Source organism: Methyloversatilis sp. (genome assembly GCF_030698125.1).
Lineage (GTDB): Bacteria > Pseudomonadota > Gammaproteobacteria > Burkholderiales > Rhodocyclaceae > Methyloversatilis.
Genome location: NZ_JAUYNV010000032.1, coordinates 1 through 57017, shown reverse-complemented (window position 1 = coordinate 57017; position 57017 = coordinate 1). Strand labels below are relative to the sequence as shown.

The 57017-nt window shown below is 63.9% G+C and carries 52 protein-coding genes (1 of these 52 running past the window's edge); 34 read left to right on the top strand and 18 right to left on the bottom strand.

Annotation, left to right across the window (positions count from 1 at the left end):
* The 3 genes from sugE to Q8Q80_RS12770 all read left to right on the top strand — a co-directional run.
* Positions 1-206: the 3' portion of a quaternary ammonium compound efflux SMR transporter SugE gene (gene sugE, locus Q8Q80_RS12780; protein WP_305633269.1), read on the top strand. Its footprint begins 112 nt before the window's first position; 206 of the gene's 318 nt are visible here — the last part of the coding sequence; the start codon falls outside the window, past its left edge; its stop codon occupies positions 204-206.
* A gap of 289 nt (positions 207-495) precedes the next feature.
* Positions 496-1995 (top strand): lysine--tRNA ligase, encoded by a 1500-nt coding sequence (gene lysS / locus Q8Q80_RS12775; RefSeq protein WP_305633268.1) that lies wholly within the window; start codon positions 496-498, stop codon positions 1993-1995.
* The gene (locus tag Q8Q80_RS12770) at positions 1943-2878 is read left to right on the top strand and encodes a tyrosine-type recombinase/integrase (protein ID WP_371132764.1); all 936 of its coding nucleotides are present in this window, start codon (positions 1943-1945) and stop codon (positions 2876-2878) included. Before lysS ends, Q8Q80_RS12770 begins: the two co-directional genes overlap by 53 nt.
* Before the next feature lie 26 nt (positions 2879-2904).
* Here the strand turns inward: Q8Q80_RS12770 and Q8Q80_RS12765 are convergent, their stop codons facing one another.
* Positions 2905-3492 carry a plasmid pRiA4b ORF-3 family protein gene (locus Q8Q80_RS12765; RefSeq protein WP_305633267.1) on the bottom strand — a complete coding sequence of 196 codons (588 nt, stop codon included), beginning with the start codon at positions 3490-3492 and terminating at the stop codon, positions 2905-2907.
* 1 nt (position 3493) lies between these two features.
* Positions 3494-5059 carry an IS66 family transposase gene (locus tag Q8Q80_RS12760; RefSeq protein WP_371132763.1) on the bottom strand — a complete coding sequence of 522 codons (1566 nt, stop codon included), beginning with the start codon at positions 5057-5059 and terminating at the stop codon, positions 3494-3496.
* Between the two features lie 406 nt (positions 5060-5465).
* Between Q8Q80_RS12760 and Q8Q80_RS12755 the strand changes: the two genes are divergently transcribed.
* From Q8Q80_RS12755 to Q8Q80_RS12740, 5 genes are all read left to right on the top strand, one after another.
* Positions 5466-5747, top strand: a complete 282-nt coding sequence (locus Q8Q80_RS12755) for a hypothetical protein (protein ID WP_305633266.1) — start codon at positions 5466-5468, stop codon at positions 5745-5747.
* A gap of 26 nt (positions 5748-5773) precedes the next feature.
* Positions 5774-6175 (top strand): hypothetical protein, encoded by a 402-nt coding sequence (locus Q8Q80_RS12750; protein ID WP_305633265.1) that lies wholly within the window; start codon positions 5774-5776, stop codon positions 6173-6175.
* A gap of 186 nt (positions 6176-6361) precedes the next feature.
* On the top strand, positions 6362-6682 hold the full coding sequence (locus tag Q8Q80_RS19830; protein WP_371132762.1) for a DUF4224 domain-containing protein: 321 nt from the start codon (positions 6362-6364) through the stop codon (positions 6680-6682).
* A 213-nt stretch (positions 6683-6895) separates the two neighbouring features.
* Positions 6896-8767 carry a bifunctional tRNA (5-methylaminomethyl-2-thiouridine)(34)-methyltransferase MnmD/FAD-dependent 5-carboxymethylaminomethyl-2-thiouridine(34) oxidoreductase MnmC gene (gene mnmC / locus Q8Q80_RS12745; RefSeq protein WP_305633264.1) on the top strand — a complete coding sequence of 624 codons (1872 nt, stop codon included), beginning with the start codon at positions 6896-6898 and terminating at the stop codon, positions 8765-8767.
* 157 nt (positions 8768-8924) lie between these two features.
* Positions 8925-10514 (top strand): PAS domain-containing methyl-accepting chemotaxis protein, encoded by a 1590-nt coding sequence (locus Q8Q80_RS12740; protein WP_305633263.1) that lies wholly within the window; start codon positions 8925-8927, stop codon positions 10512-10514.
* 377 nt (positions 10515-10891) lie between these two features.
* On the opposite strand, the gene Q8Q80_RS12735 is transcribed toward Q8Q80_RS12740, so the two are convergent.
* Entirely contained in the window at positions 10892-12928 is a 2037-nt protein-coding gene (locus Q8Q80_RS12735) for a methyl-accepting chemotaxis protein (RefSeq protein WP_305633262.1), read from the bottom strand.
* A gap of 192 nt (positions 12929-13120) precedes the next feature.
* The gene (locus tag Q8Q80_RS12730) at positions 13121-14083 is read right to left on the bottom strand and encodes an NAD(P)/FAD-dependent oxidoreductase (RefSeq protein ID WP_305633261.1); all 963 of its coding nucleotides are present in this window, start codon (positions 14081-14083) and stop codon (positions 13121-13123) included.
* Positions 14084-14306: 223 nt separating this feature from the next.
* Here Q8Q80_RS12730 and Q8Q80_RS12725 point away from each other — a divergent pair, with 223 nt between their 5' ends.
* The 5 genes from Q8Q80_RS12725 (at position 14307) to pgi (ending at position 21497) form a co-directional block, all read left to right on the top strand.
* A complete protein-coding gene (locus Q8Q80_RS12725) occupies positions 14307-16760 on the top strand; it encodes a circularly permuted type 2 ATP-grasp protein (protein WP_305633260.1) in 2454 nt (817 codons plus the stop codon).
* A 2-nt stretch (positions 16761-16762) separates the two neighbouring features.
* Complete coding sequence (locus Q8Q80_RS12720; protein WP_305633335.1) at positions 16763-17689, top strand: transglutaminase family protein; 927 nt, start codon at positions 16763-16765, stop codon at positions 17687-17689.
* A gap of 131 nt (positions 17690-17820) precedes the next feature.
* Positions 17821-18033 carry a 50S ribosomal protein L31 gene (rpmE, locus tag Q8Q80_RS12715; protein ID WP_305633259.1) on the top strand — a complete coding sequence of 71 codons (213 nt, stop codon included), beginning with the start codon at positions 17821-17823 and terminating at the stop codon, positions 18031-18033.
* A gap of 183 nt (positions 18034-18216) precedes the next feature.
* Positions 18217-19872, top strand: coding sequence for a glycosyltransferase family 39 protein (locus Q8Q80_RS12710; RefSeq protein ID WP_305633258.1), 1656 nt, complete (start codon positions 18217-18219; stop codon positions 19870-19872).
* A 35-nt stretch (positions 19873-19907) separates the two neighbouring features.
* Positions 19908-21497: a glucose-6-phosphate isomerase gene (gene pgi / locus Q8Q80_RS12705; RefSeq protein ID WP_305633257.1), complete on the top strand. Its 1590-nt coding sequence runs from the start codon at positions 19908-19910 to the stop codon at positions 21495-21497.
* A 55-nt stretch (positions 21498-21552) separates the two neighbouring features.
* On the opposite strand, the gene pdxH is transcribed toward pgi, so the two are convergent.
* The 4 genes from pdxH to aceK all read right to left on the bottom strand — a co-directional run bounded on the left by pdxH (position 21553) and on the right by aceK (position 25065).
* A complete protein-coding gene (gene pdxH, locus Q8Q80_RS12700; RefSeq protein WP_305633256.1) occupies positions 21553-22191 on the bottom strand; it encodes a pyridoxamine 5'-phosphate oxidase in 639 nt (212 codons plus the stop codon).
* 11 nt (positions 22192-22202) lie between these two features.
* Positions 22203-22637 carry a DUF192 domain-containing protein gene (locus Q8Q80_RS12695; RefSeq protein ID WP_305633255.1) on the bottom strand — a complete coding sequence of 145 codons (435 nt, stop codon included), beginning with the start codon at positions 22635-22637 and terminating at the stop codon, positions 22203-22205.
* A gap of 107 nt (positions 22638-22744) precedes the next feature.
* Positions 22745-23290 carry a pseudouridine synthase gene (locus tag Q8Q80_RS12690; RefSeq protein ID WP_305633254.1) on the bottom strand — a complete coding sequence of 182 codons (546 nt, stop codon included), beginning with the start codon at positions 23288-23290 and terminating at the stop codon, positions 22745-22747.
* Entirely contained in the window at positions 23287-25065 is a 1779-nt protein-coding gene (aceK, locus tag Q8Q80_RS12685) for a bifunctional isocitrate dehydrogenase kinase/phosphatase (protein WP_305633253.1), read from the bottom strand. Before aceK ends, Q8Q80_RS12690 begins: the two co-directional genes overlap by 4 nt.
* Positions 25066-25263: 198 nt before the next feature.
* On the opposite strand from aceK, the gene icd reads away from it, so the two are divergent.
* On the top strand, positions 25264-26508 hold the full coding sequence (gene icd / locus Q8Q80_RS12680) for an NADP-dependent isocitrate dehydrogenase (protein WP_305633252.1): 1245 nt from the start codon (positions 25264-25266) through the stop codon (positions 26506-26508).
* A 107-nt stretch (positions 26509-26615) separates the two neighbouring features.
* On the opposite strand, the gene Q8Q80_RS12675 is transcribed toward icd, so the two are convergent.
* Positions 26616-26819 carry a cold-shock protein gene (locus tag Q8Q80_RS12675; RefSeq protein WP_069037760.1) on the bottom strand — a complete coding sequence of 68 codons (204 nt, stop codon included), beginning with the start codon at positions 26817-26819 and terminating at the stop codon, positions 26616-26618.
* A gap of 384 nt (positions 26820-27203) precedes the next feature.
* On the opposite strand from Q8Q80_RS12675, the gene clpS reads away from it, so the two are divergent.
* From clpS to aceA, 4 genes are all read left to right on the top strand, one after another.
* A complete protein-coding gene (gene clpS, locus Q8Q80_RS12670; protein ID WP_305633251.1) occupies positions 27204-27512 on the top strand; it encodes an ATP-dependent Clp protease adapter ClpS in 309 nt (102 codons plus the stop codon).
* 1 nt (position 27513) lies between these two features.
* On the top strand, positions 27514-29784 hold the full coding sequence (gene clpA, locus Q8Q80_RS12665; protein ID WP_305633250.1) for an ATP-dependent Clp protease ATP-binding subunit ClpA: 2271 nt from the start codon (positions 27514-27516) through the stop codon (positions 29782-29784).
* A 58-nt stretch (positions 29785-29842) separates the two neighbouring features.
* A complete protein-coding gene (rraA, locus tag Q8Q80_RS12660; protein WP_305633249.1) occupies positions 29843-30364 on the top strand; it encodes a ribonuclease E activity regulator RraA in 522 nt (173 codons plus the stop codon).
* A gap of 409 nt (positions 30365-30773) precedes the next feature.
* Positions 30774-32072, top strand: a complete 1299-nt coding sequence (aceA, locus tag Q8Q80_RS12655) for an isocitrate lyase (RefSeq protein ID WP_305633248.1) — start codon at positions 30774-30776, stop codon at positions 32070-32072.
* A 90-nt stretch (positions 32073-32162) separates the two neighbouring features.
* Here the strand turns inward: aceA and Q8Q80_RS12650 are convergent, their stop codons facing one another.
* Positions 32163-33113, bottom strand: coding sequence for a LysR family transcriptional regulator (locus tag Q8Q80_RS12650; protein WP_305633247.1), 951 nt, complete (start codon positions 33111-33113; stop codon positions 32163-32165).
* Positions 33114-33413: 300 nt separating this feature from the next.
* Between Q8Q80_RS12650 and aceB the strand changes: the two genes are divergently transcribed.
* Entirely contained in the window at positions 33414-35039 is a 1626-nt protein-coding gene (gene aceB, locus Q8Q80_RS12645) for a malate synthase A (protein WP_305633246.1), read from the top strand.
* A 135-nt stretch (positions 35040-35174) separates the two neighbouring features.
* On the opposite strand, the gene Q8Q80_RS12640 is transcribed toward aceB, so the two are convergent.
* The 3 genes from Q8Q80_RS12640 to coaBC form a co-directional block, all read right to left on the bottom strand.
* Positions 35175-35558, bottom strand: a complete 384-nt coding sequence (locus tag Q8Q80_RS12640) for a cytochrome c (protein WP_305633245.1) — start codon at positions 35556-35558, stop codon at positions 35175-35177.
* 182 nt (positions 35559-35740) lie between these two features.
* Positions 35741-36190, bottom strand: a complete 450-nt coding sequence (gene dut / locus Q8Q80_RS12635; RefSeq protein WP_305633244.1) for a dUTP diphosphatase — start codon at positions 36188-36190, stop codon at positions 35741-35743.
* A 7-nt stretch (positions 36191-36197) separates the two neighbouring features.
* Entirely contained in the window at positions 36198-37400 is a 1203-nt protein-coding gene (gene coaBC, locus Q8Q80_RS12630) for a bifunctional phosphopantothenoylcysteine decarboxylase/phosphopantothenate--cysteine ligase CoaBC (protein ID WP_305633243.1), read from the bottom strand.
* A 46-nt stretch (positions 37401-37446) separates the two neighbouring features.
* Here coaBC and radC point away from each other — a divergent pair, with 46 nt between their 5' ends.
* From radC to rpmG, 3 genes are all read left to right on the top strand, one after another.
* Positions 37447-38124: a DNA repair protein RadC gene (gene radC, locus Q8Q80_RS12625; protein ID WP_305633242.1), complete on the top strand. Its 678-nt coding sequence runs from the start codon at positions 37447-37449 to the stop codon at positions 38122-38124.
* 65 nt (positions 38125-38189) lie between these two features.
* Positions 38190-38426 carry a 50S ribosomal protein L28 gene (rpmB, locus tag Q8Q80_RS12620; RefSeq protein WP_069037770.1) on the top strand — a complete coding sequence of 79 codons (237 nt, stop codon included), beginning with the start codon at positions 38190-38192 and terminating at the stop codon, positions 38424-38426.
* A gap of 50 nt (positions 38427-38476) precedes the next feature.
* Positions 38477-38644, top strand: a complete 168-nt coding sequence (rpmG, locus tag Q8Q80_RS12615; protein WP_069037771.1) for a 50S ribosomal protein L33 — start codon at positions 38477-38479, stop codon at positions 38642-38644.
* A 150-nt stretch (positions 38645-38794) separates the two neighbouring features.
* On the opposite strand, the gene purM is transcribed toward rpmG, so the two are convergent.
* On the bottom strand, positions 38795-39850 hold the full coding sequence (gene purM / locus Q8Q80_RS12610; protein WP_305633241.1) for a phosphoribosylformylglycinamidine cyclo-ligase: 1056 nt from the start codon (positions 39848-39850) through the stop codon (positions 38795-38797).
* Between the two features lie 185 nt (positions 39851-40035).
* Here purM and Q8Q80_RS12605 point away from each other — a divergent pair, with 185 nt between their 5' ends.
* From Q8Q80_RS12605 to Q8Q80_RS12590, 4 genes are all read left to right on the top strand, one after another.
* A complete protein-coding gene (locus Q8Q80_RS12605) occupies positions 40036-41121 on the top strand; it encodes an AI-2E family transporter (RefSeq protein ID WP_305633240.1) in 1086 nt (361 codons plus the stop codon).
* A complete protein-coding gene (hda, locus tag Q8Q80_RS12600; RefSeq protein WP_305633239.1) occupies positions 41121-41810 on the top strand; it encodes a DnaA regulatory inactivator Hda in 690 nt (229 codons plus the stop codon). Before Q8Q80_RS12605 ends, hda begins: the two co-directional genes overlap by 1 nt.
* Before the next feature lie 15 nt (positions 41811-41825).
* The gene (locus Q8Q80_RS12595) at positions 41826-42527 is read left to right on the top strand and encodes an HAD family phosphatase (RefSeq protein ID WP_305633238.1); all 702 of its coding nucleotides are present in this window, start codon (positions 41826-41828) and stop codon (positions 42525-42527) included.
* Positions 42528-42590: 63 nt separating this feature from the next.
* On the top strand, positions 42591-43022 hold the full coding sequence (locus Q8Q80_RS12590) for a Fur family transcriptional regulator (protein WP_305633237.1): 432 nt from the start codon (positions 42591-42593) through the stop codon (positions 43020-43022).
* A gap of 36 nt (positions 43023-43058) precedes the next feature.
* Here the strand turns inward: Q8Q80_RS12590 and Q8Q80_RS12585 are convergent, their stop codons facing one another.
* On the bottom strand, positions 43059-43775 hold the full coding sequence (locus Q8Q80_RS12585) for a PEP-CTERM sorting domain-containing protein (RefSeq protein ID WP_305633236.1): 717 nt from the start codon (positions 43773-43775) through the stop codon (positions 43059-43061).
* Positions 43776-43919: 144 nt separating this feature from the next.
* Here Q8Q80_RS12585 and Q8Q80_RS12580 point away from each other — a divergent pair, with 144 nt between their 5' ends.
* Positions 43920-46034 carry a TonB-dependent receptor gene (locus Q8Q80_RS12580; RefSeq protein ID WP_305633235.1) on the top strand — a complete coding sequence of 705 codons (2115 nt, stop codon included), beginning with the start codon at positions 43920-43922 and terminating at the stop codon, positions 46032-46034.
* Between the two features lie 15 nt (positions 46035-46049).
* Here Q8Q80_RS12580 and Q8Q80_RS12575 read toward each other — a convergent pair whose 3' ends face one another.
* On the bottom strand, positions 46050-46895 hold the full coding sequence (locus Q8Q80_RS12575) for a PEP-CTERM sorting domain-containing protein (RefSeq protein WP_305633234.1): 846 nt from the start codon (positions 46893-46895) through the stop codon (positions 46050-46052).
* A gap of 133 nt (positions 46896-47028) precedes the next feature.
* Between Q8Q80_RS12575 and Q8Q80_RS12570 the strand changes: the two genes are divergently transcribed.
* The 3 genes from Q8Q80_RS12570 (at position 47029) to Q8Q80_RS12560 (ending at position 49877) form a co-directional block, all read left to right on the top strand.
* Positions 47029-47868, top strand: a complete 840-nt coding sequence (locus tag Q8Q80_RS12570) for an all3515 family Zur-repressed PEP-CTERM protein (protein ID WP_305633232.1) — start codon at positions 47029-47031, stop codon at positions 47866-47868.
* A gap of 78 nt (positions 47869-47946) precedes the next feature.
* Positions 47947-48594, top strand: a complete 648-nt coding sequence (locus tag Q8Q80_RS12565) for a DUF1826 domain-containing protein (RefSeq protein WP_305633231.1) — start codon at positions 47947-47949, stop codon at positions 48592-48594.
* Positions 48595-48680: 86 nt separating this feature from the next.
* Entirely contained in the window at positions 48681-49877 is a 1197-nt protein-coding gene (locus tag Q8Q80_RS12560; RefSeq protein ID WP_305633229.1) for a GTP-binding protein, read from the top strand.
* Positions 49878-49881: 4 nt separating this feature from the next.
* Here Q8Q80_RS12560 and Q8Q80_RS12555 read toward each other — a convergent pair whose 3' ends face one another.
* Entirely contained in the window at positions 49882-50121 is a 240-nt protein-coding gene (locus tag Q8Q80_RS12555) for a hypothetical protein (RefSeq protein WP_305633228.1), read from the bottom strand.
* Positions 50122-50409: 288 nt separating this feature from the next.
* On the opposite strand from Q8Q80_RS12555, the gene Q8Q80_RS12550 reads away from it, so the two are divergent.
* Complete coding sequence (locus Q8Q80_RS12550; RefSeq protein ID WP_305633227.1) at positions 50410-52560, top strand: PAS domain S-box protein; 2151 nt, start codon at positions 50410-50412, stop codon at positions 52558-52560.
* 28 nt (positions 52561-52588) lie between these two features.
* Here the strand turns inward: Q8Q80_RS12550 and Q8Q80_RS12545 are convergent, their stop codons facing one another.
* Positions 52589-53554, bottom strand: coding sequence for a methyltransferase domain-containing protein (locus Q8Q80_RS12545; RefSeq protein ID WP_305633226.1), 966 nt, complete (start codon positions 53552-53554; stop codon positions 52589-52591).
* A 500-nt stretch (positions 53555-54054) separates the two neighbouring features.
* Between Q8Q80_RS12545 and Q8Q80_RS12540 the strand changes: the two genes are divergently transcribed.
* The 3 genes from Q8Q80_RS12540 (at position 54055) to Q8Q80_RS12530 (ending at position 56983) form a co-directional block, all read left to right on the top strand.
* A complete protein-coding gene (locus Q8Q80_RS12540) occupies positions 54055-55332 on the top strand; it encodes a tyrosine-type recombinase/integrase (protein ID WP_305633225.1) in 1278 nt (425 codons plus the stop codon).
* A gap of 36 nt (positions 55333-55368) precedes the next feature.
* Complete coding sequence (locus tag Q8Q80_RS12535) at positions 55369-56034, top strand: hypothetical protein (protein ID WP_305633224.1); 666 nt, start codon at positions 55369-55371, stop codon at positions 56032-56034.
* 367 nt (positions 56035-56401) lie between these two features.
* Positions 56402-56983, top strand: a complete 582-nt coding sequence (locus tag Q8Q80_RS12530; RefSeq protein WP_305633333.1) for a recombinase family protein — start codon at positions 56402-56404, stop codon at positions 56981-56983.
* The last annotated feature ends 34 nt before the right edge of the window (positions 56984-57017 follow it).

Below are 57017 nucleotides of genomic sequence, written 5' to 3'. Positions count from 1 at the left end.
CCATGCTGATCAGCGTGGTGCTGCTCGGACTGGCCATGCGCACGCTGCCGGTCGGCACGGCCTATGCGGTGTGGACCGGCATCGGCGCAGTCGGCACCGTCATCCTGGGCATCGTGCTGTTCGGCGATCCGGCCAATGCGGCGCGTCTGGCCTGCGTCGCACTCATCGTCGCCGGCATACTGGGACTGAAGCTCACGTCGGCCTGAGTACCGCGGCGGGAGTTCCGGCTGTGGGAGTTCTGGCTATGGGAGCGGCGGCCCCGCCGCGATACGCACGCTGATCATCGACCATCGCTGCTCGATCGCGGCGAGGCCGCCGCTCTCACACACCGCCGCTCCCACCAGGCAGCCATTCCCACAGCGACACCGCTCTTGATCAGGCGAACCTGGCCGTCCGACAAAGACCGCACTTGTGCCGCCTGCCAGCAATCGGCGAAAATCCGCGCCTTTGGCCTGTACGTGACCTGCGTGCAGGCTTCATCCATCCGAGCCCGCCATGACCGATTCAGCCGCACTGCCGCCCGACGACGAAAACCACATCATCGCGGAGCGGCGCGAAAAACTGCGCCAGTGGCGCGAAGGCGGCGCGGCCTATCCGAACGATTTCAGCCGCACGCACTACGCGGGCGAGCTGACCGCGCAGCACGCCTCGACGAGTGGTGAAGCGCTGGAGGCGACGCCGGAACACGTGCAGCTGGCCGGTCGCATGATGCTCAAGCGCGTCATGGGCAAGGCCAGTTTCGCGACGCTGCAGGACATGTCGGGCCGCATCCAGCTCTACATCACGAATGACGGCGTGGGCGAAGCGGCGCATGGCGCGTTCAAGCACTGGGATCTGGGCGACATCGTCGGCTGTTCCGGCGTGCTGTTCCGCACCCGCACGGGTGAGCTGACGATCAAGTGCGACAGCGTGCGCCTGCTGTCGAAGGCGCTGCGCCCGCTGCCGGAGAAATTCCACGGCCTGGCTGATCAGGAAACGAAGTACCGCTTTCGCTACCTCGACCTGATCACCAACGATGCCTCGCGCAACACCTTCATCGCGCGCAGCCGGCTGATGAGTTCGCTGCGTGCCGAAATGACGCGTCAGGGCTTTCTCGAGGTCGAAACGCCGATGATGCATCCCATCCCCGGCGGCGCGGCGGCCAAGCCGTTCAAGACGCACCACAACGCGCTCGACATGGAGCTGTTCCTGCGCATCGCGCCCGAGCTGTACCTGAAGCGCCTGGTGGTCGGTGGCTTCGAGAAGGTGTTCGAGGTGAACCGCAACTTCCGCAATGAAGGCATCAGCCCGCGCCACAACCCCGAATTCACGATGATGGAGTTCTATCAGGCCTATGCCGACTACCGGCAGCTGATGGATTTCACCGAATACCTGCTGCGCCACTGCGCCGAGCAGGCGCTGGGCACGACGAAGTTCATGTACCAGGGCCGCGAACTCGATCTCGGCCAGCCTTTCCACCGGCTGACCATCGTGCAGGCGATCCAGAAATACAACCCGCAGTACTCCGACGCCGATCTGGCTGACGAAGCCTTCGTGAAGAAGGCGATCAACACGCATGGCGAAACGGTCAAGCCGGGCGGCCTCGGTTCGCTGCAGTTGCAGCTGTTCGAAGCCTGCGCCGAGGCGCAGCTGTGGGAGCCGACCTACATCATCGACTACCCGGCCGAAGTGAGCCCGCTGGCGCGCCGCTCCGACACCCAGCCGGACATTACCGAGCGCTTCGAACTGTTCATCGTCGGGCGCGAAATCGCCAACGGTTTCTCCGAACTGAACGACCCGGAAGACCAGGCGGCGCGCTTTCTCGACCAGGCAAAAGCCAAGGACGCCGGCGATGAGGAAGCGATGTTTTTCGACGCCGACTACATCCGCGCGCTCGAGCACGGCCTGCCGCCGACCGGCGGCTGCGGCATCGGCATCGACCGGCTGGTCATGCTGCTGACCGATTCGTCCAATATCCGCGACGTCATCCTGTTTCCTCAGATGCGAAGGGAATGACTTCCACGGAATTCCCTTAAGTGCCACAAAACGACGCCAAACCCGCTTTCCCAAAGGATTAGCGGGTTTTTCATTTTCCACCGAGTTCCACGGGATTCCACGGTCTACCGCACCCAACCGGGGGTATATTTGGGCGTATATCAGACGTCATAGAAGACACACTGGCCCCACGCCCCTGACGAACCTTGTTGCCACAAATTCAAAACCTCGATCGGATGGTAGGCAACTGAAGCTCTTCGATTCGAATGGCCTTTTCCTGCTGATCACTCCGGCTGGGGGGAAGTACTGGCGAATGAAGTACCGATGGGCAGGTAAGGAGAAGCTATTGGCGCTTGGAGTCTTCCCCGAGGTGTCTCTCAAGGAGGCGCGAACAAAGCGTGACGCCGCGCGAACGCTTTTAGTCGACCACATCGATCCGTCCACAAAACGCCGAAGCGATCGACTGGCCGCGCGTTTCGCCGCCGAATCAAGTTTCAAGGCGCTCGCTTTGGAATGGCACCGAACAAAAGCATCCGGCTGGGCGCCGCGGCATGCCGAGAGCGTCCTCAAGACCCTCGAAATCTACCTGTTCCCAGATCTCGGGGCGCTACCTGTTGCCGATATCGAGCCCATGGCACTGCTGGAGGTGCTCCGCAAAGTTGAGCGCACTGGCAAGCTGGACACTGCAAAGCGCCTTCGCGAACGTACTCAGGCCATCTTCCGCCTGGCCATCCAGACCGGCCGGGCCAAGTACAACCCTGCGGCGGAACTGACCGATGCTCTGCAAGCTGCAGTTTCGCAGCCACGTGTGGCATTGACACTGAATCAACTTCCTGACTTTCTCGCGGCACTCAAGACCATCGACCTGACGCCTCAGACGCGCGTCCTCTTCGCCGTGATGTAAGCGTCCGACCGCCCCCGTCTTGACGTTCAGAGCTTGATTCGAGTGAGCGGCAGATCGGTTGCCGAGAGATCGAAGGCAGTTGGATCGAAGGAGGCGCCGAACCATTCGAGCATCTGTTGATGGTCCGGGTGGTAGGGCTGGGTGATTGCCTCGACGAAGGCGGCGTAGCCAGGCGCGCCCCCGACATCTTCGGGCGGTGCCGCATTGGCGCCCGCTACGCACAGTGCAATGTCGAACACCGGGTCGGGAGGCAAACGGCGCTCGACCTTGATGCGGTGATCCCAGTTGTCGCCGAAGTCATAGATATAGCGGAACGAGCTGGCTGTGCTGAGCGCGGCTGCCAGGCGCACGCGCTGTTCGTTTTTGGCCGGCTCGCCAAAGTCATAGTCCGGGTCGGGGATGCCGTAGCGTTCGCCGGCAATCTCGAACTCGTGCAAGTGGTAGTCCTGCCAACCCATCACGATCTGAATGACCTGATGCAGCTTGGGCAGCGTGATCGTCTCCGGCAGCACCACCCTGCGCCAGATCAGCGGCTTGATGCCGGCCAGTTCGACCTTCAGTTGCAGCAGATGAGGTGGCGTTCGCACCTTCTTGAGTGGCACCACCTTGCTCATCTCAGTCGGCCTCGCGCACGACAGTCGTTCGGGCAATGTTCCATGGCAACAATTCCTCGATGCGATTGATCGGGTGATCCGCAATGCGCCCGAGTACCTCGCGCAGATAGGCCTGCGGGTCCAGCCCGTTCAGTTTGGCCGAGCCGATCAGGCTATAGATCACAGCCGCGCGCTCACCTCCGGCGTCGGAGCCGGCGAACAGATAGTTCTTGCGCCCCACGGCAACGGCGCGCAGCGCACGTTCGGCCGCATTGTTGTCGATTTCGATACGCCCGTCGCCAGCGTAGCGCACCAGCGCCCGCCAGTGGTTGAGCGCGTACCGGATCGCCGCACCGAGACCGGACTTGCGCGGCACGCGCCGGCTCTGGGTATCGAGCCAGGTGTGCAGTTCATCGAGCAGCGGACGAGCGCGCATCTGGCGCGCTTCGCACCTGATCGGCGGCGGCGCACCACGCACCGCAGCTTCGACGGCATACAGGGCGCCGATACGCACCAGCGCCTCTTTGGCGATGGGTGAATCGTGGGCGCGCACGAGATCAAAGAACTTGCGTCGCACATGTGCCCAGCAACCGGCTTCCTGCATCTGCCCACCGGCAAACAGCGCATCGAAGCCCGCGAAGGCGTCCGCCTGCACGATGCCGCTGAAGTCGCGCAGGTGCTGTTGCGGATGCGCACCGCGCCGGTTGGGCGAGTAGGCAAACCACACGGCGGGCGCAGCCGTGTCGGCCGCCGGCCGATCATCGCGCACATACACCCACAGCCGCCCGGTGCGCGTGCGCCCGCGCCCCGGGGCGAGCACCGGCAGCGGTGTGTCGTCGGCGTGGATCTTCTCGCCCGCTCTCACGTAGCGCGACAGCGCCTGCACCAGCGGGTCAAGCAGATCCGCCGAGCTGGCTACCCAGTCGGCCAGGGTCGAGCGCTCCAGCCGCACGCCCTCGCGCGCGTAGATGACACTTTGCCGATACAGCGGCAGGTGGTCGCAGTACTTGGCGGTGAGCACGTGGGCAAGCAGCCCGGGGCCGGGCAAGCCGCCCATGATCGCGCGGCTGGGGGCCGGCGCCTGCACGATGGTCTCGCATCGGCCGCAGGCAAACTTCGGACGCACATGGCGCACCACGCGGAAGCGCGCCGGGATGTACTCGAGTTCTTCGGACACGTCCTCGCCGAGACGCTTCAGAGCGCCACCGCACTGCGGGCAGTCGCTGCCGCAGTGCGTGTTCGCCGGCAGATGTTCTTCGCGGCTGCGCGGCAGGTGATCGGGCAGCCGATTGCGGCCCGGGTGTCGCGGGGCGGCGTCGATCGGGATGAGGTCGGCGAGCGTGGCGGTTGCTGCCATTGCTGCCATTGCTGCTTCGTTCGCGCCCTCCGAACCGACATCCTTTGTCGTGTTCAGCGCCAGATCGAGTTGGCCAGACAGCGCGCCCAGGCGTTCCGAGCGGCGGCCGAACTGCGCGCGACGCAGCTTGGCCACGAGCAGCTTCAGGTGTTCGATCTCGGCCAGACGGGCATTGAGCGGTACTTCAATTCGAAAATAAGGTGGGTGCTCGAAAAGGTTCGTGCGGCCCAGCAATTGGCTGCGCGATTCGGTATCGGCGACAGTCCCAGCTCAGCAGCTGCGGCGCCAATCCTTGCCGCAGGTAGTGGCTCAAGCTTCACTACCAACACAGGCCCGATCTACATCACCCAGCAGCCTGGACAGTCCGGGAAAGACCTTGCTGCGGAGGTTCAACGGCAATTGGACGCCCGAGAACGGGCCACTGCAGCGAGAGGACGAAGCCGGCTTAGCGACGTGGACTAGAGCCGTCGATGGCGACGGCGGGGAGCAAAGGGCGCGAACTCACGTCTCGCACCTTGGTCACACTTTAAAGACCACACGATGTACATACAATCACCGTGAAATAGTTGCTCCATCAGCGCACAACAGTTGTGCGATCGTATATACAATAGTGTTCTGAACAGCGCGTGTGATACGCATGCTCATCATCTCGACAGCCGTTCGCCTGAAGATCTCGAAGAAAAACCCCCCAGTGACGGAGGAAGAGATCAAGCAGGCATTTGCCAACAGGGAAGGCAACTACCTCATGGACAGGCGAGAAGAGCACGCGACCAACCCGCCGACGCTCTGGTTCATCGCCGAGACCAATAAAGGCAAGAGGCTCAAGGTCTGTTTTATCGACACAGGCACAGATATCGTCATCAAGAGCGCCTACGTGCCGAATGCTGATGAGATTCGTATATACGCAAAGTTTGCTTGATCACCCACATATAACGGAGGCTTGATATGAGCACCCTACCCGTCATCCCCGGAACGGATGAAGCCTGGGACGAAGGATCTCTCGGACGGGATGAAGACTATGTAGCAGTTGCCAAACAGAACCCCGATTTGGAAGCGCGCATCGACGAAGCATGCGACCTGCAACCGATCTCGATCCGGCTGGAGAAATCGCTGATTCAGGACTTCAAGAACATCGCATCGCTGCACAACATGGGCTATCAGCCGCTCATGCGCCAAGCACTGCATCGTTTCGCTTCGTGCGAACTGAAGCGCATTGTGAATGAACTGGTCGCCGAGCGCGCGCGGCACGAACTGGAACTTGAGCAAGCCTCGGCTGCAGGGGCGGCGACGAAGGCCACTGAATGCAAGCCAGCCCCCAAGCCTGCGGCGAAGAAGAAAGCCGCTTAAACCCTCTTCGGAGACATCAGAGGCTCGCCACGGCGAGCCTTTTTCTTACTCACCAAACGGACAATTCTCAGTCTGCGGTAAAGAAAATTGAGGCGTTGCTGGAGAGTCCCATCGGTACGTCCCGCAATCCACGGCAGAAGAACCACCAATGAGAGTCCGCTTCACACTGGATGGCGCCACGAGATAGTGACCGGTGAGAAATCTCTTTTCCTGACGTCCGACGAGATCGCCGATATTTGCCGGCCGCTGAAACAACCTGCGGCGCAAATCAGATACCTTCGCTCTCTTGGTATGGTTGTGCAGGCGAAGCCAAACGGACGTCCGTTGGTTGTGCGCGACCACGCAGCATTCGTACTCTCTGGTGGCAAGCTCAAGGAGAGCGAACCACACGAGGTAATCCGTAGATCTGTGCCCGACAAGGAGCGCTTTCTCGCAAACCTTCAAGCAAGCAGAGAGAAGGCTCGAGCGCGAAAGAAAACAGGGGGTACAAGTGGGGGTACAAAATAGAGAGGAATGAGAAGAAAAAACTTAAAAACAAAGTTTTATATAATCTTTCACTCCGCCTCAGATGCGCCGCGAGTAGCCGTATCTGCTTCGGGAGCCGTGGAGGCGGGAGCGGCCCCGGGAATCGCTCCCGCAAGTCGCTCCGGCCGCAACAGGAACGCCGGCGCCCCGCCTTCATCACGCTTGCGGTGTGTCTGCCCGGAAAATTGATCCTGAATGTCGCGCCCGCTTCAACCCCTGCAGCCCGCCACGCTGACCTTCGATGATGAAGGCACGCCGCGTTCGTCGCTGTTCGACGACCGCTATCACTCCTGCGAAGGGCCGCTCGCCCAGGCCCAGTTCGTATTTCTCGGCGGCAATGGCCTGCCCGGGCGTTGGGCCGGACGCGAACGCTTCGTCGTGCTGGAGACCGGATTCGGCCTCGGCCTGAACTTCCTCGCCACCTGGCGCGCCTGGCGCGACGACCCGGCACGCTGCGACCGGCTGCACTTCGTGTCGGTCGAAAAGCATCCGGTCGCCCAGTACGACCTCGCAACCTACTACCAGCGCGCGCTGCCGCAGGACATGAGCGACATGGCGCAGCGGCTGGTCGAACGCTGGCCGCTGCCGGTGGCGGGCGTTCATCGCATCGAATTCGACGGCGGCCGCGTCGTGCTGACGCTGGCCTTCGGCGACGCCGACGCGCTGCTGCCGCAACTCACGCTGCGTGCCAATGCGCTGTATCTCGATGGCTTTTCGCCAACGCGCAATCCGGACATGTGGTCCGAGCGCATCTGCCGGCACCTGAAGCGCCTGAGCGCGGACGACGTGACGCTGGCGACCTGGACGGTATCGGCGGCGCTGCGCCGGGCCCTGTCCGACCACAGTTTCGTCACCGAAAAGCGGCTCGGACTGAAACCCAAGCGTGACATGCTGACCGGCGCGCTGCATTCCCAGGCGCAGGCGGCCGCGCTACGCCACCGACCGCAAGCCGGCACGCCCCGGCGCGTGGCGGTGATCGGTGCCGGGCTGGCCGGCTGCGCGCTGGCCGAGCGGCTGGCGGCACGCGGCATCGAAGTGGTACTGATCGAGCGCCACGCCGCACCGGCGCAGGAGGCATCGGGCAATCCGGCCGGCGTGCTGCGCCCGATGGTGGCGCGCGACGACAGCTTCGCCGCGCGCTTTTCGCGTGCCGCCTTCCTGCATGCATCCAGCCATCTGCGGCGCCTCGACGGCGAAGGACGGCCGCTGAAATGGGGCCCGACCGGCGTCATGCAGATCGCGCAGGACGCCGAACAGGAACAGATGCAGCACGCGCTTTGGGCGTCGCACGCCTTGCCCGATGCGCTGGTCCGCCATCTGTCCGACTGGGAAATGACGCGGCGCGTCGGCTACACCGTGCCGCGCGGCGGCTGGTGGTTTCCGCGCGGCGCCTGGGTCAATCCACCCAGCCTGTGCGAAGCCAATCTCGAGCGGGCCGGCGACGCCGTGACCCGGCTGTTTTCCAGCGAAGTCATCGGTCTTGCACATGACGGCGCCGCCTGGCAGGTGAGCGCCGGCGATCGCTCGCTGGTCAGCGCCGACGCCGTCGTGCTGGCCAATGCATCGGACGCGGCTGCGCTGTCGCCGCTGGCGCTGCCGCTGATCCGCATCCGCGGCCAGGTCACCCGCCTGCCGCGTGCGCTGCTGCCGCAGTTGCACGTCACGCTATGCTGCGACGGTTATCTTTGCCCGACACCGGACGGCGACCTGAATCTGGGCGCCAGCTTCGACGTCGGCGACGAAGACTGCAGCGTGCGCAGCGACAGCCATGCCGGCAATCTGGCCCGGCTTGAGCGGCTGCTGCCGGACACGGTGCTGATGCCCGACGTGCGCAAGCTCGCTGGTCGGGTCGCATTCCGCACCGCGACACCCGACCGCATGCCGCTGATCGGCGAACTGCCCGGCCAGCCCGGTCTGTACGCCTTCACCGGGCTGGGTTCGCGCGGGCTCGTGTGGTCGCCGCTGGCTGCCGAGGTCCTCGCGGCACAACTGTGCGGCGACCCGATACCTGTCGAGAACGAGCTCGCATCCGCAATCGATCCGCGGCGCTTTTTCGCAGAAATCTGACCCAAAGCAAGTCTCCAGCCGATTCAGGTTAATTTCCTGAAGGTTGCTTCGTGGGCGCCGTAAGTCACACACTTGCATTGCGCAATGCGGCGAGCCTTCCCGGCACCTCCGCTCAGCGGCCCTGTGCAGTCATATTTGATACATCAGGAGAGAAGTTGTGAAAACGAACATGCCGGTCACCCAGAAAGAAGTTTTCCTCGAACCCGGAAAACCGATCGTCACCAAGACGGATCTGCAGGGCCGGATCACCTACGTCAACGAATCGTTTGTCGCCATCAGCGGCTTCAACCGTGACGAGCTGATCGGCGAGAGCCACAATGTGGTGCGTCATCCGGACATGCCTCCGGAAGCGTTCGAAGACCTGTGGACCACGATCAAGGCCGGCCAGCCGTGGCGTGGACTGGTGAAGAACCGCGCCAAAAATGGCGACCATTACTGGGTCGAAGCCTTCGTCACGCCGACGACACTCGATGGCCGTACCGTCGGCTACCAGTCGGTGCGCAACATTCCGAAGCGCGAAGACGTGGCCAGCGCAGAGTCGCTGTACCGCGCGGTGCGAGACAAGAGCGTGAAATTCCCGAACCCCCCCCGTCACAAGGAAAAGTTCGGGCTCGCTGCCCGAATCTGGCTGAGCGCCGGCGTCAGCAGTCTGCTGGCCATCGGCGGCGCGGCACTGGGCGGCCTGTGGGGCTTGCTGATGGCGGGTCTGGCCGCACTGATCGCACTGGGCGGCGCCTGGTATCTGAGCCGTGGCGTCGTGTCACGGCTGAACACCCTGCAGGCGACCATCGTTGCACTCGACGAAGGCAAGCTGGCAACCCGGATCGATGCACCGAAAGGACCGCTGCGCGAGCTGTTCGTCGGCATGGAAGTGATGCGCATCCATCTGCGGGCCATCTTCGCCGACGTGCTGGTCAGCGCGCGCGAGGTCGATGAACGGTCAAAGGAACTCGACAATGCGATGCGTGCGCTCATCACCTCGGCAGGTGCCCAGGGAGAAAACGTCATGCAGGTTGCCGCTGCAATGGAAGAAATGAGCGTGTCGATCAACGAAGTGTCGAGCAATACCGACCGCAGCCTCGAAGCCGTGCGGCGGACCGAAACCAGCGCTCACGACGCCATGCAGACGATGGAAGCGGGCATTGCCAGCAGCCATCGCGTCGTCGGCGTGGTGACCCAGTCGCAGACGCGCATTTCGGAAGTGAATGCATCGGTCGAGAAGATCAGCGCCGTGTCGCAGGTGATCAACGACATTGCCGAGCAGACCAATCTGCTGGCGCTCAATGCCGCGATCGAGGCGGCACGCGCCGGCGAACAGGGCCGCGGCTTTGCGGTGGTTGCCGACGAGGTGCGCAAACTGGCCGAACGCACGCGCACCAGCACGAAGGACATTGCGCTCGCCGTGACCGACATCATCCAGCTCGCCGGTTCGGCCGTCGATACCATGAGTGCCACGGCCGGTGAGGTCGCCCGTTCGACCGGCGACATCGAAGCCAGCAGCACCGGCCTGCAGGCCATCTGGGACGCCAGCCGCGAAGCAGCCACCTACTCGGAAGAAATCACCCAGATGCTGCGCCAGCAATCGCTCGCGTCACACGAGGTGGCATCCAGCATGGAGCGCATTTCGGGTTCGGTCGAACAGACCACTGCCAGCGTGCAGTCGGTCGGCGACGCCGCGAGCAGACTGCATGGGACGTCGAGCGAACTGCGCGCACTGGTGAAGCACCTGGAACAGGCGCTGAACTGATGGCACCCCACTGAGTCGACGTGCCCGCCCCGAAACGGGCACGCACCTTCCGGCATTCACCCCCAGGCGACCGTCCCGCACAACGTGGGGCGGTCGCTTTTTTTGTCCTGAAAACCTCGGTCGATCGGCATTGCGTGCAGAGTTGGCAGGGTGTCCGGCAAGGCGCGAGGACCGCCCTACCCGTAGGTTGGGGTGAGCGAAGCGATGCCCAACGACACCCCCAACGAAGGTACCGCGCGGGCGCAACAGGCGATGTTGGGCATCGCTTCGCTCACCCCAACCTACGAAGCCCCGCCACCACACCGCAGGTCGGGACGGACGCAGCCAACTGAGGTTTTCAGGTTCATGAGTGGGGCCGGCGGTCCGCGTCGCGCCGATCAGGCACGAATCGGTGCCTGCGCCCCGGTCAATCCCTGCAGCACATCGGCCACGCCCCGCGTGTGGCCGGCGACCGTGGCCGTTCCGGTGCTGTAGGACTCTATCGTTTCCAGCACCCCGGTCAGGCTCGACACCGCCTTCGACTGGTTTTCGATCATCTGCGCCACGCGCACGATCTCGATCGCCAGCGCGGAAATGTCCTTGCCGATCTCGCCCGCGCTGTTGCGCGACTTCTCGGCCAGCATGCGCACCTCGTCGGCCACCACCGCGAAGCCGCGGCCGGCTTCGCCGGCGCGTGCCGCCTCGATCGCTGCGTTGAGCGCCAGCAGGTTGGTCTGGTCGGCGATCTGCTGGATCATTTCGACCACGCGCTGGATGCGTTCGCTGGCGCGCGACAAGTCGCGCGCGCTGCCGCCGACTTCACTGGCCTGGCCAGCGAGCGTGTCCACCGTTCCCACCGCCTGCTTGATCACCCCCTGCTGATCCGACAGCCGCGTGGTCAGGTCGCCGACCGACGCATACAGATCGGTTGAACAGGATTCCAGCTGCCGGGCCGTCGCGTCGCGCGTCTGTTCGGCGGCAAGCATGATTTCGCCCAGTTGGTTGAGGTCGCGCACCACCGGCACCATGCTGACATCGACGTTGGCCGGATCGAGCCGGCTGCTGAAATTGCCGGAACGGTAGTCGGAAATCTGCTGCACCATCACGCGCGACATGCCAGCCAGCTTGGCATTGTGCCGACGCAGGAAGAAGGCCTTGAACTCGCCGTAGTGGGCGACGAAGTTGTCGACGTATTCGTCACGGAACGTGTCGGCAGGCTGCATGCGGAAGAAGAACACGGCGGTCAGCGTCTGATTCAGGTTCAGGCCGAGAATTTCGCCGAAGGTCGAGAAGCCGGCAATGTTGCCGCCACCGAAGATCCGGTCCAGCCCTGCCAGTTCGGCGCTGTTGTACAGGCGGCGCAGCACGCAGTCGTTGAACATGCCGGCCAGCGGTTCACCGGGCTTGTTCGCCATGAAGGTACGGTAGTCGCGTTCGGTTGTGCTGGCAAAAGGCGTGCGGCGTACCAGCACCAGCTCTTCGCCCGGCGCCACGTCGCAGTAGAAATCGACGCGGTCGTTATCGAAATCGAGCCGTGCCACCGAGCGCACGAACAGCTCGTTGTTGACCCGGATGGCGAACGAGTGGCTGTCGAGCTTGGCCGACAGCTGTTTGCGGTCGCAGTCAAACGTCTTGCACAGTGCCTCGATCAGCGACACCACGCGCCCTTCGCCGTTGATCACCAGGCTGACCTGCCGGCGCTCGACCGACGCACTGAATATCTGGAAGCTGGTACCGGCCGGCTCGAAGTTCTGGCTCTTGAACACACCGAAACGCACTTTTGGCGCCATCTTCAGGAAGGCCACCAGCACGTGGTTGTTGAGGCGGCGCGAACCGTCATGCAGCCAGGTGTCGCGGAAATCGAGCTTGCCGCCGGCCGAGCCGCCGACGAACAGGCACGGAAATCGCCCCGACTCGTACAGCGCTTCCATGAAAAAGGATTCGGAATTCGACAGCCCGTCGAACAGCACGTAGGCGAAGGTGTCGCGATGATCGATGTCGAGATCGACCTGGGTGGCCTGGATGCTGCGCACCAGACGATCGATGCGCTCGCGATAATCCATCACCGGACCGCTCTTCCGAAGATCTTCGCTGGACAGCGGAATGGCGACCACTCGCGCTTCGCCGATCACGCTGCGATCGAAAAGCTGCAGTACGACCCGGTCACGACCGTCGGTCGCATCGCAGTAAAGCGATCCGCCGCCGGTGCTGCACAGTTCGCCTGCGGTCGTGCTAAGGGTCAGCGCGACCCCCGGGAAGCGGGCGCGCACGCTGCGCGCCACGCTGTCGATATCGACATCGGGCGCCACATAACCGCTGATGAAAGAAGGCGTACCGCCGACGGCGGCGAGCCGGGAATCCAGCTCCGCGACCCGCGTCTGGACGGTGTCGACGCCCCCCTGACCGGTGACTGCCCGGCGTCCGAAAAGCTTCATGTGCTGTCTCCCTTGAGTGCGGATACAAAGCCGTATGGCCATGTAAGTATCGGACTTACGGGAGGGCTTCTTCGCACTTGAGAGTGCGTCAGGGAAACATTTTGGCTGATGTCCAGAATATGGACGTATTGTTCTTTCCTTTGAATCACATGCACTCGTTTGTAACGCTTTGTCCTGTGCGGCGACAAGTGCTCATGCGCCGCCCCGCAACACCCGGTCGGCCAGCGCCGTGGCGCTGTCGAAGGCGTCCTCGACGCGTTCGCCGAGGCAACCGTCCGACGCGTAACCCAGGTTGCTGTCCGCGTCCCACAGACAATCGCGCCCCAGTGCTTCGATCACCCTCGCATACCGCCAGCGATGCGCTCGGCACAGCGACGGTGCGACAGTCACCCCGACTGCCGACAGGAAGGCATCGAGCAGCAATGGCTGGACCTGCTCGGCACTCCGTTCAAGGTGCTGCTGCGACCACGTCGGATCGGCATGGATCACCCAGCAGTCGTGCGCACTGTCGCGCTGGGGTTTGCTGCTGTCACGCGCCGCCCAGCCCAGCACGCCACCCGCTGCCGGGCGCAGGCAGTCGGCGGCATCGAGCCGCGTGTCGAACGACAGCATCAGCGCCCAGCACGGCGCATAGCGGATGCGCGGCATTGCGTCGGCAAAGACCGTGACGTCCACGTCCGTGCAGCGCCCGAACAGCGCCGCCGCCTGCGGTGCGGGCAGCGTCACCAGCACCGCATCGAAGCAGGCCGGCAGGCGGCCCTGCGGGGTTTCCAGCCACCACCCAAGATGATCGCGACCGAAGCCCACGATCGCGGTTTCCGTATGCACTTCGGCGCCCCACAGCATGCGGGGTGCGATGGCATTCATGCCGGGCACGCCGACCCAGCGCGGCGATGCGTCCAGCCCGATCGGCGCCCATGCGGTGGCGACACCGGCGCGCTGCCAGTCGGCGAGCTGCGCCGTCATGGCTTCGCCGCGCACCGTCATGTACTGCACACCGTGGTCAAACTGGAGCCGGTCGGCGCGCCGCGTTGCCATGCGTCCGCCGGCAGCGCGTCCCTTGTCGAACACCTGCACGTTCAGGCCGGCGTCGACCAGCCGGCGGGCCAGCGCGCAGCCGGCCATGCCGGCTCCAATCACTGCAATGTCACGCACTTTTGCAATCTCCCGTTCCGGTGATATCCGTTCCTTCACCCGTGTCGACATCGAATCGTGACCGGCGTTTGCGGCGCGCTGGCGCCGGACGTGAAAGGTGACGCGCCTCTCCTGGCCGGCCGCCCCCGAAGCCGGCGCACACGCGCTCTGTGCTAGGGTGCGATTGAAACAGAATTGTGCGTCGGCGAGCGATGACTGCCGCGCACACACAATCGCTCTGCCCATGCCCCGCCAACTGCTCGCCCACTACCCGCAAACCGAAACGCGCTACGACGAATTGCTGTCCGGACCGTGGGCCCTTCGTCCGCACTGGCGCAGCCTGTTCGACACCCTCGTGCGCGCCCGCCCGGAGCAGATGCAGGAGCGCCTGAGCTCGATGCACCGGCAGATCCGTGAAAACGGCGTCACCTACAACGTGTATGCCGACCCGCGCGGCGTCGAGCGGCCGTGGGAGCTTGACGCCCTGCCGCTGATCATCCCGCCGGACGAGTGGGAGCAGATCTCCAGCGCCATCGCGCAACGTGCCGAACTGCTGAACCGCATCCTGCTCGACGTGTACGGCCCGCAGCAGATGCTGGAGGAAGGCCTGCTTCCGCCAGCGCTGATCTACGGCCACTCGGGTTTCCTGCGACCGTGTCACGGCATGGCGGTACCGGGCAACATCCACCTGCACCTGTATGCGGCCGATCTGGCGCGCTCGCCCGATGGCCGCTGGTGGGTGCTGAACGACCGTACGCAGGCGCCGTCGGGCGCCGGCTATTCGCTGGAAAACCGGCTGGTCATTTCACGCATCTTTTCGGAACAGTTCCGCGACCTGCGCGTCGAGCACCTGGCGAGTTTCTTCGCTGCGCTGCGCGACACGCTGGCACTGCACGCGCCACAGAGCGATGGTCCGCCGCTGATCGTGCTGCTGACGCCGGGGCCGTACAACGAAACCTATTTCGAGCACGCCTACCTGGCGCGTTACCTGGGTTTTCCGCTGGTCGAAGGTTCCGACCTGATGGTGCGCGACGGCTGTGTCTGGCTGAAGAACCTGTCCGGCCTGCGTCGCGTGCACGTGATCCTGCGGCGGCTCGACGACGACTTCTGCGACCCGCTGGAACTGGATGGTGAATCGGCGATCGGGGTACCGGGCCTGGTCGAAGCGGCCCGTCAGGGCAATGTGCTGATCGCCAATTCGCTCGGCTCGAACCTGCTCGAATCGGGCGCCCTGCTCGGCTTTCTGCCACGCCTGTGCCGGCGCCTGCTGGGCCAGGAACTGGCCATGCCGTCGCTCGCCACCTGGTGGTGCGGCGAGGAGGCGGCGCTCGAAGACGCGATCGAGAAGCTCGACAAGCTGGTGATCAAGCCGGCCTTTCCGCAGCTGCGTATCCAGTCGGTGTTCGGCCAGGATCTGGACCGGCGCGAGCGCGCCGCACTGATCGCCCGCATGCGCGCGCGACCGCACCATTACGTGGCGCAGGAACTGGTGCAGCTGTCGCAGGCACCGGTGTGGGATACCCAGCATCCGCGACGGCTGGCGGCACGCGCAGTCGGTCTGCGCGTGTTTGCCTGTGCGTCGCCGGACGGCTATGTCGTGATGCCGGGTGGCCTGACCCGCGTCGCCTCGGAGCGCGACGCGCGCGTGATCGCGATGCAGCGCGGCGGGTCGAGCAAGGACACCTGGGTGCTGACGCACGGCACCGTGAATACCTTCAGCCTGCTGCGCCGGTCGGTCGGTCCGTCGGAGCTGGTCCGAGCGGGCACCAAGCTGTCGAGCCGCGTGGTCGAGAACCTGTTCTGGTTCGGCCGCTACTGCGAACGCTGCGACAACACGGCGCGCCTGCTCCGCGCACTCATCGCACAGCACATCGAACATGGCGACATCGCAGACCATGCACTGACCCGGCTGTGCCAGCAGAAGGGCATCCTGCCGAAGGACCTCGAAGAGGCGTCGATCAGCGATCTTGAGGAGGCCCTGCGCGCCGCGGCACTGGATGCCGAGCAGCCCGGATCGCTGGCATCGGGTCTGCATCAGCTGTCGAATGTCGCCTTCAGCCTGCGCGAGCGGCTGTCGATCGACAACTGGCGCATCATCAGCCGGCTGGCCGATGACCTGAACGACGTACCGACCGAACTGGGTGAAGTGCTCGAGCGGCTGGACCATAGCGTACTGGCGATGATGACCCTGTCCGGCTTCGCGCTCGACGGCATGACGCGCGACCAGGGCTGGCGCTTCCTGTCGGTCGGCCGGCGCATCGAACGGCTGCAGTTCATGAGCCGGGTGCTGCGCGAGGCGCTCGCCGACGGCGGAGACACGCCTGACTGGCTGCTCGAACTGGCCGACAGCACGATCACCTATCGCTCGCGCTACATGACGCGGCCGCAGTGGCTGCCGGTGATCGATCTGCTGGTCGCCGACGAAACCAATCCGCGCTCCATCGCCTATCAGGCACTCGGGCTGACCGACTATCTGGCACGCCTGGCCGCGCATTTCGGCAGCATCGAATCGGCGGCACTGTCGGATGCGGCGGCCGACATGCTCGCACTGCGCGCCGACACCGATTTCCGCGTCGGTTCGCCGCGCCTGGTCGCGGTGCTCAGCGCCTTGGGCGAGGCCGCCTACATGCTTTCGGAACAGCTCGGGCGCCGCTTCTTCAGCCACGCCGCGACGCCGTGGCCGGGCAGCAACAGCTGATCATGGCGCGTCTGCGCTACAACGTGCTGCACGAAACGCGTTACGCCTATGCGCGCCCGGTGTCGCTGTCGCGCCAGACGCTGCATCTCACGCCGCGCGAAACACCGCGCCAGATCACGCTCGAGCATGGCGTCGACATCGATCCCGTGCCCGCCGAGCGGCGCGCCCGGCAGGACTATTTCGGCAATCTGGTGGACAGTTTCACGGTCAGCGCCGCTCATGACGAGCTGGTCGTGGTGGCCGATTCAACCGTCGAGGTAATCGGTCGCGAAGTGGCCGACAGTCCGGCGTCGCCCTCCTGGGAACGTGTGCGGGACCGCCTGCATCAGGTCGGGCCGGCACCACTGCTCGAACCTTGCCAGTTTCTGTATGCCAGCCCGCACATCGAACCTTTGCCCGTGCTCGGCCGCTATGCACGACTCGATTTTCATCGGGGCCGGCCACTGTTCGAGGCGGCCAGCGCACTGATGCAACGGATTCACCGCGACTTCGAATTCGATCCGGAGGCAACGACAGTCAGCACGCCGCTGGAGACGCTGTTGAAGGAAAAGCGCGGCGTGTGTCAGGACTTTGCGCACTTCATGATCGGTTGCCTGCGCGCACTCGGTCTGCCGGCGCGCTATGTCAGCGGCTATCTGCTGACACGACCGCCACCCGGCAAGCCCCGGCTCATCGGTGCCGACGCCTCGCATGCCTGGGTGTCCGTGTTCTGTCCGGGCACCGGCTGGATCGACTTCGACCCGACCAACTGCGTGCAGCCAGACGATCAGCACATCACCGTCGGCTGGGGTCGTGACTTCAGTGACGTCACACCAATGCGCGGCGTCATCCTCGGCGGCGGCGAGCACACCATCGAGGTGTGCGTCACTGTCACACCCGAGGCGCCGGCCGATCGGACGACCAGTGCTCGATCGCTTGAACCGGAATGAATTCCCATCCATAATGCTGGTTTTTCCTCCGCGGGCACCGTCTGCAGTTGCCGAACATGGCGCAGCCGACCCGGGGTTCGATGTCCAGCAGTTGCGCCGACTGGCGGCACTGCATCAGTGAAAGTACAGGCATGAAACAAGCTATCCACCCGAACTACGTCGCCGTTGCCGTCACCTGCTCATGCGGCAACTCCTTCGAAACGCGTTCGACGCTCGGCAAGCCGCTGCACGTTGAAGTGTGCTCGCAGTGCCACCCGTTCTACACCGGCAAGCAGAAGATCATCGACACCGCAGGTCGCGTCGAGCGCTTCCGTCAGAAATACGCCAACGTGCCGCGCAGCTGATCGGGCCGCACGCACGCTGAAAGGCAGCCAATGGCTGCCTTTTTTCATTTCCGGTTGCGCTTTCCAAGGAGGCCTCCCGACGCACGCACCGGATGGAGTGAAGCGCCCGCACCTCGCAGGGTGGCGAACACTGCAGGCCCGACTGCCCCTAAAATCCGCCCGCCACCCTGACTGATCGTTCCGATGACGCTCCCGCCGTTGCTGCGCCAGACCCCGCGAAACTTCCTGATCGGTGATCCGCCGCAAACCGCCTTCGTCATGGCTGTCGTGCTGGTCTACCTGTTCACCGGATTGTTCGGCCGCGACCCGTGGAAGGGCGACGACGCGCTGCACATCGGCATCGCGCTGGCGTTCGCACGCGAAGGCGACTGGCTGCTGCCCCGACTGGCGGGACAGGTCTGGCTGGACAGCCCGCCACTGTTCCACTGGATGGCGGCCGTCACCGGGCAGATCGGCAGCTGGCTCGGCTTGAGCTTCGCAGACAGCGCACGCGTGGCCAGCGCCTTCTTCGCTGCGCTGTGGGTATGGGGCAGCGCCGGTGCCGCACGCGAGCTCTACGGACCACCCGCGGCGCGAATCGCGCCGCTTCTGGCGCTCGCCAACCTCGGCGTCGTGGTGCATCTGCACGATGCGCAACCGGCCACCACCATGCTGGCCGCGCTCGGCATCGGCATGTGGGCGCTGGCGCTGGTGGCGCGCAAACCCTGGCATGGCGGTGCCGCACTGGTGCTCGCCCTTGCGATCGCCGGACTGGGTACCGGGCTGTGGCTGGCTGCCATCCTGCTGATCGCCGCGGCAGCGATGCCGCTGCTGCCTGTGTGGCGCAGCGTCGCCGGCACCCCGTCACGCATGGTGGCGCTGCCGCTGGCGATGGCGATCGGTGCGCTGATCGCGGCCAGCTGGGTCCTGCTGCTCGACCCGGCCCATGCAGCCCGCGTCTGGCAGCACGATATCGACCGCCTGATCCCAGACGGCCCCCGGATCGTCGCCGATGCCGCGGAATGGATCAAGGTGCTCGCCTGGTTTGCCTGGCCGGCACTGCCGCTGGCGGGCTGGGCGCTGTGGAAGCGACGGCATCAGTGGCGGTCGCCGGTGTTTTCGCTGCCGCTGCTGCTGTTCGTGCTGCTGTTCGTTCAAGTCAGCGGCGACGGCATCGTGCGCAATCAGCGCGCACTGCCACTGCTGGCACCGCTGGTCGTACTGGGCAGCGCGGGCCTGCCGACCCTGCGCCGCGGGGCGGCAAACGCACTGGACTGGTTCGGCGTGATGACCTTTTCGCTGCTCGGCTTCGTCATCTGGCTGGGCTGGGTCGCCATGCTGACCGGCTGGCCTGAACGTTTCGCGCGTACCTTCTCGAAGCTTGAACCGGGTTTCGTCATGGCGCTGTCGTGGGGGCCGTTCATCCTCGCGACCATCGTGTCGCTGGCCTGGCTGTGGATGCTGTGGCGCTCCCCCAGAACGCCGACGCGTGGAGCGCTCACCTGGGGATGCGGTGTATTGCTGATATGGTTCCTGCTGAGCAGCCTGTGGTTGCCCTGGATCGACTACGGTCGCAGCTATCGCGACGTCGCCGGCCAGATCGCACGGGCGTTGCCAGCAAACGGCGGGTGCATTGCGTTCAGCGGGTTGCAGGACAGTCACCGGGCTGCGTTCTATTATTTCGCCGGTCTGAAGCCGGTCAATGCGATGAGCAAAGCCGGCCGACAATGTGACACCCTGCTTGCGTACCATGGGCGGGGCGGTCAACGCCCCGTACTCGACGCGAGCTGGTCGATCGTGTGGGAAGGTCGGCGGCCGGGCGACCGGCACGAACGATTCATGCTGTACAGGCGAAGCTGAACCGACGCATCTACCGATAGAAGAAAGCGGAAGACATGAACCTGCTGATGCAGACGTCCGCATGGCCGGCCCTGAGGTCCAAGGCGATCCAGTTGTCGCGCGTGCACCTGCGGAATTTCTTCGAACAGGACAGCGAGCGTTTTGCACGCTATTCGCTCGCGCACGATGGCTGGCTGATGGACTACTCGAAGCAGCGCGTCGACGACGAAACCCTGTCGCTGCTGATGGAACTGGTGCATGCGCTTGACCTTCCGCGCGGCATCCGCGCGCTGGCCGCCGGAGACCAGGTGAATTTCACCGAGCGCCGCGCCGCGCTGCACATGGCACTGCGCGCGCGCGACGGCGCTCACGCCGAGCTGGTGCGCGACTGCCTCGGCGCACTCGAACACTGGGTGGGCCTGATCCGTCGACGCGAGTTGCTCGGCGCAACCGGCCAGACCATTACTCACGTGATCAATCTGGGTATCGGCGGTTCGGATCTGGGTCCGCGGCTCGCCATGGAAACGCTCGAACCGCAGTGCGACGGCCCGGTGGTCAAGCTGGTGGCCAACCTCGATCCGGTGGCGCTCGACCTGGCCTTGCGCGACTGCAAGCCCGCGCACACCGCGTTTGTGCTGTCGTCGAAAAGCTTCACCACGCAGGAAACGCTGGCCAACGCGAAGGTGGCGATGAAGTGGCTGGCAGACGGGCTGGGCAGCGCGGGGGTCGGCCAGCATCTTTTTGCGGTGACCAACCGCCCCGCGGCGGCGCAGGAACTCGGGGTGCCGGCAGAACGCTGCCTGTTTCTGCCGGAGTGGGTCGGCGGCCGCTACTCGGTCTGGTCATCGATCGCGTTGCCGCTGGCCTGCGCGATCGGCATGCCGGCCTTCCGCGAAATGCTGGATGGCGCACGCTCGATGGACGAGCATTTCACCCAGGCGCCGATGAGCAGCAACCTGCCGGTCATGATGGGCCTGATCGACTTCTGGAACGCCAGCGGCATGGGTCTGGAAACGCTGGCCGTGCTGCCCTACAGCCATCTGCTGCGCAGCCTGCCGGCCTATCTCCAGCAGCTGGAGATGGAAAGCAACGGCAAGCGCTGCACGTCGACCGGGGAGCTGAGCCGGGCGCCGAGCGCACCGGTCGTGTGGGGCGGTTCGGGCATCGTCGGTCAGCACGCCTATCACCAGCAGTTCTATCAGGGTACGCGCATGATGCCGATGCATTTCATCGTGCCGCGTAATGCACCCGACGAGCGCACGCGCCTGGTGCAGCTGAACGCGCTCGCACAAAGTGCAGCGCTGATGCGCGGCAAGACACGCGACGAGGCGCTGGATGAACTGCGGCGCAGCGGGCTGTCGGAGCAGGAAGCCACCCGGCTGTCACCTCATGTCGCCTGCCCGGGCAACCAGCCCAGCACCACACTGCTGATGCCGCAACTGAACCCGCGCACGCTGGGTCAGCTGCTTGCGATGTATGAACACAAGGTGTTTGTGCAGGGCTGGCTGCTGGGCATCAACAGCTTCGACCAGTATGGCGTTGAATACGGCAAGCAGATGGCGCGCGCCCTTGCCAGCGGAAACCTGCCGGCCGATGCCGATGCATCCACCCGCGGTCTGCACGCCGCGCTCGGCAAGCCGGGCTGACATATGTCGCCGGCATGATCGCTGGCGCCGCTGCCGGGTTAACGGCGGGAGTTGCCTACGGCGCCAGCCTGACGCGCGACCACGCCGCATCCGGTTGGCTGCGCCGGTACAGCAGTCGGTCGTGCAGGCGATCCGACCTGCCCTGCCAGAACTCGATCGCATCGGGCTGCAGGCGGTAGCCGCCCCAGTTCTCCGGCCGCGGGGGTGCCGTACCGAATTTCGCTTCGAACTGCCGGACGCGCTCGGCCAGCGATTCGCGGCTCGGTATTTCGCGGCTCTGTGGTGATGCCCATGCGCCGAGACGGTTGCCGAGCGGGCGCAGCGAAAAATAGGCGTCGGACTCTTCCGCGCTGACCCGGCTCACCCGCCCCTCGATGCGGATCTGCCGTTCCAGCACCGCCCAGAACAGCAGCAGGCTGGCGTGCGGATTGCCGGCAAGCTCGTCGCCCTTGCGACTGTCGTAGTTCGTGAAGAAGACGAATCCGTCATCGCCATAGCCGCGCAGCAGCACGATGCGGGCACTGGGGCGACCATCGGCGCCGACGGTGGCCAGCGTCATCGCATTCGGATCACGCTCGACCACACGGCCGGCGTCCTCGAACCAGTTGCGGAACTGCACGATCGGATCGTCCGGTGCGCTCGTCTCGTCGAGGCTGCCAAGGGTGTAGTCGATTCGGTGCTGGGTCGGATCCATCAAAGTCTCCTTCATTCGGGTGCAGGAATGCGTTCGAGGCCGGCGACTTTTGCGCCGGCGGTGAGCTTGCGTGACGCAAACCAGCCCGCATTGGTTTCGAGCGCGTAACGCGCCGGACGGGTCGCGCAATGGGCTGTTTCGTCGTGCGGCGTCATGTCGGCAATGTTGATGACCACGCCCTGCGCGTCGATGAAGGCGACGCTGAGCGGAATCAGCGTGTTGCGCATCCACATGCAGTGCGTCTGCACTTGCGGAAAAACGAACAGCATGCCCGCATCGGCCGGCATTTCGGTACGGTGCATCAGACCGGTCATGCGCGTCGATTGCGTACGCGCGACTTCAACCTTGACGCGATACATGCCGACCGCCAGATCGACCGGGGGCGGCGCGGCCTGAGCGCCAGTGCACAGAGCAATCCACAGCAGGCAAAACAGTCTTCGGGTCATGGCAGGCGGTCGGGAGAGATGGATGGTGCCGGAAATGGAACTGTACGTATTGATCGACATCAGTCTGCGCTTGATCGAACGGGATTGCGCACAAGGGGCGGCGCACATCAGTCGGGCTCGGCCTCCCGCCATTGACCTGGTTGCAGGCCGCCAAGTTGCCACGGACCGATGGCGATGCGGATCAGTCGCAGCGTCGGATGGCCGATCGCGGCCGTCATCCGGCGAACCTGGCGGTTGCGTCCTTCGCTGATGTCGAGTTCGAGCCAGCAGGTGGGCACCGCGATGCGGTGGCGCACTGGCGGGTCGCGCGGCCAAAGGCCGGCTGGTTCGTCGATGCGGCGCACCGCGCACGGGCGCGTCGGACCGTCCTTCAGCGTCACGCCCGTGCGCAGACGATCCAGCGCCGCCTCGTCCGGCACACGTTCGACCTGCACCCGGTAGCGCTTGATCATCTTGTGTTTCGGATCGGTGATGCGATGCTGCAGTGCGCCGTCGTCGGTCAGCAGCAGCAGGCCTTCGCTGTCCGTATCCAGGCGTCCGGCCGGATAGACGCCGGGTACGGCGACCCAGTCGGCCAGTGTCGGGTGCAAGCCGTCGGCGGAAAATTGACAGATCACGCCGAACGGCTTGTTCAGCAGCAGAAGACGACTCACGCAGGCACGCCGGACGGCGCATCCGCATGCCCGAAACGGCGCGAGAAACGCAGCTGCTCCGGATACGGAAAGAAGTCCTGTATGTGACCGTCGCGGATGCGCTGCTGCGTTTCCTGCCAGAACTTCACGTCCAGCAGGTCGCGGTGATACTTCAGGAAGGCGGCCCGCACCTTGGGCGTCGACAGCAGGAAGGTGGCGAATTCTTCCGGAAAGATGTCGTTGCGCGCCACCGAATACCAGACCTCGCCCGACATTTCATGCTCGAAGCTGGGTGCCGGCGGGATGCGGCGGAAGTTGCAGTCGGTCAGGAATTCGATCTCGTCGTAGTCGTAGAACACGACCCGGCCGTAACGGGTGACGCCGAAGTTCTTCCACAGCAGGTCGCCCGGGAAGATGTTGGCGACCGCCAGTTCGCGGATCGCATTGCCGTACTCGTACACCGCGTGATCGATCTGTTCCTCGCTGGCGGTTTCGAGGTAGATGTTCAGCGGAATCATGCGCCGCTCGATGTAGCAGTGGCGGATCACCAGCGTGTCGCCGTCGCGTTCGATCATCGACGGCGCCAGCTCTTCGAGCTGCTCCAGCAACTCGGGCGTGAAGCGGTGCGCCGGCAGCGCGATGTCGGAAAACTCGATGGTGTCAGCCATACGGCCGACGCGGTCCACCTGCTTCACCATCAGGAACTTGCGCTTCACCGTTGCCCGGTCGGTGTCCTTCGAGCTGCCGAACTTGTCCTTGATGATCTTGAATACGTAAGGGTAGGACGGCAGCATGAACACCAGCATGACCAGACCGCGGATGCCGGGTGCCTCGACGAAATTGTCGTTCGAGTGGCGCAGGTGATTGATCAGGTCGCGGAAGAACATGGTCTTGCCCTGCTTGCCCAGCCCCAGCATCGTGTAGATCTCGGAGCGCGGCTTCTTCGGCATCAGCGCGCGCAGGAAATGCACGTTGGCGGACGGCACCTGCATGTCGGCCATGAAGTAGGCGCGCGACAGCGAGAACATGACGCTGACCCGCCAGGGTTCGAGCAGGATGGCGTCGAGGAACAGCCCGCCCTTGCGGTCATGCAGCACCGACACCATGAACGGATACTCCTGGTGACCGTTGATCGCCTTGCCGATCACGTAGGCCGCCTTGTTGCGGTAGAAGGCCGAACCGAGCACCTGCAGCTGGAAGTTGGCTTCCCGCTGCGGCCACTCACCGCCCAGATGTGACTGCACGGCGCGCATCACATAATCGACGTCGCGGTCGAGGTCGGTGTAGGGCCGCTTCCAGCCGAAGTCGCTGAAGATGGTTTTCATCGCCACCCGCAGGCCTGACTGGTTCGGGTAGTAACTGCGCCAGGTCGGCGGCGAGCTTTCGATCAGTTCGGTCGAAATGGCCGGCCGGACGAAGATGAAGTCGTTGTGGAAATACTGCCGGTGCAGGATCTTGGTCGTGACCGAATTGAAGAAGGTTTCGGCCAGCTCCGGCTGCTGGTGATTCACGAGCAGACCGATGTACAGCAGCTTGGCCTGCTGCCAGGTGTTGTCGTCCAGCGAATCGGCATGAAACTCGTTGTGCAGCCGATCGACGCACTCGCGCACCCGGTCGTCGTAATACTGGATGCGTTCGCGGATGCAGCGGTGCTGGCCTTGCCAGTCCGCCTGTTCGAAACGCTCCTTGGCATTGCCGCTGACCATGCGGAAAAGCCGATAGTGCTTGTCGAAGCCGTCGATCAGCGCCTGCGCAATGGCCTGGGCGACCCGGTTCTGGCCTGCCGGAAGATTCATGTGCTGTCCGCCCTGTCTGTGAAGGTCTGGATTCTATTGCGGGAGGCCGCCTGACGGGCACCCGCGCCGCACAATCGCGCCCGGCAGGCGCAGCAGGTGTCGCATCAAATCGCGATTGGGGGATAATCGCGCTGGCCTGCTGGCGGCAACCCCGCCGCAGGGACTATAACCAGACAACACACCAAGGAGCTGGATGGCATGAGTACAACTCACATCAAGATTCCCGCCGAGGGGACAAAGATCGTCGCGGGCAAACCGGTCCCGGACAACCCCATCATTCCGTTCATCGAAGGCGACGGCATCGGCGTGGACATCACGCCGGTCATGAAGGACGTCGTCGATGCAGCGGTGGCCAAGGCCTACGGCGGCAAGCGCAAGATCACGTGGATGGAGGTGTATGCAGGCGAGAAGGCCACCCGGATGTACGGCCCCGACGTATGGCTGCCCGAAGACACGCTGGCAGCGCTGAAGGAATACGTGGTGTCGATCAAGGGCCCGATGACGACGCCGGTCGGTGGCGGCATCCGCTCGCTGAACGTCGCGCTGCGTCAGGAGCTTGATCTGTATGTCTGCCTGCGCCCGGTATGCTACTTCCAGGGCGTACCCAGCCCGGTCAAGCACCCCGAGCAGATCAATATGGTGATCTTCCGCGAGAACACGGAAGACATCTACGCCGGCATCGAGTGGCAGGCCGAGTCGGATGGCGCACGCAAGGTTATCAAGTTCCTGCGCGACGAAATGGGTGTCAAGAAGATCCGCTTCCCGGAAACATCGGCCATCGGTATCAAGCCGGTGTCGCGCGAAGGCTCGGAACGCCTGATCCGCAAGGCGCTGCAGTACGCGGTGGACAATGATCGCAAGTCGGTCACCTTCGTGCACAAGGGCAACATCATGAAGTACACGGAAGGCGGCTTCCGCGACTTCGGCTACGGACTGGCGCAGAACGAGTTCGGTGCCGAGCCGATTGATGGCGGCCCGTGGTGCAAGTTCAAGAATCCCAAGACTGGCCGCGACATCATCGTCAAGGATGCGATCGCCGACGCTTTCCTGCAGCAGATCCTGCTGCGCCCGGCCGATTACGACGTGATCGCCACGCTGAACCTGAACGGCGACTACATCTCCGACGCGCTGGCTGCACAGGTCGGCGGCATCGGCATTGCACCGGGCGCCAACATTTCGGATCAGTACGCCGTGTTCGAAGCCACGCATGGCACGGCACCGAAGTACGCCGGGCTGGACAAGGTGAATCCGGGTTCGCTGATCCTGTCGGCCGAAATGATGCTGCGCCACATGGGCTGGCTCGAAGCCGCTGACCTGATCATCGCGTCCATGGAGCGCGCCATCGGCGACCGGCAGGTGACCTACGACTTTGCCCGTCTGATGGATGGCGCGAATGAGGTGTCCTGCTCGGAATTCGGTCGCGCAATGATTGCGCGCATGTAGTCCGGCGCGCGCCGTGCGCCCGAAGCGAAGTTTCGGGCGCACGGCGGTACACAACAAAAAACCCGGTCCTGGACCGGGTTTTTTGTTGTGTACCTCCTGTAACGCGATCAAGCCGCCTGGATGTTGGCCGCCTGTTTGCCTTTCGGGCCCTGCGTCACTTCAAAACTCACTTTCTGACCTTCCTTGAGAGTCTTGAAGCCCCCCATCTGGATCGCGGAAAAGTGTGCGAACAAATCCTCGCTGCCGTCGTCCGGAGTGATGAAGCCGTAACCTTTGGAATCGTTGAACCACTTCACAGTGCCAGTTGCCATTGATGTTTTCCTCTCAACCGCTCGAATGACCCGAAATCCCCCGTTGCGTGTGCACTTCCAGTTCTGATGCTCCGACTCCGGGAACTGCCGACCCTGCGGGAACTCCGCAACGGACCGGGAATCCGATCATGCAAGAGCCTGAACCAGGTACAAATCGGCTTTTAGCCCAGATGTACCAAGCGGTCAAGACGTTTTCATTGTGCAGTACGGCACTTCACCATGGCCGCTATCCGGGCCCGGTCCGCGATGAAGGCATCGCTCGTGGTGCCTCTGGAATGAGCGCCAGCCGCGCGGATCAGGCACCTGTAGATGCCCCGGAAAAGACCCCTTAAAGCCGTAGCATTCCCGTGTTGCAGAGCGGTTGATTGTGATTAGAATGAGGCCATGGTTACACGCAAGCAGGAAGAAACACTTCTTGAGCTTGAAAAGAACCGGGTGGAGCCCCCACCTCTCTTCAAGGTCATGGTGTTGAATGACGATTACACCCCGATGGACTTCGTGGTTGGAGTGCTACAGAGGTTTTTTGCCATGAGCAGGGAACAGGCTACCCGCGTGATGCTCAAGGTACATACGGAGGGCGCCGGAGTTTGCGGCATTTACCCCAGGGACGTTGCAGCGTCCAAGGTCGAACAGGTGTGTACCTTTGCCCGCCAGCATCAACATCCGCTGGCGTGTGTCATGGAGGAAAATTGAAATGATCGCGCAGGAGTTGGAAGTCAGTCTTCACATGGCATTCGTCGAAGCACGGCAGAAGCGCCATGAATTCATCACGGTCGAGCACCTGCTGCTCGCACTGCTCGACAATCCATCGGCCGCCGAGGTTCTGCGCGCCTGCGCCGTCAACATCGACGACCTGCGCAAGGAGCTGTCGGCCTTCATCAACGAGCACACGCCCGTGGTCGATGGAAGCGAAGAAATCGATACGCAGCCGACGCTCGGATTCCAGCGCGTAATCCAGCGCGCCATCCTGCATGTCCAGTCGTCGGGCAAGAAGGAAGTCACCGGCGCGAACGTGCTGGTCGCGATCTTCGGCGAAAAGGATTCGCATGCGGTGTATTTCCTGCAGCGTCAGGGCGTCACGCGCCTCGATATCGTCAATTTCATATCGCACGGAATCACCAAGTCGGCACAGCCCGCAGCAGCGAACAAGCCCGAGACCGAACAGTCCGAGCAGGAACCGGAAGGCAGCCAGGCCGGCGGTGCGCTCGACAGCTTCACGCAGAATCTGAACGCGCAAGCGCTGATGGGCAAGATCGACCCGTTGATCGGCCGTGACGATGAACTTGAGCGCGTCATCCAGACGCTGTGCCGCCGGCGCAAGAACAACCCGCTGCTCGTGGGTGAAGCAGGCGTTGGCAAGACCGCCATCGCCGAAGGACTCGCGCGCCGCATTATCGAAGGCCGTGTTCCCGACATTCTTGCCGACGCAACGATCTACGCGCTGGACATGGGTGCGCTGCTCGCCGGCACGAAGTATCGCGGCGATTTTGAACAGCGGTTGAAGTCCGTGCTGAAGCAGCTGCTCGACAATGCAAACGCAATCCTGTTCATTGACGAGATTCACACGCTGATCGGGGCGGGCGCTGCGTCCGGCGGCACACTTGATGCGTCCAACCTGTTGAAGCCAGCGCTGTCTTCCGGCCAGTTGAAGTGCATCGGGGCGACGACCTACACCGAGTACCGTGGCGTGTTCGAAAAAGATCACGCGCTGTCGCGCCGGTTCCAGAAGATCGACGTCAATGAGCCAAGCGTTCAGGAAACCGTATCGATCCTGAAGGGCCTGAAATCGCGCTTCGAACAGCATCACGGCGTCAAGTATTCTGCGACGGCACTGTCGTCGGCGGCTGAACTGTCGGCGCGCTACATCAACGACCGTCACCTGCCCGACAAGGCAATCGACGTGATCGATGAAGCCGGAGCAGCCCAGCGCGTACTGCCCAAGTCGAAACAGAAGAAGGTCATCGGCAAGACCGAGATCGAAGAGATCGTCGCGAAGATCGCGCGTGTTCCTTCGCAGCACGTGTCCAACGACGATCGCTCCGCGCTGCGCAACCTCGACCGCGATCTTCGGAACGTGGTGTTCGGTCAGGACAAGGCCATCGACGCGCTGGCGACGGCGATCAAGATGTCGAGATCCGGTCTGGGCAACCCGCAGAAGCCGATCGGCAGTTTCCTGTTCAGCGGCCCGACCGGCGTCGGCAAGACGGAAGTTGCGCGTCAGCTCGCCTATTGCATGGGCATCGAACTGGTTCGTTTCGACATGTCCGAGTACATGGAACGCCACGCGGTCAGCCGGCTGATCGGCGCACCGCCGGGCTATGTCGGCTTCGACCAGGGCGGTCTTCTGACCGAGGCGGTCACGAAAAAGCCGCATTGCGTGCTGTTGCTCGACGAGATCGAAAAAGCGCACCCGGACATCTACAACATTCTGCTGCAGGTGATGGATCACGGTACCCTGACCGACAACAACGGGCGTCAGGCCGACTTCCGCAATGTGGTCATCATCATGACGACCAACGCCGGTCAGGAAACACTGCAGAAGTCGGTAATCGGCTTTACTGACGACCGCAAGCCCGGCGACGAAATGATCGACATCAAGCGCCTGTTCACGCCGGAGTTCCGTAACCGTCTTGACGCCATCATTTCCTTCAAGGCGCTCGACCGCGAAATCATCCTTCGCGTGGTCGACAAGTTCCTGATGCAACTGGAAGGGCAACTGCAGGAAAAGAAGGTCGAAGTGGTTTTCTCGGACACGCTGCGCAGCTGGCTTGCCGAGTCGGGCTTCGATCCACTGATGGGCGCGCGCCCGATGGCGCGTCTTATCCAGGACACAATCCGCTCGGCACTGGCCGACGAGCTGCTGTTCGGCCGCCTGACCAATGGCGGCAAGGTGACCATCGAGATCGATGCGGACAAGAAGGTGAAACTGGTATTCGACGAAGAGGAAGCTGTCGCGCCGGTGTGATCCCGGCCGTTACAGCAGAGGCGGCCCACGGGCCGCCTCTTTTTTTCGTCCGGTTTTCTTGCCCGACTTCAACCGTGTTTCCAATGGGAAAGGACACAGCATGACGATTCAAACAGCAGATCTGTGCGATCAATTCGAAGCCGAACTGCGGGTCTGCGCGCCAATGTTCCGCTGCTTCGGCGGGCACAGCGCGTTTGGTGGTCCGATCAGCACCTTGAAACTGTACGAGGACAACGGGCTGGTGCGCAAGGCACTCGAGACTCCAGGCAACGGCAAGGTGCTGGTGGTCGATGGCGGCGGATCGATGCGCCGGGCGCTGGTCGGTGACCAGATCGCGGCACTGGCAGTGAAAAACGGCTGGGCAGGTATCGTCGTCTATGGCTGCATCCGCGACTCGGCCGCCATTTCGCAGATGAATATCGGGGTGATGGCGCTCGGCACCCATCCGCTCAAAACCGTGAAACGCAATGAAGGCCAGAGCGACATCACGATCAGCTTCGGCGGCATCGACTTCGTTCCCGGACATTATCTGTATGCGGATGGCGACGGCGTCATCGTGAGCACACGCGCGCTGATCTGAAGTAAATCCGGGTATCGCAGCGCACCAAAATCTGTGCATTTTCCGGATTTATTTCACACCCTGTGGTTCAATAAAACATCAAGCCATTGTTTTTAAACAATTAGGTATTTCTTATATCTTATAGAAGACCTCTTGTTGCTTTGCCCAAGGGTCTTTATACTTCGCCTGTCACGATCGTCGCCTGACGCTGCTGTCAGTCGGTTTCCGGACGCCCGGCCTGCATGTCACCACCCATGACGTCATGCCAACGCGGATTTCGTGGTTCGGCCCGCATCAGCACTCGATGGCCGAAAGGATGTCCGGACAACGCAACCGGACAGGGGCGTCAAGCCGCTTCAGATTCAGATGCAGGCCGCTCGGTGCGCATGCACTGAGCGACCGTTTTTTGTTTTTTCTCCGAGGATGCGCAATGAGCACGAAAGATCAGGAAATCGCCAAGATTCAGAAGGACTGGGACGAGAACCCCCGCTGGAAGGGCATCAAGCGCGGCTACACGGCCGCCGACGTCTATCGCCTGCGCGGTTCGTTCCCGGTCGAGTACTCGCTGGCCCGCCGCGGCGCTGAAAAGCTGTGGGATCTGGTCAACAACGAGCCGTTCATCAACTGCCTCGGCGCACTGACCGGCGGTCAGGCCATGCAGCAGGTGAAGGCCGGCGTGAAGGCGATCTATCTGTCGGGCTGGCAAGTTGCCGCGGACAACAATTCGTACGAAGCGATGTACCCCGACCAGTCGCTGTACCCGGTTGATTCGGTGCCGACGGTCGTGAGCCGCATCAACAACAGCTTCAAGCGCGCTGACGAAATCCAGCACGCCAAGGGCATTTACGAAGGCGGCAAGGGCTACATCGACTACTTCGCCCCGATCGTGGCAGACGCGGAAGCCGGTTTCGGCGGCGTGCTCAATGCCCACGAACTGATGAAGGCGATGATCCGCGCCGGCGCCGGCGGCGTGCATTTCGAGGACCAGCTGGCGTCCGTGAAGAAGTGCGGTCACATGGGTGGCAAGGTCCTCGTGCCGACGCAGGAAGCCGTGCAGAAGCTGATCGCTGCCCGTCTGGCCGCCGACGTCTACGGCGTGCCGACCCTGATTCTGGCCCGCACCGATGCGGAAGCCGCTGATCTGCTGACCAGCGACTGCGACGCCAACGACAAGCCCTTCGTCACCGGCGAGCGCACGGCCGAAGGCTTCTACAAGACCAACAAGGGTCTGGATCAGGCGATCTCGCGCGGCCTGGCCTACGCACCGTATGCCGACCTGATCTGGTGCGAAACCGGCACGCCGGACCTGGCATTTGCCAAGGCTTTCGCCGACGCGATCCACGCCAAGTTCCCGGGCAAGCTGCTGGCCTACAACTGCTCGCCGTCGTTCAACTGGAAGAAGAATCTGGACGATGCGACCATCGCCAAGTTCCAGCGCGAACTGGGCGCGATGGGTTACAAGTACCAGTTCATCACGCTCGCCGGCATCCACAACATGTGGTACCACATGTTCGATCTGGCGCAGGACTACGTCGCCCGCGGCATGTCGGCCTACGTCGAGAAGGTGCAGGAGCCGGAATTCGCGGCTCGCGACCGCGGCTACACCTTCGTGTCGCACCAGCAGGAAGTCGGTACCGGTTACTTCGACGACGTGACCACCACGATCCAGGGTGGTGCTTCGTCGGTGACCGCGCTGACCGGTTCGACCGAAGAAGAACAGTTCCACTGAGTTTGCCCCCGCGCAAGCGGAAAGAAGAAGCCGCCGGATGCAGGTCCGGCGGCTTTTTTTTTACGTGCGTTCGCTCAAGTTTGCCCGCGCTTACTCATCGTCACCCGACTGGGGCAACTCAGGGATGTGAGTACCGCCGGATTCCCAGTAAGCCAGATCGCCGTACGTCAGTTTCAGCAGATCCACGAACAGCCGGACGCGCAGCGGCAGATGGCGGCGCTGTGGAAACAGCGCAAAGATGCCCATCGGCGGCGCGGCGAAGTCGTGCAGCACCTCCATCAGCGCGCCCGAGGCCAGGTCCTCGCGCACCTCCCAGTAAGACCGCCAGGCCAGTCCGAGTCCGCTGACCGCCCAATCGCGCAGCACGGCCCCGTCATTGCATTCGACCAGATGCGTGATGCGCAAGGTCAGCGGCTCGCCATGCGCCATGAAATTCCAGCCGCGCGACTGCGCGCGGTTCGGCCCGAGTCCAAGGCAACGGTGCTGCAGAAGGTCGTAGGGATGGCCCGGCTTGCCGAAGCGCTGCAGATATTCCGGGCTCGCGACGACGACGCGCCGCGTCTCGCCCAATTTGATACTGATCATGCTGGAATCCGGAAGACTTCCGATCCGGACTGCGCAGTCCACGTTCTCGTTCACCAGATCGACCATGCGATCGGTCAGGTCGAGCGAAATCTTGACCTCCGGATTGAGGCCCATGAAGCGCTTCACCAGAGGCGCGACATGACGGCGACCGAAGCCGGCTGGTGCGCTGACGCGCAGCAGACCCGTGGCACGCGCCCCACCGGCGCCCACAGCAGCATCGGCGCTGGCCATCTCGTTCAGGATGCGCTGGCAATCTTCGAGGTAGGCCGTGCCTTCATGAGTGAGCGTGAGCTTGCGGGTCGTGCGCAGCATCAATTTCACGCCCAGCCGCTCTTCCAGCGAGTCAATGCGCCTTCCGATCACGGCCGGCTGTACCCCTTCAAGCTTGGCTACTGCCGACAGGCTGCCCTGAGCAGCAACCGAAACGAAGGATTCAATCTCTTTAAAGCGGTCCATTTTGTACTTTTAGTAAAAGATAAATGTACTTAAGCGGAGCTTAACTATTACATAAGGAAAGTCTAGTATTTGTGCAGATGCAGCAATTCACGCCGGGCACAAGCCGGTCTGATGCATCGGACGTTAGACCTCGGTCCTCCCGTCTGCAGATGGCGCAACCCGACTTCTGCGGCACATCCCTCCGGCGACGGCACCACCGCTGACCGGCTGGATGTGAGGGACGGCCACCTCTGGTCCGGAGCACGTAGCACTTCCGCTCACGTCACACCGGCTCGCGAACTGCCATCGGAGCGCACGCTTATGACTATTGCTGAATCGACCCAGAAGCTCGACCGCACAGCGGAACTGCCGGAAGGCGTGATCATCACCGCGCCGGTCAGTGCCGAGTACCGCACCATCCTGACGCACGAAGCCCTTGCGCTGCTCGCCGAGCTCCACCGTCAGTTCGAGCCCCGTCGTCGTGAAGCGCTCGCTGCCCGCGTCAAGCGCGCGGCCGAACTCGACGCCGGCATGCCGATGGACTTCCTGCCCGACACGCTGCACATCCGCGAAGGCAACTGGAAGATCGCACCGCTGCCCCAGGCGCTCCAGCGCCGGCGCATCGAAATCACCGGGCCGACCGAGCGCAAGATGGTTATCAACGCACTGAATGCGGGCGCGGACAGCTACATGAGCGATTTCGAAGATTCGAATTCGCCGTCGTGGGACAACCAGATCACCGGGCAGATCAACCTGCGTGACGCAATCCGCCGCACCATAAGTGTCGAGAAGGACGGTAAGACCTACGCGCTGAACGATGAAGTGGCTGTGCTTCAGGTGCGTCCGCGCGGCTGGCACCTCGACGAGAAGCATGTGCTGATCGATGGTCAGCGCGTGTCCGGCGGCCTGTTCGATTTCACGCTCTACTTCTTCCACAACGCGAAGGAATTGATCGCCCGTGGCGCCGGCCCGTTCTTCTATCTGCCGAAGCTGCAGAGCCATCGCGAAGCCCGGCTGTGGAACGACGTGTTCGTCGCCGCCCAGGACGCCCTCGGCATCCCGCGCGGCACGATCAAGGCCACGGTGCTGATCGAAACGCTGCACGCCGCGTTCGAGATGGATGAAATCCTGTACGAACTGCGCGAACACAGCGCCGGCCTGAACGCAGGCCGCTGGGATTACATCTTTTCGTGCATCAAGGCGATGCGCAACAACCGTGACTTCTGTCTGGCTGACCGCAGCAAGATCCTGATGACCGTGCCGTTCATGCGCGCCTATGCATTGTCGCTGATCAAGACCTGCCACAGGCGCGGTGCCCCGGCGATCGGCGGCATGAGCGCGCTGATTCCGAACAAGAAGGATCCGGAAGCCAACGAAAAGGCGCTTGCCGGCATCCGCGCCGACAAGCATCGCGACGTGACCGACGGTTACGACGGCGGCTGGGTGGCCCACCCGGGTCTGGTCGCACCGGCGCTGGCGGAATTCGTCGCCGTGCTGGGCGACCGGCCGAACCAGTTCGACAAGCAACTGCCGGACGTCAATTACGGTGCGGCGGACCTGCTCGACTTCCGTCCCGAGGGCCCGATCACGGAAACCGGCCTGCGTACGAACATCAACGTCGGCATCCACTATCTGGGCGCCTGGATGGACGGCAACGGCTGCGTGCCCATCCACGGTCTGATGGAAGATGCCGCGACGGCAGAAATCAGCCGGGCACAAGTGTGGTCCTGGATCCGCAGCCCCAAGGGCATTCTGGACGACGGCCGCAAGGTCACGGCAGACATGGTGCGCGCGCTGATCCCGCAGGAACTGGACAAGATCAAGGCGCTGCTTGGCGCCGGCTACAAGGACACCTACATGCGCGCCGCCAACCTGTTCGGCGACATGTGCGTGGCCACGGAACTGGCCGACTTTCTGACGCTGCCGGCTTACGAACGCATGGAGTAAGCCATACCCACCGCAGCATCACTGACGGCACCCCACAAGGGTGCCGTTTTTCCTTTCAGCCCCAGACAGCGGGAGCGGAAACAAAAAGGCCCGGAAACCGGGCCTTTGACATTCCTGAAGTGCGTCTGTGCGCACTTACTCCATCGGGAAAACCTTGCCCGGGGCGATCTTGCCGTCGGAGCGCCCCTTGAGGTAGGCGTACAGGCCGTCAGCCTTTTCGCCCTTCAGAAAAGGGTGCGGAGGCATGCCGCGATCGGCGTGCGAACCTTCAACCACGATCTGGAGAAACTCTTCCTTTGGAACCTTCTTCAGGCTTTCGATCAGCGACGGACCGACCATGCCTTCCTGGTTCGCGCCGTGGCAGCGCTCACACGCCGCGGCACGCCAGGTACGCCAGCCGGTCATCGTCTTGGCGTCAACCTTGTTGCCGTCGGCAACGGTGTAGGGGGCTGCGTCCTGCGCCATGGCTGTAGCCGCCATTGCAGCGAGCACGATGCCTACCAATTGTTTGCGAATCACGATCAACTCTCCTCGAATAATGTGTGATGCTGCAGTTGGGAAAACGAATGTTCGGGTCAAAAGGATTACATGACCTGCGATAAACAAGGGACAAGTATCCGCTTATGGCTTTAACCCATCTAACTCATAATACTATCGCGTGACTCCCGTGAAAAAAAGGGATGGCACAAACTTTCAAATAATCAAAGGCTTCCGGTCGAACCGAAGCCGCCTTCACCGCGTAACGACGCATCGAACGTGTCAACGCGGCGCAGTTGCACCTGCACGACAGGTACAACCACGAGCTGTGCGATGCGTTCCATCGGTTGAAGGACAAACGGCGTGTCACCCCGGTTCCACAGCGACACGAAAATCTGCCCCTGGTAGTCGGAATCGATCAGCCCGACCAGATTGCCCAGCACGATGCCATGCTTGTGACCCAGACCGGAACGCGGCAGCACGATCGCCGCCAGGCCAGGATCGGCCAGATGGATGGCGATGCCGCTCGGCACGAGCAGCGTGTCACCCGGATGGACCGTGGTCGTCGCCTCGATGCAGGCACGCAGGTCGAGGCCGGCCGAGCCGGCCGTCGCATACGCAGGCAGGGCATCGTTCAGACGTGGGTCAAGGATCTTGTAGTCGAGCACGGACATTGCGGTTTCAGCCCTTCAGCAGTCGGGAAATGTGTTCCAGGATGGCGCGCGCCACCGCCGGCTTGGGCGCGCGTTCCAGCGGGTGGCGGCCTTCGTCGTCATACAGCACAACCAGATTGTCTTCGCTGCCGAGGCCGTCCGACACCAGATTGCCGACAACCAGCGGCAGCCGCTTGCTGCGTCGCTTGTCCTGCGCGTAGGTGTCGAGATCGTGGCTTTCCGCGGCGAAGCCGACGCAGAACGGCGCATCGGCGCGCGCCGCCACCTCGGCGAGGATGTCGGGATTGCGCACCAGTTCCAGTGACATCGAATCGGCAGACTTCTTGATCTTGCGTCCACTCGGGCTGGCGGGCCGGTAATCGGCCACCGCAGCCACCGAAACGAAAACGTCCGTACCGGACAGGTTGTTCAGCACCGCGTCGCGCATGTCACAGGCGCTCGCCACGTCGATGCGACGAACACCGCGGGGCAAGGCGAGCGCCGTCGGGCCGCTGACCAGCGTGACACGGGCCCCGGCCCGCACAGCCGCCTGCGCAAGCGCATAACCCATGCGTCCGGAACTCAGATTGGTGATGACACGCACCGGATCGATCGCCTCGGACGTCGGCCCCGCGGTGATCAACACCTGCCTGCCGGCCAGTGACTTCGGCGTGAAATGCGACAGCACGGCGTCCAGCAGATCCGCTGGCTCGACCATGCGCCCGGCACCGATTTCGCCACAGGCCTGCTCGCCGGCCTCCGGGCCCTCCATATATGTACCGTCGCCCACCAGCGTTGCAACATTGCGTCGGGTTGCCGGGTGTTCCCACATCTGGCGGTTCATCGCGGGTGCAACCATCAACGCGCAGCCTTCGTCACGGGCGAGGCACAAGGTGCTCAGCAGATCGTCCGCCCTGCCCTGCGCCAGTCGTGCGATGCAATCGGCCGTCGCGGGCGCAATCAATATGAGCTGCGCGCCGCGCGTCAGATCGATGTGCGCCATGCCGTTGGGCATGCGCGCGTCCCACGGGTCGGACCACACCGCTTGGCCGGTGATGGCCTGGAAGGTGGCCGGCCCGACGAAATGCATCGCGGACCCGGTCATCACGACACGCACCTCCGCGCCAGCTTTCACCAGCAGCCGCGCCAGCTCGGCCGACTTGTAGGCCGCCACACCACCGCTGACACCGAGCACCACGGTACGCCCGGACAGTTCGGAGACGGATTTCATGACGATGTAGTATCCTGATCCGGTTGAACTCAAGGATTGTAACGCGATGGCGATCAAGGACTGGAGCGAAGACCAGCGTCCGCGCGAGCGCCTGCTGGCACACGGCGCGGAATCACTGTCGCCGGCCGAATTGCTGGCCATCTTCCTGCGCGTCGGCGTGACCGGCAAGTCGGCGGTCGATCTGGCGCGCGATCTGCTCGATCACTTCGACAACAGCGTGCTGAAGCTGAGCACCGCTCCGCTCGAAGAGCTGTGCCGCGTCAAGGGCATGGGAACGGCGAAATCGGTACAACTCAAGGCCACGATCGAACTGGCTCGCCGCGCGCTGTCCGAACAGCTGAAAGCTCGCGACGCGCTGGGTTCGCCGGAGGCGGTGCGCAACTGGCTGAAGTTGCGCCTTGGCGGACTCGGCCACGAAGTGTTCATGGTGCTGTTGCTCGATGCACAGAACCGTCTGGTGCAGGCGGTCGAACTGTTCCGCGGCACCCTGACGCAAACCAGCGTGTATCCGCGCGAGGTCGTGAAACTGGCACTGGCGCACAACGCGGCCGGTGTCATCCTTGCGCACAACCACCCGTCCGGCGTTGCCGAACCGTCGCGTGCCGACGACTTTCTTACGCAGTCACTCAAACAGGCGCTGGCGCTCGTAGACGTGCGCGTACTGGACCATGTGATCGTCGGCAGCGGTGCCACCTGCTCGTTCGCCGAGCGGGGCTTGTTGTGAAATACTTGAGCAGGAATTGAACAGTCCGCTATAATCGCGAGCTTTTCCGCTTCTGGAGCCAGAACATGTCCCGCGTTTGCCAAGTTACCGGGAAGTCGCCGATGGTGGGTAACCACGTTTCCCATGCCAACAACAGAACCAAGCGCCGCTTCCTGCCCAATCTCCAGCAACGCCGTTTCTGGCTGGAGTCCGAAGGTCGTTTCGTCAGCCTGCGTGTAAGCACCAAGGGGCTCAGGACGATAGACAAGAAGGGCATTGAAACCGTACTCGCCGAAATCCGCGCACGCGGCGAGAAAATCTAACAACGCATTCAGTTCCGGCCGCGCCGGACTCGACACGAAGGGAATACGTCATGGCCAAGGGCGGACGCGACAAGATCAAGCTGGAATCCACTGCCGGCACCGGTCATTTCTACACGACCACGAAGAACAAGCGCACCAAGCCAGAGAAGATGGAAATCATGAAGTTCGATCCGAAGGCGCGCAAGCACGTGATCTACAAGGAAACCAAGCTGAAGTAAGGCTTGAGTCGGCGCGAGGCTGTGCCAGCCCGCACCACCTTCGAAGCAATAAAAAACCCGCTTGAAGCGGGTTTTTTATTGCTTGCGATTTGCTGGCGGAAATCAGCTACAACGCGATACACCGCCTGCCGAAACCACCGAAGGTATAGATTAGCGCACCACGGTCTGCGCTTCGCCGTCGCCGCAGCGCGCGATGTGGCCGATGCGATACACGGTTTCACCGGCGCCGGACAGCGATGTCGCGGCACGGTCGGCGTCGGCCGCGGCCACGATGACCACCATGCCGATGCCGCAGTTGAACACGCGATACATTTCCTGTTCGGCCACGTTGCCGGCCTCGCGCAGCCAGGCGAACAGCGGCGGCAGCGTCCAGGACGAGGCGTCGATGTGCGCCGACAGCCCGGCCGGCAGCACGCGCGGCACGTTGTCGAGCAGGCCGCCGCCGGTGATGTGCGCCATGCCCTTCACCAGGCCGGGCGCCTCCTTCATCAGCGCCAGCAGCGGCTTCACGTAGATGCGGGTCGGTTCGAGCACGGTATCGCGCAGACTGCGGCCGTGGAAGTCGGCATCCAGATCCGGTGCGTCGCGCTCGAGAATCTTGCGCAGCAGCGAATAGCCATTCGAGTGCGCGCCGCTGGAGGCCAGCCCGAGCACCACGTCGCCCTCGGCAATGGTTTCGCCGGTGATCAGCGCCGACTTTTCGGCGATGCCGACGGCGAAACCCGCCAGATCGTATTCGCCGGCCGGGTACATGCCCGGCATTTCGGCGGTTTCGCCGCCGATCAACGCACAACCAGCCAGTTCGCAGCCGCGGGCGATGCCGCCGACGACGCGCGCCGCGGTATCGACATCAAGCTTGCCGCAGGCGAAATAGTCGAGGAAGAACACCGGTTCGGCACCCTGCACCAGAATGTCGTTCACGCTCATTGCCACCAGGTCCTGGCCCACCGTGTCGTGACCGTCGAGCTGGAACGCAAGCCTGAGCTTGGTACCGACGCCATCGGTGCCGGACACCAGCACCGGTTCCTTGTAGCTCTTCGACACTTCGAACAGCGCACCGAAGCCGCCGATGCCGCCCAGCACCTCGGGTCGCATCGTGCGTTTCGCCAGCGGCTTGATGCGTTCGACCAGTGCATCACCGGCGTCGATATCCACACCGGCGGCGGCGTAGCTCAGAGGGGGGCGTGAATCCTTGGAAGCGGTCATGACATGCGGGGCGCACAGCGCCGGAAAAGATGAGGACGGGACGGGACGTAAAGCGAAACTTGCTACACTCGTGGCCGATTTCGTCGCGAATCGAAAGTTGTATCGTAAGTTTTTTCGACAGCGTTCGTTTTGCGTCGGCGCACGCTCTTCAAGGGTGCGCATTCTACCCCTGACCGCACCACCTCATGACCTCTCCTGGCATCGACCGCAAACAAACCCTGCTGTGGGCCGGCGTGGGCCTCGCCATCCTTGCACTGCTGTGGCTGCTCGGCCCGGTCCTGTCGCCCTTCATGCTGGGTCTGGTGCTGGCCTATATCTTCGAACCGCTGGTCGAGCGGCTGTGCCGGCGCGGCGTGCCGCGCACGCTGGCCGTGGTACTGGTCATCCTGTTGGTGATCGGTCTGGTGATCGGCCTCATCCTCATCCTGATACCGGTCATCCAGCAGGAAGTGCGCATGCTGATCGAGCGCCTGCCCTCCTACCTGACGGCCGCGCATGACCAGCTGGTGCCGTGGGTGAAAGAGCATCTGGGCATCACGCTGCGGTTCGACGTGGCCAGCCTGCGCGGCTTCATCACGAAGAACTGGACGAGCGCGCAGGACTTCGCGATGGTGGCGCTGGAATACGTCACCAGTCAGGGCGCAGTCATCGTCGGCGTACTCGCCAACGTGCTGCTGACACCAGTCGTCATGTTCTACCTGATGCGCGACTGGTACAGCCTGCGCGAACGAGTCAGCAGCTTCATCCCGCGGCCGTGGCTCGATCGCACGCTGAGAATGGCCGACGAAATCGACGTCGTGCTGGCCGAATTCCTGCGCGGTCAGCTGTCGGTGATGGCCGCGCTGGCCGCCTTTTATTGCGTCGGTCTGTGGCTGGCCGGCGTCGACTACGCGCTGCCGCTCGGGCTGCTGTCCGGCCTGCTCGGCTTCATTCCCTATGTCGGTTTCTCGGCCGGATTGCTGCTGTCGCTGATGGTGGCCGCATTGCAGTTCCAGGGCTGGCCGCCGGTGATCGGCGTGGCCATCGTGTACGGCGTCGGCCAGGTGCTGGAAAGCTTCCTGCTGACGCCCTGGCTGGTCGGCGAACGCATCGGCCTGCATCCGCTGGCCGTCATCTTCGCACTGATGGCCTTCGGCCAGCTGTTCGGTTTCGTCGGCGTGCTGGTGGCGCTGCCGGCATCGGCCGCGCTGCTGGTCGGGCTGCGCGAGGTGCGCCGGCACTATCTGGCCAGCCAGCTTTACCAGGGCGACTCGCCGAAAATCATCGAGTGATGCGCCAGCTTCTGCTCGATATCCGCCCGATTGCCGCGCCCAGCCTGAACAACTTCGTTGCCGGGGCCAATCGCGAACTGCTGGCCCGGCTGCGCAGCACGGCCGCCGGCGAACCCGGACCGTCCATCTATCTGTGGGGCGAATCCGGCAGCGGCCGCACCCACCTGCTGCGCGCGCTGGCGGCCGAAGCCACGGAACGCGGTCTGTACCTCGACGCTGACCAGGTGAACAACACGGCGGCCGACACGCTGATTGCCGCGCTGCAGGCGACCTGCGCTGGAGTGTGGCTGTTCGACGACATCCGGCTGCTCGAGCCGGACGCGCAGGGCGCGCTGTTCCGTGCGATCAATCTGGCCGCCACGCGCGGCATCACCGTGGTGGCCGCAGCCGACAGCGCGCCGCGCGAATTGCCGCTGCGCGAAGACCTGCGCACGCGTATCGGCCAGATGCTGGCCTTCCGCATCCAGCCGCTGCAGGATGAGGAGCGCCTGGAACTGCTGCAGGCGCATGCCGCGGCACGCGGCATGAAAGTCGATGTCGACGTATTCGATTACCTGATGCGCCACGGCCGACGCGACATCCGCTCGCTGCTGGGCATCCTCGACCTGCTGGACGAACATTCGCTGACCCGCCAGCGGCCGGTGACCTTGCCGCTGCTGCGCGAAATCATGCAGACCCGACTTCTCTGAACTGGACTTACGACGATGGAACTGGTGCTTTTCGACCTCGACAACACGCTGCTCGCCGGAGATTCCGATTTCGAGTGGGCGCAATTCCTGATCTCCAGAGGCGTGCTCGACCGCGAACTGTATGAAGCGCGCAATGCCACCTTCTTCGAGCAGTACAAGGCCGGCACGCTGGACATTCACGAATTCCTGAACTTCCAGCTGGCCCCGCTGGCGCGCCACCGGCGTGAGGAACTCGATGCCTGGCACGCGGAATTCATGGTGCAGCAGATTCGTCCGCGCCTGACCGACGGCGCCCGCGCCCTGGTCAATGGGCATCTCGAAACCGGTGCGCTGTGCGCCATCGTCACCGCGACCAACAGCTTCATCACCGGGCCGATCGCGCGCGAACTCGACATTCCGCATCTGATCGCCACGGTGCCGGCGCAGGTGAATGGCGAATTCACGGGTCAGCCGCGCGGCACGCCGGCCTTTCGCGAAGGCAAGGTCGAACGCGTCGAGCGCTGGCTCGAAGAACTGGGTCTCTACATGGGCAGTTTCCGCCGCACCTCTTTCTACAGCGATTCGCTGAACGACCTGCCTCTGCTGAGCCGGGTCAGCCACCCGGTTGCGGTCGATCCGGATCCGACACTGGACGCCCACGCGCGCTCGAAAGGCTGGCCGATCATGCATCTGCACACTGCGGGCGCCACCGACGGCAGTACCGAGAACGATCACTGAGCGATCACCGCGCGACTGTTTGCGCCGTCGCTATACTGCAGCAGCCACGACCGGAAAATTGCCATGGAACGCAATACGCGCCAGCGCAGCGCCATACTGGGATCGATCGAAACCGCCGCCCGGCCGCTGTCGCCGGCGGAAATCCACGCGCTGGCACGGACCGACATTCCTGCACTCGGGCTGGCGACCGTCTATCGCAACATCCGCATGCTGATCGACGATGGCCGGCTCCGTGAAGTCGATCTGCCCGGCGAGCCGCCGCGCTATGAACTTGCCAATCTGGGTCATCACCACCACTTCAAGTGTCGTCAGTGCGATCGCGTGTTCGACATCGTGGAATGTGCCACCGACTGGAGCCGGCTCGCCCCGGCCGGCTTTTCGGTCGAAGCACATGACGTGACGCTGTTCGGCCGCTGCGACCAGTGCAGCGGTGAACAAAAAGAGGGTGATGCCGTGCCCGCGCACGTGCATCACCCCGGTCATACGCACGACTGACGGGCCGGCACACGCCGCCCCGCCCGGCGCGCAGGATCAGCTCTGCCGGCGGCGGCGCATCACGCCGATCAGTCCCAGGCCGGCGGCCAGCATCGCCCAGGTGCCAGGTTCCGGCACCGGTGCCAGCAGCGTCCCCACCGCACCTTCGAACACCTCTTCATCCAGACCGCTGTTGAACGCCAGGTAGAACGGCGTCGAGAAGCCCGCAGCGTCCGGGGCGCCGATTTCCAGCGTGATCAGATAGGCGGCTGCCGTGGCGGCGCCGTCACCCGAAATCGTGAAATCGATGTGGGTGTGGATGTCGCCTGCACCCGATACCAGAGCGATCGCACCGACCGGATCGGTCACGCCGGTCGAGCTGAACAGCGTGTTCATGCCCAGCACATCGAGAATGCCCAGCGTCACGCCGGATGCGGCGGTCGACCACGCAGAACCATCCCACGCCTGCAGCACGCCGAGGCCACGGTAGCGAATGATGGCGCCGACCGGCAGGGCATCCTCTTCCGAAACGAAGCCCGGGTCGTCGGTGGAGAACAGGCCGCCGGCGAAGTCGCGGAAATCGCCTTCATACAGCACGTAACCATTGGCGGCGCGCTCGGCCAGGCCTTCCGGATCGACGACGATGACACCGCCGGACGTGCCCAGTTCGACATCACCGGCGTGAAGATGCTGCGCCTGTGCGACACCGGCGGTCAGGAAGATCGCCGCGGACAAGCCGACGGCACGAAACAGGGGGGCGAACGGCAGAGACATGATTAAAACTCCCGGCAGGAATGAAAGGAAAGGGGTGCAAGCGCGGACGGGGACGGCGATCGATTACAGTCCGCATTCGCCCTTTGTTGATACCGCGTTATTATTATCATACTTTCGTCGCCGCGCATCCCCTTCCGGTCCACCATGTTCCGAAACCCCGTTCCATCGCGCAGCGTGCGTCTGCGCTGGTTGCTGTTCGCCCACCTCCCTCTGGTCTGCCTGCCCAGCCCGCAGGCCACCGCCCAGGTCGAACTGCCGGACGTGAAAATCGAGGCCGAGCGTTTGCCCGATATCCCGACCGAACCGACTGGCCGCGCCAGCACGCTGCGCGGTGAAGCGCTGCGCGACCGCAAGGCGGGCACGCTGGGCGAAACGCTGAGCGAAGAAGCCGGCGTGCATAACGCATCCTTCGGCACCGGCGTCGGCCTGCCGGTGATCCGCGGATTGGGCGGCGCACGGGTGAAGGTGCTGAACAACGGCGGCGGCACGCATGACGCCACCACCTTCAGTCCTGACCACGCATCGACCGCCGATGCGACGCTGGCCGAAAGCATCCGCATCCTGCGTGGCCCGGCCACCATCCGGTATGGCGGCGGTGCCATCGGCGGCGTGGTTGACGTCAGCGACGAACGCATTCCGACCCGGGTGCCGGCCCGTCCGATCAACGGCACGCTCGACACGAGCTTCAACCGCAATGGCGCCGAGCGCGTGCATGCGCTGCGGCTCGACGGCGGAAATTCGCTGTTTGCGCTGCACGGCAGCGCGCTCAGCCGCGACCGCGGCGACAGCCGCATCGCCGGCTGCGCCATCGACGACGCCGCGGTCGAACAGCAGTTCGGGCTGATCAATACGCGCAACAGCTGCGGCCGGCTCTACAACAGCGACGCGCAGTCGGCGTCCGGCACGCTGGGCGGCAGCGTGTTCATCGGCAATGCGCTGTTCGGCGCCGCCGTGAACAACGCGTCGAACGAGTACGGCATTCCGCCGGCGCCCGGGCACAGCCACGGCGGCGACGACCGGGTACGCATCCGCATGGACAACCGACGCGTGGACACGCGCGCCGAGTGGCTGGGCGAAGGCTGGCTGCAGGCGTTGCGCTACACCGGCGGCCACATCGACTACCGGCACGATGAAGTCGACGACGGCGTGGTGGCGACGACCTTCCGCAACAAGGCGATCGAACAACGAGTGGAGCTGGAGCATGCCTTCGGCAGACATCTGAGCGGCACGCTCGGCGTGCATCACCTGCGGCGCGATTTTTCGGCGCTCGGCGAAGAAGCGTTCATCCCGCAGACCGGGCTGCGCAGTTCGGCGGTCTATGCGGTGCAGCGGCTCAAGTGGTCGGACTGGACGCTCGATCTGGGCTGGCGCGGCGAAGTTACCCGCGTGCAGGCCGGCGATCGCGAGCTCGCCGGCGGCTTCGCGGTGAGCTTTCCAGCGCGCCGCTTCAACACGCAGAGCTCGTCGGCTGCGCTGAGCTGGCAACTGAGCGAACCGATGTCGCTGACGCTGACCGGCTCGAATGCGCGGCGCGCGCCCGACATCCACGAGCTGTATTCGCTCGGGCCGCATTTCGCGACCCGCACCTACGACATCGGCGACCCGGACCTGAAGCCCGAAACCGCGCGCTCGATCGAGCTGGGCGGGCGGTACGAATCGGATCGGCTCAGGCTGTCGGCAAACCTGTTCGCCAACGACATCGACGACTACATGTTCCAGCGCACGCTGCCGGTGTTCTACGACACCGACGAGGAGCAGTTCCGCTTCGCCTGCGTGCGGCTGGAGGAATGCCTGACGGTCGTGCAGTACACGCAAAGCCGCGCGCGCTTTCGCGGCTTCGAAGCGGAAGCCGCGCTCAAGTGGACAGCCACGAAACTGGGCGACATCGAGTGGTCGGTGTTTGGCGACCGCACACGCGGGCGGCTGACCGAACTGAACGAGGATGTGCCACGCCTGCCGGCGTTCCGCGTGGGCAGCCAGCTCGCGTTGCGCCAGGGCGCCTGGTCCGGCCGCGTGCGGGTGACCCACCACGCGGCGCAGGACCGCCCGGGCGCCAACGAAACCGCAACCGACGCCTATACGCTGGTCAGCGCCAATCTGAACCACGTCCGCCCGCTCGGCGACGGCCGCACGCTGACGCTGTTCGCGCGCGGCCGCAATCTGCTCGACCGCGAAGCGCGCAACGCCACGTCCTTCCTGCGCAGCTTTTCGCCCGAACCCGGGCGCAGCGTCGAAGTCGGGCTCAGCGTGACCTTCTGAGCCCGACGCCGACGCTCAACCCCGGGCGCGGCGCGCCGCTGCGGCACACAGGCACAGCCCGGCCAGCATCGCCATCCAGGCGGCCGGTTCGGGTACCGGCGCCAGCGCCCGCGCGAAGAAGGCAGTTTCGTACTGCGCCGCGCTCAGCCCGTAGTTGAACACCACGTTAAAAGGATCGGAATCGACATACAGGCCGCGACCGCCCACCGACGCATCGTCGGTCAGCTGCAGCGTCACCATGTAGGCCCCGCTCGCCGCCGCACCTTCGATATACCAGTCGAGATGGGCGTGGAAGGCGCCATTGCTGCCGGCGTCATCGATGGTGGCGGTCACCGGGCCGGTGATGCCGCTGCCGGTAAACAGCGTGCCGGCGGAATAGAGGTTGAACGCAGCCGCCGCACCCGGTGGTGCGAATCGCGGATTGATGAGCGACTGGATGTAGGCATTGGCTACCGCCGGCGGCACGGCACCGAACAGGCGCACCCCGACGCCGCTGTCGGCCGTCGTCCAGGCACCTGACGACGGCGTCCATTGCTGCAGCGTACCCAGCGCGCGGAAGCCGATGTAGTCACGCGCACCGGCGCTGCCGGACAGCGCGCCCGCAAAGGCCTGGAAACCCGGATCGTCGGTGCTTCTCGGCCCGCCCTCGAAATCGCCGAAATCGCCCGGAAACAGTGCATGGCCGGTCAGGTGATCAAAGGGCTGGGTGTCGAAGGGCAGATCGCCGAAGGCGCCGGTGATCAGCTTGCTGCCGGCCACCGGGCCGTTGTCGAGGCTGATCGACACATCGAAATGGATGGCGTGGGCCGACACGGCATGCAGCATCAGCAAGCCGACAGCAAGGCGGGGCAGGACGGACATGGGGGAACTCCGATCAGGATGATGACTGATGATAACGCATTGCTATTTACAACAGTGCGCAAGCGGCTTATCTTGATAATACGTTCTCGTTAGTGAGTACGCATCCCCACCCCACCCCTGAAGGAGCTGTTTCATGATCAGATCAAGTCTGCTGGTGCTGGCCGGCGTGCTGTCGCTGGGTGCGCAGGCCAGCGAGCCGCTGCGCGGCGACGAAGGCATCGGTTATTACGTTGCCGTGGATTCTCTGGCGACCATCGCGTCCGGCACCTATGCCGGACAGGCCAATCCGAATTACGGACGCCTGACCGTGCTGTTCGACCACGGCAATCACTTCCACGGCATCGGCACCTACAGCTACACCGGCCCGGGCAGCGCGCCCGTGGTCAATGGCACCAACGCCAACAACCGCATCCCGGAAACCTACACGCTGGCCGCCCCCCTGCCCCTGACTCCGGGCAGCGGCAGCGATGCCGGTCTGCTGGTCAGCAGCGTGTTGCCCGAAGCCGCCCTGCAGCATGAATACAGCTATCTCGGCCTGTCATCGATCCAGTCGCTGGCCGGCAATCCGGCCGGCAGCGAACGTGATGTGCTGTTCAACAGCAGCAGCGGCCGCTGGAACGGCACGCTCGACAACGTGAGCGTTGCGCTCAAGCTCGAATCGATCACGCCGGGCCTGAAAGTGGCCGCCAACGGCGACGCCGACCTGTTCGACACCGGCAACCTCTATCTGCTCGGCGCCGGCAACAGCTTCGACTTCCTGCCGGTGTTCTGGACCGCCGCCGACGCCGCCCCCGGCACCTACAGCGCACAGTTTTCGCTGGTCAACCTGGGCAGCAATCTGGCCGTGCGCGACAGCGGCACGTTCCATTTCGACTTTGCCGTCGCGGCACCGGTGCCCGAACCCGGCACCTGGGCCATGCTGCTCGGCGGCCTGTTCATGATCGGTCTGACCGCCGCTCGCCGCGCCCGCTGAACCCGGCCGGGCAGGTCAGCCCGCTGAACCTGCCCGCACGCGGTACCCGAACAACACCCCTTTGCCTGCACGCCCACCATGAACCAACGTGTGTACATCCCCGTCACGCCGCCCTGTCCGGTCACGCGCGACGTCAGCGAACCGGCGGATCTGGCGCTCGTGCTCGATCCGGACTGCAATCTGGTCCGTCTTGCCCGGCCGGTGCCGGCCGGGCTGACCGACTATCTGCAGGCGGCATACGCAGCAGGCGCACTGGGTAGCGGCCTGCGTGCCGAACTCGAGCCCGGCGAAACCCTGGCCGCCGACACCCTGCCCGATCTGCCGGGACGCGACGCCCTGCGCGAAGAGGTGCGACAGCTCGCATCACTGCTGGCCGATCTCACCGATTGCCCGAAAGTGGCCGTTCGCATCGAAGTACTCGAACGCGCCATGTGCCCGCGCCTGCATGTCGATCACGTGGGTCTGCGCCTGCTGTGCAGCTGGATCGGGCCGGCCACCGAATGGCTGGCCGATGCCGACGCCGACCGCAGCCGGCTCGGCACCGATGCCGTGATGCCGGATCCGTCGGCGCTGCGCCGTGCCGACGCCGGCAACATCCTCGTCCTGAAGGGCGAAGGCTGGCCGGGCAATGCCGGCCATGGCGTGATCCACCGGTCGCCGGCGCTGACACCGGCGCAACCGCTGCGTATCATCGCGGCGCTCGACGCGCTCTTCCCCGTGCCCTGACATCGCCCGCGGTCTGCCCGACAGACGCCGGACGATGTCCGGATGGGTCAGGGGCCGTCACCCGACCCACTGCCCGGACGACCGACATGCCCGCCATCCTTCCCGTCACCCTGCTGTCCGGACTGCCCGGCGCAGGCAAAACCACCCTGCTCAGGCAGCTTCGCGCACCGTCCGACGGGCGGCGCATCGGCCTCATCGTCAACGAACTGCGCAGCGTGGATATCGACGCGGCAACCGGCGCGGCACCGGACGACGTACTTGTCTGCCTGTCGCCGCAAGACATGCAGGCCGCTGCAGCGCACTTCGCGCAAGCCGGCTTCGACGCGCTGGTCGTCGAACCTTCGGGTTTTTCCGAACCGACCGGCATGGTCGAAACCTTCCGTGCCGGACTGGGCGAGCACGCCCGCTTCGACACGCTGGTCACGGTGATCGACGCATGGAATTTCTACCGCGACTATTTCAGCCGCGACACCGTCGCGCAACGGGTCGCCGCCCAGGGCGCCCCTGCGGGCAACGATCAGCGCACGGTGATCGACGTACTGCTCGACCAGGTGGAATTCGCCGACGTGATCGTGTTGAACAAGTGCGATCTGGTGAATGACCAGCAACGCGGCATCCTGCTGGGCATGCTGCGCGCACTCAATCCGCGGGCGGAACTGATCGAGGCCACTCACGGCCGGGTAAGCGCGGCGAGCGTGCTCGGCACCGGACGTTTCGACCCCGACGCCACGGCCCGTGCCGCCGGCTGGACGCAGCTGATGCGCGGCACACCCGTTCCCGAAACACCGGCCTTCGGCATCCGCAGCTTCACCTGGCAGGCGCGCCGGCCCTTTCATCCGATGCGCTTTGCGCAGCTGATCCACGAAAAGTGGCGCGGCGTGCTGCGCAGCAAGGGCTATTTCTGGCTCGCCAGCCGGAACGGTCACATCGGCGAGTGGGAACAGGGTGGCGCGATCAGCCGCCTGCGCTCGGGCGGGCACTGGTGGTGTTTCACGCGCGAAGAGGAGTGGCCGAAGGACGCGGGTCACCTCGCCCACATCCGCTCACGCTGGGACGAAACCTGGGGCGATCGCCGGCAGGATCTCGTGTTCATCGGCATGGGCATGGATGAGGCCGCACTCAAGCGCCGCTTCGAAGAATGCCTGCTGACCGACGAAGAGATGGGTTTTGGCGAAGACGCCTGGGCCAATCTGACCGATCCGCTGCCGGCGTGGCACGAGGATCACGATGAAGGCGGGCACGGCGACCAACCGGGCGACGCCTCCGGGCCAGATCGCCACTGACGGGTCAGCCCCCCGGCACGCCGGTACGATTGACCTGGCTGTAGAAAATCTTCTGGTTGTGCAGGCTGCCGAGCAACTCGTTCAAATCGCGTATCTGGTCATCGTTGGCGCGGCTTTCTTCAGTGCTGGCGTCAGCGCTGGCCAGCACGACATGCGCCAGGTTGCCGATCCGCTCGCGCACTGCCTCTTCGATGAGATCGATCTGTTGAATCGTCAGCTGGAACGACTTCTGGTGTTTCGACATGGTTCGACTCCCGGGAATTTCGCAATGCGGCAAGCGTAGCGCGAATCGCCCATGCGTGTGTTCCGTGCGGGACGCAGCAGCGCGTGATTGCCATCAGATCCGCTTGCCGACGCGCCCGATCGGCTGCCCGGCCCTTGTGTTCGTAACGGATACGGATGCACCATGGCATTGCATCGTGGCGCCGTATCGGTAGATGCACAGGCCCGGTACGCATGCCACCTGACACATGCGGTGTCCGCCGGAGCTTGCGCGCGGCCGCCGCACGACGACCAGAGGACACCGGACGCCGTGGCTACGAAGCTTCACGAAGGCACAGCAGACAACACCCCGGTCGGCTTGGACGATCAGGATCCGGACGGCTTGCTCTTCCGTACCCTGCTCGACAAGATGCCCGACGGCGTGTTCGTCGCGCAGGACTACCGCTTCGTCTTTGCCAACGCCGCCCTGCCCCGCATGCTGGGCTATACGCACGACGAATTCGTCGGTCTGCCCTTCGCGGCAGTGATCCCGCCCGAAATGCTCGAACTCTGGAACGAACGCTTCCGCGCCCGCATCGGCGAAGGCGAGGAGCCGCCGAACACCTACGAGTTCCGCTTCCTGTACAAGAGCGGCCAGCGAACGTTGCCGATCGAACTGACTGCCAACCGCCTGATGTTCGGCGGTCAGCGCAGCGTACTGGGCATCGTGCGCGACATTTCAAGCCGCAAGCGCACCCAGGAGGCCCTGCGCGAAAGCGAAGACCGCTTTCGCGGCAGTTTCGAACAGGCTGCTGTCGGCATGGCGATGGTGGATCTGGACGGCCGCTTTCTCAGCGTGAATCCGAAGCTGTGCAACATCCTCGACTATCCGGCCACCGCGCTGCACGAACTCACTTTCCAGCAGATCACGCATCCGGACGACCTCGACGCCGATGTCGAGCTGATGAATGGCGTGCTGCGCGGCGACCATGCCACCTACACGATGGAAAAGCGCTACCTGCGCGGCGACGGCAGCGTGCGCTGGGCAAGGCTGACCGTATCGCTGATGCGCGAGGCCGATGACACGCCCTCGCACTTCATCGCCGTGATCGAGGACATCCACGATCAACGCATGGCGCAGGCGGCGCTGGCCGACAGCGAATTGCGCCATCGCCTGCTGATGCACAACCTGCACGCCGGACTGCTGATCTGCGCGCCCGACGCCCGCATCACCTACGGCAATCCGGAAGTCTCGCGCATGCTGCGCGCCGACCCCAAGGCGCTGATCGGCAAGTCTGTCCCGGAACTGGGCTGCACCTTCCGCGACGAGCACGGCAACCCGCTGTCACTGGAAAACGACCTGATCCAGCGCGTGCGACATTCCGGCCGCGAACTGACCGATCTGGTGATGAGCATCCATCGTTCGGTCGACGTCCCGCCTGTCTGGGCGCTGGTACATGCCTATCCCGAGTTCGACACCTCACGCCGCTTCTCGCGCATCGTGCTGATGTTCATCGACATCACCGATCGCAAGCGGCTGGAAGCCGAATTGCTGGCCGACCGGCAGATGAAGGCGGCTGCACTCGATGCCATGACCTCGCATGTCGCGGTACTCGACCGGCAGGGCGTCATCGTCGAAACCAATGCCAGCTGGGGGCGCTTTGCCGAGCGGGGCGGTTACGGCGGCGGCACGTCGTTCAACGGCGTGAACTACCTCGACGTGCTGGCGCACGTGACCGGGCCGGACGAGGCATTTGCCAAAGCCGCGGGCGAAGGCATCAAAGCCGTCATGGCCGGGCGCAGTCCGCTGTTCCAGATGGACTACCCCTGTCATTGCCCGAGCGAGCGGCAGTGGTTTGCCATGAAGGTGACCCCGATGGACGCGCAGCGCGAGCGCGTGCTGGTCAGCCACGAAAACATCACCAGCATCAAACTGGCCGAAGAAGCGATCCGCATTCTGGCTAACACCGATGCGCTGACCGGCCTCGCGAACCGGCGGCATTTTCTCGAAATCGCGGAAGAGGAATTTGCGCGTGCGCAGCGCTACAACACGCCACTCGCGGTGCTGATGGCCGATCTCGACTTCTTCAAGGCGATCAATGACCGCTACGGTCACGCTGGCGGCGACACCGTACTGCGACACTTCGCGATCACCTTGTCCAGCCTGCTGCGCGATTCCGATTCGGCCGGGCGCGTGGGCGGCGAAGAGTTTGCAGTACTGCTGCCGCACACCTCGCTTGATGGCGCACAGGCGTTCGCCGAACGGCTGATGGAATGCATCGCGACGACGCCGCCGGATATCGACGGCACCCTCGCGCCCTACACGCTGAGCATCGGCATCAGCGAAATCGGCGCCAACAGCAAGGATTTTTCAGCCCTTCTGCGATGCGCCGACGATGCGCTGTACCGCGCCAAGCACAATGGACGCAACCGCTGCGAAATACTGATCGCGCAGGACAACGGCCGGCCGGCCGGCGGCTGAGCCGCGACCGCCCCGGAACAGCCGTCGCTCACGCCACCTGCAGGGCCGCGCGGCAAGCCACCGTGGCGCGCAGCGTGCGCGCCAGCGACTGCAGCGAGCCGCCCGCCTGATAACTGAAGCTCACATCGAGCGCCTCGCCCGCCTTCAGGCTGATCGGCGCATCGAGCGGCAGCACGAGGTAGTCATTCAGCCAGTCCACCGTGTCGCCTTCAGCGGCGCGGATCGCCAGAATGTTCTTGGTGACGAAGCGCAATGCATTCACCGTGCCCTCCTGCTCCATGGTGAAGCAGCCGGCCCAGCGGATGTCCGGCGACACGCTGTCGTCGAAGTCGAGCACGCTGTAGACCTGCGGTGCGGCCAGTTCCAGCGACCCCTCATGCACCGCGCCCACGCGCTGGAACTGCATGATCGGCGCCTGGAAACCGAAAAAATCATAGGTCTGCTGCAGCGGCTGCACCGCCATCACGGCTGCGGTCGGAATGAATACCGGCAGGCGGTCGCCGAAACGGGCGCGGTAGCGTGCCTTGAAGGCATTGATCACCTCGACCTGTTTCTCGCGCAGCATGCCGACGTGGATCATTTCGCAGATCACGACATCGACCGGCTCCGGCGGCAGGTACTCGAAGGCGTCGCCATGTACCACTTCGACCTTGTGTCCGTTGGCGTTATGCGCCAGCAGTCGGCGCGCCTCGGTCACCATGTCCGGGTTGTATTCCACACACCACACCTTGCTCGCGTGTGCCGCGGCGAAGCACGACAGCACGCCGGTGCCGCCACCCAGTTCGAGCACGCGCGCCCCCGGGAACACCACGTGGTCGATGGCCGCCTTGAAATTGGCCATCCGGTTGGCGTCCATCAACATGTTGTGGTGGTAATGCAGCGGAATGAACTGGCCCAGGTAATGCGGCTCGGCAATCTCCTCGCGCAGCACGGCCTCTGACGAGGAATCGGCCTGCGGGCGCAGGAATCGGACTGCAGGTTCCATCAAAGACATGTCGAGCCCCTTCACGAAATCGTTGGTTCGGCCTGGATCGGCGCTCCTTTGCCGGTCGAAGCAGCCGTCGGATCAGGTTTGCCGGCAACATCTGCCGGAAACTGGCCGCCGGTGACCGGAGCGCCGCCACCGGTGGCCGTTTGCGGCCGGTGACGGACTCTCCTTTGCAGCAACCGTGCCAGCTGCGTTTGCCGCACCGGCATCGCAAGCTTGATGCGAGGATCGAACAGCGATGGCCAGCCGAGCGCGCAAGGAGTGCAGCTTGATTCGGGGAAAAGCGTCGGGGAAAGGGCTTCAGGGATACTGCAGGGACAACAAAAAAGCGCCCCGCAGGGCGCTTGAATGCTTGATGTCTGGCGGAGAGGGTGGGAAATTCCGCCAGATTGACCTGAAACGACCTATGTACCGTATTCAAAGGTTTTCCGGTCTGTTTGATGTGGTGAAGGCATGTGGTGAAGCTGATACAGTGTGCCCCTCATTCCTTCCACGGGCGGCCCAGATTGGCGAGCTACATTGAGAAGCGCGGAAACCTCTGGTACGCAACCCTCCACATACCCGCCAAGCATCGGGGGCAACTCGGACGGGTGAAGTTCATCCAGTCGCTCCACACAGCGAACAAGCGGGAGGCCGAAGACCTCGCACGGCCCCTCATTGCGGGCTGGAAGGCCCAGATACGGCAGGCAGGCGGGCAACCCAACGCGGTGTTGCAAGAGGCACAACGCTGGCGCGAGGCTATCCGATCCCTCCCCGATGGGGGCGATCAACGGGAGGCGGTGGAGGGCCTTCTAGCCGACCGCGCGGAAGGGCTGGAGGACGCGGGCTTGCCTGAGGCAGAGGCCGTAATGTTTGCCCGTGTAGCACTGGGAGTGGTTACCCCCTCCCTTCCAGTTTATGAGGCGTGGTCCGCAGCCCTTGATGGGTCGGGACTTGGGAAGAAGAACATCGACCAGCAGCGCAAGGACGTTGCCCGGATGGTGCAGCAGTTCGCTACCGTGGAAGAGATCAGCCCGAAGGCCGTGAAGGGGTGGATGCGACTCCTCGCAGATGAGGGCGCGACCTTGAGCAGCCGGAAACGCATCCTGTACTCCTGCCGGAGCTTCTGGAACACGGTTTGTCATGATGAGCAGGGTGGAGCGGATGAACGTGCATTCCATGTCCCCGCTGGCCCTCAAGGGCACGTCCAGAAGAAGGCGGGCAGGCCGGACAAGCGGGCGCATTTCGAGCCCTTGGAGGTGGTCACACTGTGGCAGCGTGCCGCGACCGTCGGAGACAACAAGCTGGCCGACCTCATCGCCCTTGCTGCCTACACCGGGGCGCGCATCGAGGAGCTTTGCTCAATGAAGGTTTCGGACGTGACCACAAAGGCGTTTCGGATCGAGGAGGCTAAGACCAAAGCCGGAGTCCGGGAGGTGCCCATCCATGCGTCCATAGCGGGACTTGTGAAGCGACTGAAGACCACGGCCGACGATGAATACCTCCTTTCCGGCCTCAGCTTCAATAAGTACGGCGACCGCTCGAACGCCATCGGGAAGCGGTTCGGGCGCCTGAAGACCACAGCAGGGTTTCCCGCAACACGGGTTTTCCATTCCATCCGCAAGACCGTCGCCACTCAGCTTGAAAACGCGGGGGTAGCGGAGGGCATCGCGGCCGACATCCTTGGGCACGAGAAGAAGACCATGTCATACGGCCTGTACTCCGGTGGTAACTCGCTGGAGAACAAGGTGGAAGCCCTAGCGAAGGTCTCCTATCCGTTTCCGGATGGCGGCGGGCCCACATGATGCTAATCTCATGGCTGACGATGCCAAGGGGCTAGCATGGAAAACTCCGAGAAGGGGCCGAGCGCGGGGGAGCTGGTCACGCTGCTTGTGGTAGCGGCTGCGGGCGGGGGTGTCGCTGCTGCCTTTTGGAATTCCTCGCACAAGATGTGGGCAGTGGTTGGCGGACTGGCTGCGGTGGGCGGTGGCTTCTGGCTGTGCATTGCAGTGGTCAAACACTTGGCCTATGAACTGACGCCAGCGGCGAGCCGGCGTGCTCAGATTGTCGTGTCAGGCTTGGCGCTCGGGATACCGGCTCTTCTACTGCTGGACGCCGACACGGCGCGGCTTGCTGCCTGGGAACGCCACGGCTACCCCTTCCCCGGAGGACTGGCGGCGCTTTCCGTCGTCGGGGGAATCTTTGCCCTCTCTTTTGGGGCACAAGTCGAGAGGAAGCGCCGGAGCCCGTGGGCGCTGCTTTTCGTGGCGGCCGCTGGACTCGCGCTGTTTGCGGCCATCTTCTCTGAGGGTACCCACCAGAAGGAACTGAAAAAATTCGATCAGGATATCCGGGTGGCCCTCAGCGTGTCCCGTGAGAGCGCCCTTGAATATGCTGACTTGAAGGCGCAGGCCGTTGCCGGATACACGCCCCGGTCTGTGGTGTTCCTCCTCTGCGCGGGTGCGGCGTATCTGGGGCTGTTCTTGGGGATGCGGCCTAAGAGCTAGCGCGGGGAAAATTTCCCGGAGTTTTCCGAAGGCCCTATCCCCTCCCCTCGCCCTACGCGGTTCCCCCCTCACGGGCACCACTTCCCGGCCCCATCCCGGCATCTACCCAGTACCGGCCCACATGCGCCCCGCTTGGGCCCCGGAAGCATCGTCTGCGACTTCCTTAAGCGGACTGGCGAGGCATTAGGGCCCGCTGGGCATGTGTCAGGCTGGGCTACACCCTAACCCTGTGTCAGGCTGGCCCCGGTAAGGTGTCAATATAGGGCCGATTTGTGTATTACTTGACATTCGGCACGGAGGGTCTTAGAGTCCGGCTTGACAGTTTCGTCGGACAAAGGAGCGCGCCATGACCATCACCACCAAGACCATCACGGGACAGCGTATCGGGTACCGGCGCGTCTCCACCCTTGACCAGAGCACAGACCGCCAGCTTGACGGCGTGCCCTTGGATACCGTGTTCGAGGACAAGGCCAGCGGGAAGGATGCCAAGCGCCCACAGCTTCAGGCGGCACTCAAGCATGCCCGGGCGGGGGATGTGTTCATCTGCCACAGCATGGACAGGCTAGCCCGCAACCTTGACGATCTGCGGCGCATCGTGGATGACCTGACCGGGCGGGGTGTCGCTGTCCAGTTCGTGAAGGAAGGAATGAACTTCACCGGGAAGGATGACCCCATGGCGCGCCTCATGCTGTCCGTCATGGGTGCCTTCGCGGAGTTCGAGCGGGAACTGATCCGGGAGCGCCAGCGGGAGGGCATCACACTAGCCAAAGCGAAGGGCGTCTATAAGGGCCGCAAGCCTGCCCTTACTGGGGAGCGCCTAGAGGCCCTACGCGCGCGCCTGAGCGGCCCCGAAAGGGTCAATATGTCCGCCTTGGCGCAGGAGTTCGGCGTGAGCCGGGAGACGATCTACCAGTACAAGCGGGGGCTGACCCATGGGGGGCAGGCGTGAGGCCGGGACGCACCTATCCATCATGGAGGGGGGG

Excerpts from the sequence above, each read along its gene's own strand:
- lysS (WP_305633268.1), top strand. The coding sequence starts at position 496 with ATGACCGATTCAGCCGCACTGCCGCCCGACGACGAAAACCACATCATC.
- Q8Q80_RS12765 (WP_305633267.1), bottom strand. The coding sequence starts at position 3,492 with ATGAGCAAGGTGGTGCCACTCAAGAAGGTGCGAACGCCACCTCATCTG.
- Q8Q80_RS12755 (WP_305633266.1), top strand. The coding sequence starts at position 5,466 with ATGCTCATCATCTCGACAGCCGTTCGCCTGAAGATCTCGAAGAAAAAC.
- Q8Q80_RS12750 (WP_305633265.1), top strand. The coding sequence starts at position 5,774 with ATGAGCACCCTACCCGTCATCCCCGGAACGGATGAAGCCTGGGACGAA.
- mnmC (WP_305633264.1), top strand. The coding sequence starts at position 6,896 with ATGTCGCGCCCGCTTCAACCCCTGCAGCCCGCCACGCTGACCTTCGAT.
- Q8Q80_RS12735 (WP_305633262.1), bottom strand. The coding sequence starts at position 12,928 with ATGAAGCTTTTCGGACGCCGGGCAGTCACCGGTCAGGGGGGCGTCGAC.
- Q8Q80_RS12725 (WP_305633260.1), top strand. The coding sequence starts at position 14,307 with ATGCCCCGCCAACTGCTCGCCCACTACCCGCAAACCGAAACGCGCTAC.
- Q8Q80_RS12720 (WP_305633335.1), top strand. The coding sequence starts at position 16,763 with ATGGCGCGTCTGCGCTACAACGTGCTGCACGAAACGCGTTACGCCTAT.
- rpmE (WP_305633259.1), top strand. The coding sequence starts at position 17,821 with ATGAAACAAGCTATCCACCCGAACTACGTCGCCGTTGCCGTCACCTGC.
- Q8Q80_RS12710 (WP_305633258.1), top strand. The coding sequence starts at position 18,217 with ATGACGCTCCCGCCGTTGCTGCGCCAGACCCCGCGAAACTTCCTGATC.
- pgi (WP_305633257.1), top strand. The coding sequence starts at position 19,908 with ATGAACCTGCTGATGCAGACGTCCGCATGGCCGGCCCTGAGGTCCAAG.
- pdxH (WP_305633256.1), bottom strand. The coding sequence starts at position 22,191 with ATGGATCCGACCCAGCACCGAATCGACTACACCCTTGGCAGCCTCGAC.
- Q8Q80_RS12695 (WP_305633255.1), bottom strand. The coding sequence starts at position 22,637 with ATGACCCGAAGACTGTTTTGCCTGCTGTGGATTGCTCTGTGCACTGGC.
- aceK (WP_305633253.1), bottom strand. The coding sequence starts at position 25,065 with ATGAATCTTCCGGCAGGCCAGAACCGGGTCGCCCAGGCCATTGCGCAG.
- icd (WP_305633252.1), top strand. The coding sequence starts at position 25,264 with ATGAGTACAACTCACATCAAGATTCCCGCCGAGGGGACAAAGATCGTC.
- Q8Q80_RS12675 (WP_069037760.1), bottom strand. The coding sequence starts at position 26,819 with ATGGCAACTGGCACTGTGAAGTGGTTCAACGATTCCAAAGGTTACGGC.
- clpS (WP_305633251.1), top strand. The coding sequence starts at position 27,204 with ATGGTTACACGCAAGCAGGAAGAAACACTTCTTGAGCTTGAAAAGAAC.
- clpA (WP_305633250.1), top strand. The coding sequence starts at position 27,514 with ATGATCGCGCAGGAGTTGGAAGTCAGTCTTCACATGGCATTCGTCGAA.
- aceA (WP_305633248.1), top strand. The coding sequence starts at position 30,774 with ATGAGCACGAAAGATCAGGAAATCGCCAAGATTCAGAAGGACTGGGAC.
- Q8Q80_RS12650 (WP_305633247.1), bottom strand. The coding sequence starts at position 33,113 with ATGGACCGCTTTAAAGAGATTGAATCCTTCGTTTCGGTTGCTGCTCAG.
- aceB (WP_305633246.1), top strand. The coding sequence starts at position 33,414 with ATGACTATTGCTGAATCGACCCAGAAGCTCGACCGCACAGCGGAACTG.
- dut (WP_305633244.1), bottom strand. The coding sequence starts at position 36,190 with ATGTCCGTGCTCGACTACAAGATCCTTGACCCACGTCTGAACGATGCC.
- coaBC (WP_305633243.1), bottom strand. The coding sequence starts at position 37,400 with ATGAAATCCGTCTCCGAACTGTCCGGGCGTACCGTGGTGCTCGGTGTC.
- radC (WP_305633242.1), top strand. The coding sequence starts at position 37,447 with ATGGCGATCAAGGACTGGAGCGAAGACCAGCGTCCGCGCGAGCGCCTG.
- rpmB (WP_069037770.1), top strand. The coding sequence starts at position 38,190 with ATGTCCCGCGTTTGCCAAGTTACCGGGAAGTCGCCGATGGTGGGTAAC.
- rpmG (WP_069037771.1), top strand. The coding sequence starts at position 38,477 with ATGGCCAAGGGCGGACGCGACAAGATCAAGCTGGAATCCACTGCCGGC.
- purM (WP_305633241.1), bottom strand. The coding sequence starts at position 39,850 with ATGACCGCTTCCAAGGATTCACGCCCCCCTCTGAGCTACGCCGCCGCC.
- Q8Q80_RS12605 (WP_305633240.1), top strand. The coding sequence starts at position 40,036 with ATGACCTCTCCTGGCATCGACCGCAAACAAACCCTGCTGTGGGCCGGC.
- hda (WP_305633239.1), top strand. The coding sequence starts at position 41,121 with ATGCGCCAGCTTCTGCTCGATATCCGCCCGATTGCCGCGCCCAGCCTG.
- Q8Q80_RS12595 (WP_305633238.1), top strand. The coding sequence starts at position 41,826 with ATGGAACTGGTGCTTTTCGACCTCGACAACACGCTGCTCGCCGGAGAT.
- Q8Q80_RS12590 (WP_305633237.1), top strand. The coding sequence starts at position 42,591 with ATGGAACGCAATACGCGCCAGCGCAGCGCCATACTGGGATCGATCGAA.
- Q8Q80_RS12585 (WP_305633236.1), bottom strand. The coding sequence starts at position 43,775 with ATGTCTCTGCCGTTCGCCCCCCTGTTTCGTGCCGTCGGCTTGTCCGCG.
- Q8Q80_RS12580 (WP_305633235.1), top strand. The coding sequence starts at position 43,920 with ATGTTCCGAAACCCCGTTCCATCGCGCAGCGTGCGTCTGCGCTGGTTG.
- Q8Q80_RS12575 (WP_305633234.1), bottom strand. The coding sequence starts at position 46,895 with ATGTCCGTCCTGCCCCGCCTTGCTGTCGGCTTGCTGATGCTGCATGCC.
- Q8Q80_RS12570 (WP_305633232.1), top strand. The coding sequence starts at position 47,029 with ATGATCAGATCAAGTCTGCTGGTGCTGGCCGGCGTGCTGTCGCTGGGT.
- Q8Q80_RS12565 (WP_305633231.1), top strand. The coding sequence starts at position 47,947 with ATGAACCAACGTGTGTACATCCCCGTCACGCCGCCCTGTCCGGTCACG.
- Q8Q80_RS12560 (WP_305633229.1), top strand. The coding sequence starts at position 48,681 with ATGCCCGCCATCCTTCCCGTCACCCTGCTGTCCGGACTGCCCGGCGCA.
- Q8Q80_RS12555 (WP_305633228.1), bottom strand. The coding sequence starts at position 50,121 with ATGTCGAAACACCAGAAGTCGTTCCAGCTGACGATTCAACAGATCGAT.
- Q8Q80_RS12545 (WP_305633226.1), bottom strand. The coding sequence starts at position 53,554 with ATGTCTTTGATGGAACCTGCAGTCCGATTCCTGCGCCCGCAGGCCGAT.
- Q8Q80_RS12535 (WP_305633224.1), top strand. The coding sequence starts at position 55,369 with ATGGAAAACTCCGAGAAGGGGCCGAGCGCGGGGGAGCTGGTCACGCTG.